This is a genomic window from Halomonas sp. KAO, from assembly GCF_015595025.1.
Lineage (GTDB): Bacteria > Pseudomonadota > Gammaproteobacteria > Pseudomonadales > Halomonadaceae > Halomonas.
The window spans coordinates 1-53,342 of sequence record NZ_JADNRL010000007.1 but is presented as its reverse complement, the minus strand read 5'-3'; the positions used below and the strand labels follow the sequence as shown (position 1 = coordinate 53,342).

Below are 53,342 nucleotides of genomic sequence, written 5' to 3'. Positions count from 1 at the left end.
ATTTGGCGTGACCTGATGATCGGGCAGCTCGGTTGGCGGTTTCGGCATGATACGGGCTCCTGAACCTCGGGCTCTGATATTGAGCTTAACTCACTGAGCCGGTGTATGGATGCAGGTTGACACACAGGGCGGCCAGCCTCCAGCTCACCACGCGGCACGCTCTGCATGGCGCCGCGGATGACCTCGCCGGAGTAGGCGCCGACGCTCAGGATGAAGGTCAGCGCGCCGAAGAAGAAGGGGTCACGTAGCAGCGGCCACAGCACGCTCTCGCGGATGCCGGGCACACCCTCCAGCAGGCGCCCTACGCCGTAATAGAAGAAGAACAGTTGCACCAGCAGCGGGGTGCCGCGGATCACGGTAGTAAATAGCGAGGTTAGCCAGGCCAGGGGGCGCGGGCCGCGCAGTCGGGCCAGAGCGACTCCCACGGCGAGCAGCAGGCCACCTACCGCTGACACCAGCAGTAGCCATAGCGTATTGACGAAGCCTTCCCACAGATAGCCTTGATAGAAGGGATCGCTCAGCCAGGAAAAGTCCATACTCAGGCCTCCGTGGGTTGGCCGCGGCGCACGTAGCGCTCGAGGCGAGCGAACAGCGCTGTCGAGCTTACCGTCATCAATAGATAGATGACGCCGGCGGCGGCATAGAAGAGGAAGTAGGCGCGGCTGCTGGCGGCGGCCTGTTGCACCGTGAAGAACAGCTCATTGAAGCCGATCACGCTGATCAGGGCGGTGTCCTTGATCAGTATCAGCCACAGGTTGGACATGCCGGGCAGGGCATTGGGCAGCATGCTCGGCAGCACGATGCGGTGGAAACGATCCCAGCGCGAGAAGCCGAAGGCATCGGCGGCCTCCAGCTGGCCCCGCGGAATGGCCAGGATGGCACCGCGGAACACTTCGGTCATGTAGGCGCCCTGAACGAAGGCCAGCACGCCGACGGCGGTGGCGAAGCCGGTTATCTGAACGGCGCCCTCCATGCCCAGGCGGGCCAGCAGGCCGTCCAGTGCCTGAGCCCCGGCGTAGTAGAGCAGGATGATCAGCAGCAGTTCGGGAATCGCCCGAATCAGGGTGGAGTAGGCGGTGGCCAGAGCGCGCAGGGGCGGCCAGGGGCTAAGCTTGGCGCCGGCGCCCAGCAGGCCCAGCAGCAGGCCGATGGCGTAGGCCAGCACGGCGATCTGTACCGTGGTCAGAGCCCCGCTCAGGATGGGGCCGGCCCAGTCGACCAGCCCCTCCGGTGTCATCGAAGTCATGGTCGAGGTTTTCCTTGGTCACGCAACAAGAGTGCCCCGGCGCTGCCGGCGCCGGGGGAAGGACAGCGGCATCGGTGGCTCAGTCGTAGACGCAGACGTCGGTGCCCAGGTACTGCTCGGAGAGGCTGGCGCAGGTGCCGTCCTCTATCACCGCGGCGATGGCCTGGTTGAGGGCCACCTCAAGCTCGTCGTCTTCCTGGCGCAGGCCGATGCCGACGCCCTCGCCGTAGGCCGCGTGGTGAGGTGCGGTGGCTTTCATTTCGAACTCCTCGGCCTCGTCGCGGGCCAGGAACTGGGCCATGGCGATCTGGTCGGCGAGGATCACGTCCAGGCGACCGGAGAGCAGGTCGTTGTTGACCTGCTCCGCCTGGTCATAGAGGCGGATATCGACGCCGTTGTCGCGCAGTGCGCGACGCGCATAGGTGGCGTTGGTGGTGGCGGACTGCACGCCCATTACCAGGCCGTCGAGATCGTCGGGGGGTGTCAGCGAAAGGTCGCTGGCGGCGACATAGGCACCCGGCGTGAAGTAGTAGGGGCGGGTGAAGTCGATGACCCGCTGGCGCTTCTCGGTGATCGACATCGAGTTCATGATCATGTCGATGCGCCCGGCCTTGAGCGAGGGGATGATGCCGCTCCAGCCCGTCGGTGTGATCTCGCACTGCCGATCCATGGCGTCACAGATCTCGCGGGCCAGCTCCACCTCGAAGCCGCTCCAGTCGCCGCTGGCGGCCTTGAAGCTGAAGGGCGGATAGGGTTCGCCGGAGATGCCGATCTTGAGCGGGTCGGCGGCCTGGGTGGCCTGGGCGAGGCCGAAGGCGGTCGCGGCGGTTGCTATCATCATCGAGACTTTCATGGGGGTCTCCTGTCGTTATTGTGGGAACGCCATCAGGCGGCGGGGGCGACGAACTGACTGCAGCGCGGATCCTCGAATACGGCTTCCGGCGTACCCGAAGCCGCGATGCGGCCCTGGTCGAGGTAGACCAGCTGGTCCGACACCTCGCGGGCGAAGTGCATCTCGTGGGTGACCAGCAGCATGGTGCGGCCCTCGTCGGCGAGGCCGCGGATCACGCCGAGCACCTCGTTGACCCGCTCGGGGTCCAGTGCCGAGGTGGGCTCGTCGAACAGCAGCAGGCGCGGCTCCATGGCCAGGGCCCGGGCGATGGCGACTCGCTGCTGCTGGCCCCCGGAGAGGAAGGCGGGGTAGGCATCGCGGCGGTCGGCCATGCCGACCCGCTCGAGATAGTGTTCACCCAGCGCGGTGGCTCGCCGGCGGGAGAGTCCCTTGACCCGCATGGGGGCCTCGATGACGTTGCCGAGTACGGTCAGGTGGGGCCAGAGGTTGAACTGCTGGAAGACCATGGTGACCTTGGCCCGCAGCCGCTGGAGCTGTTGGCGATCGAGCCCGGTGATATCGCCCTCGGGGTTGCGGGTGAAGCGAATCGCCTCGTCGGCGATGGCCAGTTCGCCCTGGTCGGGGCGCTCGAGCAGGTTCATGCAGCGCAGCAGGGTGCTCTTGCCCGAGCCACTGGCGCCGATGATGGAGGTGACGGTGCCTTCGGCCACCTCGAGGGAGACGCCCTTGAGCACCTCCAGCTCGCCGAAATGCTTGATCAGTTGATGGGCCGCCACCGCCGGGGCGGTGGTGGTGCGGTCAGGGAAAGCGGCATTGAGCGATGATGTCATAGGCAATCGGCCTCCGTGGCCGGGGTCGGTGGCAGGGCATGCGGATCGCGCTCGCACAGGGCGCGTTCCGCGAAGGAGGCCAGCCGTCGGCTGGCGGCGGCGAGACGCTCGGCGTCCACCGTCAGGCCGAGGCGCACGAAGCCGGCTGCCGAGGGGCCGAACGCCTCGCCGGAAAGCACCGAGATGCCCTCTTCATCGAGCAGACGGTCGGCGAATGCCTGGGAGGAGAGGCCGGTGGCGCGGATATCCACCATCAGGAACATGCCCGCCGGGGGGCGAACCGCGGTGACCGCCGGGCACTCGGCCAGGGCCTCGCAGACGACATCGCGGCGAGTCCGGTAGGTCTCGCGCATCTCCGCCAGCTCATGGGGAGGCGTCTTCAGGGCATCGCAGGCGGCGTCCTGAATGAAGTCGGGGCAGCCGTAGAGCATGCACAGGGCCAGATGACTCAGATGCTGGATCAGCGCTTCCGGCCCCAGCACCCAGCCCAGGCGCCAGCCGGTCATGGCGTGGGACTTGGACAGGCTGCTGACCACCACGCTGCGTTCCGCCATGCCGGGCAGTCCGGCGGGACAGAGGTGCTCGCCCTCGAAGATCAGCTCGGCGTAGACCTCATCGGAGATCAGCCACAGGTCGTGGCGGCGGCATAGCTCAGCGATGGCGGCCCAGGTGTCGGCGTCGATCAGCTGCCCGCTGGGGTTGTGGGGGCTGTTGAGCAGCAGGGCCCGGGTACGCGGGGTGATCGCCGCCTCCAGCGCGGCGGGATCGAGGCGGAAGCCCGCCTCGCCATCCATTGGCACCTGTACCATCTCGGCGCCGGTGGCGCGCAGCACCGCCTCGTAGGTGACGTAGCAGGGCTCGGGGACCAGCACCTCGTCGCCGGGATCCAGCAGGCACTGGGCGGCGGCGTAGAGGCCGCACTGGGCACCGGCCGTGACGATGAGGTTGTCGGGGCCGACCTCTAGCCCCTGGCGGCGGTAGTCATCGGCGATGGCCTGACGCAGTGCCAGCTTGCCTTGCACATCCGAGTAGTGGGTGGCGCCACCGCGCAGGCTGGTCACCGCGCTCTCGACGATCGCACCCGGGGTAGCGAAGTCCGGGTCGCCCACCGAGAGGATGGTGATATCGTCGCCATTGGCCTGACGCGCCAGGGCGCGGTAGTGGATGTCCCAGGCCGCGGCGCCTTCGCCGGCGATTCGGTCGGTCAGTTGTGAGTAGCGCATTTCGGTCTCGTTATTGTCGGTCGGGCTAGAGGGTCTGCAGGTCTGCTGGTGTGTGGTCGGCGAGCCGTCGGCACTCGGCCTGCCAGGCGCGGCCGAGGCCTGCGGGGCTATCGGCCCAGGCCTCGTACTGGCGGGCGACATGCTCGGCCATCGCTGAGGAGGCCATCCGCAGCGGTCGGCCGGTGGCCTGGGCGGCCAGCTGGGCCTGGCAGCTGCGCTCCAGGTCACGCATCACTAGGAAGGCCTCGCCGACGCTGCGCCCGCAGGTCAGCAGGCCGTGCTGGCGCAGGATCATCGCGCGGTGGGGACCGAGGTCGGCGGCCAGGCGCTCGCGCTCGTCGAGGTCCAGGGCGATGCCCTCATAGTCGTGATAGGCCAGCCGGTCGTGGAACTGCAGCGCCCACTGGTTGAGCGGCAGCAGACCCTCCTCCAGGCACGACAGGGCGACGCCGGCGACGGTATGGGTATGCAGCACACAGACGACCTCGGGGCGGGCGTCGTGGAGCGCGCTATGGATGGTGAAGCCGGCCGGGTTGATGCCCAGCCCGGTGGGGTCGTCGAGCACCTCGCCATCGCCACTCACCGTGACCAGGTTGTCCTCTCGCACCTCCTCGAAGCGCAGCCCGAAGGCGTTGAGCAGGAAGCGGTCGTCGCTCAGGCGTGCGGAGACATGGGTGGAGATGCCATCGTCCATGCCGTCCAGCGCGATCAGCCGGTAGGCGGCGGCCAGGTCGCGGCGGATGGCGAGTTCGTCCATTTGGTGGCCGCTCACAGGCTCTGCTCCACGGCACTCAGGGCGCTGTCGCCGTCGCGGGTGGTCACGCCCTCCAGGAAGGTGGCGACGCGCTCGGGGTGGTTGACCAGCCAGTCGTGAGCCACCTCCTCGAGGTCGCCGTTTTCCAGGCTGTAGGCGCGAATGAACTCGCTCTGCTCGTCGGCCGAGAGCACGAACTGATCGAGCAGCCTGAGCATGTTGGGGTTGGCCTCCGCGTAGGTCTTGGAGACGATGGTCTTGACGTCGCTGCTGCCGTTGTCGTCGCCGTAGACCCCCTCTGAGTCGTCGAGGATACGGGTATCGTACTCCGGCACCATCCAGTGAGGCGTCCAGCCGTAGAAAAGGATCCAGCGCTCCTCCTGTACGGCCCCCTTCACCTCGCTGAGCATGCCGGGCGTCGAGGAGGGCTTGCCCTCCCAGTCCCCCAGCCCGTGAACGTCGGCGTCGATGGCAGCATTGAGCATGTCGGTGACCGTGGAGCCGTTCTCGATGCTGTAGACGCGGTAGTCGAAGCGCTCGGCGATCTCCGGATCGGCCAGCTGCTCGGCATTGGTGATACCGGCATCGGCGACGTAGCCGGGTACCGCGAAGCCCATGCGCGCGCCGTTGACGTTATTGCCCAGGTCGACGATGGCGCCATTCTCCATGGCGGCGTCGTAGCTCTCCTGCTGGGCGGGCAACCAGCCGGCCAGGAAGGCGTCGGCCTCGCCACTCTGCAGGACCTGGTAACCGACCGTGGAGCTGACCTCCAGGGCGTCGACCCGGTACCCCAGGGGCTCGGCGAGCTGTGCGAAGATTTCTGACTTGACCGTGATGCCGGGCCAGGGTGGCGCGACCAGACGCAACTCCTCGTTGACGTCCTGTGTCGCCTGGGCCGACAGAGGTAGCAGACCGGCGAAAGCCAGGCTGGTGACTAGGGTCGTGTTACGCATGTCAGGTCTCCTCAAGTGTTATTGGGTAGCGTCTCGGGTTACAGGGCGGCGACCCAGGCCGTGGCATCCACCTCGATCAGCAGGGGTGAATCATCCGCGCCGAGCTCTGCCAGGGCCTGCCCCAGGGCGGCGGGGTCACCCACGCTCCGGTAGCGGCACGCGTAGCCGGAGGCCAGCGCCTCGAAGTCCGGGGCGGCCAGGTCGACCCCGAGATGGGGTACCTCGCTCATCGACATGTAGCGCCGAATCTCGTCATAACCGTCGTTGTTCCAGATCACCACGGCCACGGCGCGACCGAGGTCGCGGGCGGTGCCGAGCTCGCCGAGCACGAACTGGAGCCCGCCGTCGCCGATCAGTGCCACCACCGGGTGTTGCGGCTGGGCCAGGGCGGCTCCCAGGGCGGCGGGCAGACCGTAGCCGAGGGTGCCGAAGCCGGTGGCGGCATTGAACCAGCGTCGCGGGGCCGGCAGCGAGGCCAGGAAGTTGCCGGCATAGACCGGGCCGGTGGAGTCGCCGACCACGATGGCCTCGGGAAGCACCTCGCGCAGAGTGGCGTAGAGCGGCACATAGGGGGCGAGTTCCGGGTCGTCGGCGAGTGCCAGCTCGTGGCGTACGGCGGCGGCCCGGGCTGCACCGTCGCGGCGGGTGGCTGCCGGCAGATGCTCGAGCAGTCCGTTCATCGCCTGGCCGGCCTCGGCCAGGATGGCCAGGTCGGCGGCCTGGTTACGGCCCAGTTGCTGGGGGTCGATATCGATGCGAATCAGCCGGCCATCGAGCCGGAAGCCCTCATCGGTGTACATGTCGTAATCGGTTTCGCCCAGCTCGGTACCGATCGCCACGACCACGTCGGCCTGGGAGGCCAGTCGGCGCGCGGCGGGCAGGCTCGCGGTAGCCCCCAGATCGAGAGGGTGGTCGAGGCCCAGCACACCCTTGGCGTTGATGGTGGTAAGGGCCGGGGCATCGAGGTGCTCGACCAGTCGACGGGCGGCCTTCGGCGAGGCGGCGGTGCCGCCCCCGAGAAGCAGCAGCGGACGCTGCGCGGTAGCCAGCCACTCGGCGGCCATCTCCAGCGCGGCGGGGGCCGGGGCCGGCGGGAAGGTCCGTGCCGGAACGGCAGCTGCCTGCGGCGCCGGGGCGGTCATCACATCCAGCGGAATCTCGATATGCACCGGGCCCGGCCGTGCGGAGGCGAAGATCGCGAAGGCGCGGTTCAGGACCTCGGGCAGCGCTGCCGGGTCGAGGAGGGTGTGGCTGAAGAGGCTGACGCCGGCCAGGGTCTGACTCTGGTGTGGCATCTCGTGCAGCCGCCCCTGGCCGCGACCCAGGGTATGGCGCTGATTGACGCTGGAGATCACCAGCATCGGCACCGAATCGGCCAGGGCCTGGCCCATGGCGGTGGCGATATTGGTCATGCCCGGGCCGGTGATGATGAAGCAGGCCGCCGGCTTGCCGCTGGCCCGGGCATAGCCGTCGGCCATGAAGCCGGCCCCCTGCTCATGGCGCGGAGTGACATGCTGGATCCGGCCTTGGCCCAGCGCACGGTAGAACTCGACGGTGTGTACCCCGGGGATGCCGAAGGCGGTGTCGACACCATGCGCCTCGAGAAGGCTCAAGAGCTGCTGAGCACAGGTCTGGCTCATTGCGGCGTCTCCTCGGGCAGTGACTCCTCGGGCAGTGGCTCGGGAAGCCCGCCGTGGGGGACTCGGCCGAGTACTCTCTCCACCATCGGAATGAAGTATTCCAGGGGCAGGGTGTCGTAGTCGGGGTCGAAGCTGGCCTGGTCCCACTCGTCACAGAAACGCACGGTTCGCTCATAGGCCGGGTGGTCGCGGTACTGCTCTCGCGCGTGACGGTCCTGCCCGAAGAAGTGCCGGTAGTGATAGCCCTGAAAGAGTTCGTGGTGGCGGATCATCCACGCATTGAGCGGATCGATAAAGGGCTCGAGGATGGCCGCCGCGATATCGGCATGGTTGGCCGGTGCCAGATCGTCACCGATATCGTGGAGCAGGGCGCAGACCACCATCTCCTCATCGGCACCGTCGCGCAGTGCACGCGTTGCGGTCTGCAGGCAGTGTTCGTAGCGATCCACCGGGTAACCGTGGTGGTCGCCCGCGAGGTTGTGCAGATGGGCCAGCACCCGGCGCGGGGCATCGTCGATGTAGTCGCGAAAACGGGCGTCGATCAGGGCCCACTCGTCGCGCTGGGCCTCACCGAAGTTTCGAAAGCGAGCTTGTTTCATGCGGGCTCTCCCTTGGCCTGTGAAGTGGCGAGATGCTCTCGCAGGGTGCGGCGTCGGCTGGCGGTGCTGTCCCGGTCCACGTACCCCTGGCGCATATGGCGTACGCCGCCAGCGAGCTGAAAGGCGCTACGCCCATGGAGCAGGCGGTAGTTGTCCATGATCAACATCTGGCCGGGGTCGAGCTTGAGGTGCAGGGTCAGCTCCTCGCCGGTGATCAGCCGGTAGAAGGCCTGGCGTGCGGCGTAATAGGCCTCGAGCTCCTCGGGGGGAAGTGCAGGCACCTGCTCGGTGCGGTTGGAGTAGCGTACCCGTACCGGAGTGCCGTGGCTGTCCAGCTCGATCAACGGCCCTTCGCTCTCCAGATGGGTGTCGTCATCGTGATAACGGAAGCCGGGCGTGACCCGGGTCAGCGTGGCGTAGGCCTCGGGGTCGCGCTCGCGCAGCAGGCGAGCCGCCATGAAACCGTCGGCCAGGGTGCTGTCGCCACCATCGGCGGCATTGGTCAGACAGTGCAGCCAGATGTAGCCGGGGATGGGGTCACGATAGGGGTTGTCCGTGTGGGGCTCCAGGCCGCGCTGCGTCATGGTCAGGTCATAGGCATTGGCCACGGACTTGACGTCGGCGATGCCACCCCAGTTGGTACGGCGCAGCGGGCCGATGCGGTCGATCAGGGACTGCATCCCATCGGCCTGCGCCGGCACCCCGGAGACGATCACGAAGCCATCGCGATGGAGGGCTTCCAGCATCTCCAGAAGGGCCGAGTCATCCTCGCGGGCCGCGTCAAAGTCGGCCTGGGGAAGCGGGGCGCCGGCGGCATCCCACAGCCTTCTGGGAGGATCGCTGGGCATATCCCTGAGCAGCGTGTCGAGATCGAAGGCCGTGCGATGACCATCGCTGAAGCACAGCTGGAGCCGGTTATCGGTTACCTCCGCGGACTCGATCGACAGCGATAACGGCAGCTCCGCCGCCTCGATCAGGCGTTGGCCGGTACGTGGGTCCAGGGTGTCGGCGTCGGGGCTGCGCTCGCGCAGCCATAGGGCGGCAAACTGGCGCTGGTGTCCGTCATGCTCGATCGCCAGATGGCGGCGATTGGCAAGAGGCGTGACGTGAGTCATGGCGGTATCTCCACGGGCTGTGCTAGAGGTCGCCCTCTACCCTAAGCCTCTCTGCGGCATGCGACTTGATTAAATTGGCCATAAAGTTGACCATGTTGGCCATGTTGGATGCTGTCGAAGAGCTGTGGCCCTACCCGCGCCCCGACTCCCCTCCCTTGCTGACCCCGGAGCAGGCCGAGCACACGCTCAATGTATGGCTGGTGCCGCGCTTCTCCATGCTGACCCTGTTCTGTCTGCTGGAGCCGCTTCGGGTGGCCAATCGCTTTGGCCGCGACCTCTTTGCCTGGCGGCTGCTCTCGTCGGATGGCGAGGCGGTCGTGGCGAGCAATGGCGTGCGTATCGACGTGGATGACACCATCGCCTCCCTGGACGATGCGGCGAGGCTGATGGTGGTGTCGTCGTATGATGCAGAAGCAACGGTCAGCTTCCAGGATCGCGCCATATTGCGGCGCATTGCGGCCCATGGCGGATGGCTGGGCGGCCTGGACACGGCCCCCTTTATCCTGGCCCGGGCGGGAGTGCTCTCCGGGCATCGGGTGGCGCTTCACTGGGAGAGTGTCGCGGCCTTCCGCCGAGAATTTCCCGACCTCGAGGTCAGTCCGGGCAGCTATGAAATGGATGACACGCGCCTCACCGGGTCGGGGGGTGCCGCCGGTATCGACATGATGCTGACCTGGATCGAGCAGGCCTATGGGCCGGCGCTGGCGGATGCTGTCGGACTTCAGCTGATCCACCAGAGGCCCCGTGGGGAGGGGGAGAAACCCCAGTTGCGCTACGGTGAACTGCCGCGTGGGGTGGTCCGTGCCCTGGCGGTTATGGAGGCCAATCTCGCCAAGGCGCTGTCGATTCCCGAACTCTGTCGGCTGGTGGGACAGTCCCAGCGTCAGCTGGGACGCCTGTTCCGGCACCATTTCGGCGAAACGCCACAGCAGAGCTACCTGGGCATGCGCCTGGATCGCGCCCGCCAGCTGCTCACCGATAGCCAGTGCCTGGTGACGGAGGCGGCGCTGGCCACCGGCTTTACCCAGCCGGCACACTTCACACGAGCCTATCGTCGCCGGTTCGGCGAGGCCCCCAGTGTGACGGCAGAGCGCAGGCAGGGATGAAAGCCGACCCTGCAAGGGCGTAGCCCGCCGGCTGTGCTACGGTGTCATTGTGGCTGAAGCGCCATCACAGGTGATCAAGGGACGGAGGCTGTGATCAGTGCAGAGTCAGATGGATTCAGGGCAGGCAGGCGCCGAGGCCATTCCCGATTCGGTGCGTTGGCGTATTCTGGTGGTGCTGTTGGCCGCGATCGCCATGTCACTGATCAGTGTCAGCATCGTCAACGTCGCACTGCCTTCCATCCAGCAGGGGCTGGAAGCCAGTCAGTCCGACCTGCAGTGGGTGCTCTCCGGCTATGCGCTGACCTTCGGCGTGGTACTGGTGCCGGCCGGCCGCGCCGGCGACATCATGGGCCGTGGCGGCATCTTCATTATCGGCGTTGCGGTATTCACGGCGGCGTCCATTGCCGCGGGGCTGGCCTCGGATGCCACCTGGCTCAACGTCGCCCGCTTTGTTCAGGGCGTCGGCTCAGGGCTGCTGAACCCCCAGGGGGTGGGCATGATTCAGCAGTACTTCCGTGGCGCCGAGCGTGCCAAGGCATTCGGCTACTTCGGCAGTGCGGTGGGGGTATCGGTAGGCATCGGCCCCGTGATTGGAGGCCTGCTGATCATGCTTGGCGGCGCTGACCTGGGCTGGCGGCTGACGTTTCTGATCAACGTGCCTATCGGTATTGCCACCCTCATCATGGCCTTTGCCTGGTTTCCAAAGCCACTGTTCAATCGCGTCCCGGGGAGGACGGCAAGCGCCTCGCAGCGTGCCCTGCGCACCAGCCTGTATATGGCCCGCAAGCTGGACCCCGTTGGCTCCCTGTTGCTGGGGCTCGCCGTCTTCGCCGTGCTGTTTCCATTTATGGAGGCGCGCGCTTCGGCGCTTACCTGGCTGCTGCTGCCGCTGGGACTCATGCTTGTCGCGGCCTGGGTGCGCTGGGAGCGCTACTATGCCCGCCTGGGGCGTAGCCCCATGGTGGATCTGAATATCTTCTCCACTCACAGCTTCACCAACGGTGCGCTCATCATGACGCTCTATTTCACGGGCATGACCAGCATCTGGGTGCTGGTGGCGCTGTATCTGCAGCAGGGCCTCGGCAAGTCTGCACTCGAGGCCGGCCTGGTCGGTGTGCCGTCGGCGTTCATTTCCGCCTATGCGGCACGCTGGGCCGGTCGCCGGGTGATGAGGTACGGCCGCAGGGTGGTCATTGGCGGGCTGTTTTTTGCCATTGCCGGCCTTGCGGCGAGTATTGCGGTCATCCTGCTGCATCAAGGTGGCTATCTCAGCGTGTGGTGGTTGGTGCTGTCGCTATCGCTGATCGGGGTGGCGCAGGGCTCCGTGATCAGTCCGAACCAGACGCTGACCCTGGCAGAAGTCCCCCTGCAATATGCGGGAAGCTCCGGTGCCATCATGCAGACCGGCCAGCGTATCGGCACCTCGATCGGAATCGCCGTGATCACGGCGGCGGTATTCATGGCGCTTGGCGCGACCTCCTGGTCGATCGCCGTATCCATTGGATTTGGCTTGATCGGGCTGGTCATGTTCGGCGCCCTCGCGGTCGCGTTCAAGGATCAGCGTGACCGAGCGAGAGCCCGGTAGACCACCCATCGTAGCTAGGCATCCGGTGAGAGCACCTCGTTGACGCTAACACCCAGCAGGCCTTGAAAGTCCTCGAGGTCATCCCAAGGTGGTCTCACACGGCCTCTTTCCGAGGTCGGCCATGGCGGTTTCGCCGTGGCAGCGCGTTTTGCTGAAATTGATCACGGATTCACAGGAGGTGATTGAATGTCAGTCAAGACATCCGAGCGCATGCTTCAGGAGAGCGCCAACCCGCATCATGTCGTCGATTCACCGGACCCCCAGAGCCGCGTAAGGAGCGCGCCGTGCCCGGGGGATGACCCCTATCCCACGCGCCTCGCCGAGCCCTTCGACATGCCCTGGTTGAACCGCCGTGAAGCGGTGGTGAAGGGCAGTGCCGAGGATGGTCCCCTGAGCCGGCAGCAGCTCGACGAGTTCGACCGCAAGGGGTTTCTGTTCGAACCCAACTTTATCGCCGGCGAGGAGCTCGAGGAGCTGCGTCGAGAGCTGGCGGTGCTGCTGGAGAACCCCAGCTACCGCAATCGCGACTTCAGCATCACCGAGCCCTCCGGCAAGGAGATTCGCTCGCTGTTCGCGATGCACTTCCTCTCCGAACGCTTCGCCCGACTGGCCCAGGACGAGCGCCTGGTGGGCCGTGCCCGCCAGATCATCGGCGGAGAGCCCTATGTGCACCAGTCGCGCATCAACTACAAGCCGGGCTTCGAGGGCAAGGGCTTCAACTGGCATTCGGATTTCGAGACCTGGCACGCCGAGGATGGCATGCCGGCCATGCATGCGGTCAGCGCCTCCATCGTGTTGACCGACAACCACCACTTCAATGGCCCGCTGATGCTGATTCCCGGCTCCCACCGGGTGTTCATTCCCTGTCTCGGGGAGACGCCGGCCGCCAACCACCAGCAGTCGCTGAAACAGCAGGAGCTTGGGGTGCCGAGCCGAGAGGCGCTCTCCCGGCTGGTCGAGCGTCACGGTATCGAGGCGCCCACCGGTGCCGCCGGCGGTCTGCTGCTGTTCGACTGCAACGTGCTGCACGGCTCCAATGCCAATATGTCGCCAGACCCGCGCAGCAACGCCTTCTTCGTCTACAACCGCCGCGACAACCGCTGTGTGGCGCCCTTCGCGGCACCCGGACGGCGACCGGGCTTTCTGGCCCATGAGCCCGACGAGGCGTGGTCACCGGAACAGCCTTGAGCGGTGCCGCCATCTGCGATAGTACTGCCGCTCTGCCGGCTCCGGTGTGGTGTGTGCCGCCGTCTGCGATAGTACTGCCGCGCTGTCGGCTCCGGTGTGGTGTGTGCCGCCGTCTGCGCTAAACTGTGCGCCTGTCGCGTTCGCGGCACACCCAGAGAAGGAGAAGATGCGCCATGCGCTTTGTGCCCCACTTCATCGATGGCCAGGCCTATGCCGAGCGACTCGGCAAGATCGTCTGCGTCGGTCGCAACTACGCCGAGCATGCCCGGGAGCTCGACAACCCGGTGCCCAGTGAGCCGCTGCTGTTCATCAAGCCGGCCACCAGTGCCGTGCCGCTGGAGTCGCCCATCGCGGCGCCTCACACACACGGTGAGGTCCATTACGAGACGGAGCTGGCACTGCTGATCGGTGAGGAGCTCAGCCACGTGACCGCCGGGGAGGCGGAGCGCGCCGTGGTGGGTATCGGGCTGGCCCTCGACCTGACCCTGCGCGATGTCCAGTCGCGGCTCAAGGAGAAGGGACACCCCTGGGAGATCGCCAAGGCCTTCGATGGCGCCTGCCCGCTGTCATCCTTCCTGCCGCTCTCCCAGGTGCCCAACTGGAGCGCGCTCTCCTTTACCCTGGAGATCGATGGCGAGCCTCGTCAGCAGGGCGAAGGGGCCGATATGCTCTTCCCGGTGCCGACCCTGCTGGCCGATATGAGCCGTCACTTCACCCTGCAGCCGGGCGATGTGGTGCTGACCGGCACGCCGGCCGGGGTAGGCCCGCTGGTCAGCGGTGCCGAGCTGCGCTTCACCCTTACCGGCGGCCTGGAGGTCACCACTCGGGTGGAGTAGGGGCACGCCATCAGTTGTGAGAGTGCAGAGAAAAGCGCCCCGCCGTGAATATGAACGGCAGGGCGCTTTTTCTGTCTCTGGTTCTGTCCATGGAAGGGGGCGAGCTACTCCAGGTAGGTATAGCCGGAGAGCCCCTCGGAGAGATCGTCGAGGAAACGCTGCTGCTCGGCCTCTTCCAGGCCGCTGGCGGCTAGCTGTTCGGCCAGATGGCGGCGCAGCACCTCGGCGTCGAAGTTGACGTAGCTCAGCACGTCGGCCACCCGATCGCCCTGCTGGATATGGCTCAGGCTCCAGCTGCCGTCCTCGTTGAGGGTGGCATCCACCGAGTCGGTGTCGCCGAACAGGTTGTGCAGGTCGCCGAGGATCTCCTGGTAGGCGCCCACCATGAAGAAGCCCAGCAGGCGCTCGTCATCCTCCTGCCACTCCGGCAGCGGCAGGGTGGTCTCCACGCCCTGGCCATCCACGTACCCGTCGATGCGGCCGTCGCTGTCGCAGGTAATGTCCTGGATGACCCCCCGGCGTACCGGCTCCTGGTCGAGTCCGGTGAGCGGCATCACCGGGAAGATCTGCTGGATGCCCCAGACATCGGGTACCGACTGGAACAGCGAGAAGTTGACGAACAGCTTGTCGGCGAGCTTCTCGGCCAGCTCATCACCGATCTCGCGATGCACGCGATTGCGCGTGTCCAGGCGTGCGCGCAGCCGGGCGCAGGCCGCGAAGTAGACCGCCTCGCCCTCGGCCCGGGCGGTGATATGGGTCAGCCCCATGACGAAGCGCTCATGCAGGTCGCCCATGGCCTGGGCAAGGTCATGCCAGGCCTCGACCAGACCGCGCTGGTCGGGGGAAGCGCCGAGCAGGTCGTGGACCCGCCACAGCTCGTCGACCTGGGAGTCGCCTTCGACCCGGCGCTCGGGAGAGGCATCGCTGACCCGTTCCTCGCCGATCACGTTGGTGATGAGGACGGCGTGGTGGGCGGTCAGCGCGCGCCCCGATTCGCTGATCAGGTGGGGCTGGGGCAGGTCATTCTCCTGGCAGGCCAGGCGGAAGGCATAGACCACGTTACGGGCGTACTCGAGCATCGAGTAGTTGGCCGAGCAGAAGCTGCGCGAGCGGGTGCCTTCGTAGTCGACGCCCAGGCCGCCGCCCACGTCCACGGTATCCACCGGAGCGCCCAGCTCCACCAGGCTCTGGTAGAAGCGCGCACACTCGCGCAGGCCGCGCTGGATGTCACGGATATTGGCGATCTGCGAGCCCAGGTGGAAGTGCACCAGCTGCAGACTCGCCAGGGCGTCGGCCTCGCGCAGCCGCTCCACCACCTCGAGAATCTGGCTGGCGGTGAGGCCGAACTTGGACTTCTCGCCGCCGGTATTCTGCCAGCGCCCGCGGCCCACGGAGGCCAGCCTGGCGCGTAGTCCGATGCGTGGCGTGACGCCGAGCGCCGCGGCTTCCTCGAGGATCAGCGGCAGTTCTGAGAGCTTCTCCACCACCAGGTAGACGCGATGGCCGAGCTTCTCGCCCATCAGCGCCAGGCGCACATACTCGCGGTCCTTGTAGCCGTTGCAGACGATCAGCGAGTGGCCATCGCCGGAGAGCGCCAGCACGGCGAGCAGTTCCGGCTTGCTGCCGGCCTCGAGCCCCACCCGGTCGCGGCCGCGCTCGGGGGTGGCGAGGATCTCCTCCACCACCCGGCGCTGCTGGTTGACCTTGATCGGGTAGACCGCCGTATAGCCGCCGCCGAAGGACTCCTCCTGCATGGCGGTATCGAAGGCGTGACAGAGCTGCTCGACCCGGTCGTGGAGGATGTCGATAAAGCGTACCAGCACCGGCAGGCGCAGACCGGCGGCCTTGAGCTCGCTCACCAGGTCGTTCAGCGGCAGGGTCGGGCCCTCGGTCTCGCTGCCCAGGGGACGCACTAGGGCATGGCCGGCATCATCCACATCGAAGTAGCCGCTGCCCCACTGGTCGATATTCCAGACGCGCCGAGCGCGCCGGGCGGGGCCGCTGGCGCTGGCCATGGAGAGGCTCATGAGCCTGCCTCCGGAAGGGGCAGGGTGGGCTGCTCGATGCGCGCCTTGAGAATGGTGCGGAAGCGTTCGGGATCGTGAGGCGTCAGGTCGTGGGCCGGCGGGTCCACATAGACCACCAGCAGGCGCGAGAGCCAGTAGCGCAGCGCGGTCATGCGCAGCATCATCGGCCAGACATCGCGCTCGGCCGCTGTCAGCGGGCGGTGCGCCTGATAGGCGGCGAGAATGGCGTCATGGCGTTCGGCGTTCAGGCTGCCGTCCGCGTCGCAGGCCCAGTCATTGATGACGATGGCCAGGTCGAACAGCAGGTCGCCGGTGCAGCCGTTGTAGAAGTCGATGATGCCACCCAGGCGATCACCAACGAACAGGGTGTTGTCGCGGAACAGGTCGCCGTGGAGTGCCCCCTGGGGTAGCTCGGGACCGCTGCTGAAGATGTCTTCATAGGTCTCCACCTCATCCTTCATCAGCGTCTGGTCGGCGGCGGAGAGGTAGCCATGCACCTTGGGGTGCAGGGCCACCAGCCAGTGGAGGTCGCGCGGATTGGGGCGATGGCCGGTGAAGTGCTGCGAGATGGCGTGCAGGCGCCCCAGCACGCTGCCCAGCTCACGACACTGGGCCAGATTCGGTTCGAGCGGGTGCTTGCCGGGCAGCCTCGGGAACAGCAGGGCCGGCTTGTCGGCCAGGCTATGCAGGGCCACGCCCTCACGGTCGTGCAGGGGGCCGGGCACCGGCAGGCGATGCTCGTCGAGGTAATCGAGCAGCTCGACAAAAAACGGCAGTTCCTCGTGCTCACCCTGCTCGAACAGGGTCAGCACCAGCTCTCGCTGGTCGGTGGTGACGAAGAAGGTGCTGTTCTCGGTACCAGCGGGAACGCCCTCCAGGGAGACCAGTGAGCCGGCGTCGAAGCGGCTCAGGAAGGCCTCGACCTGGGACTCGGTCAGCGGTGTGAATACGGCCATGTGTCTCTTACCCGGGTATGCCAAGCCGCCTATTGTAGCGACTTGCGAGTGTGATGCACGCCTCGCATGGCCGTCAGGAGATTGAACCGCCCGAGGCTTGTCCCCGGCGCCTCTCGCTTTGCCGGCGATAGCGGCTTTCATCATTCAGAAGGTCTGCAGCACCCATTCGGGCACGGCGATGCGATCGCCCTGCTGGCGTTCGAAGTTGCCGTCGCCGTCGCGGTCGACCAGATAGTAGGAGGGGCCGCTGGAGGGGCGGATCTCGATGGCGTAGAGCTCCCCATTGACCCGGTACTCGCGGATGATGCGCTCCTCTTCCTGACGGATGGTGATGTCCGGTGCCAGTTCGTCATTGGGCTGGGCCAGGGCCGGCACGGCAGCGGCGAGCGACAGGCCCATGGCCAGCAGCGCGGCGGCAAGCGAGGGAAGTGTGTTCATGATGATCTCCAGTCCGCCGGGGCGGTGAGATGGTGTGTGTCCCCAGTGTAAGGGGTCGTCGCCTTCGCGCCCACCGGTCGCGGCAAAACGGCCGCGCTATGCGTATCATGGTTGATCAGAATCACTCTCCGCTCAGCTTCAATGGATGCCTCCATGGCCGATAGTCCCATCGTTCTCGTCGACGGTTCCTCCTACCTGTACCGCGCCTTCCACGCCCTGCCGCCGCTGACCACCTCAGAAGGCCTGCCCACCGGGGCGATCAAGGGCGTGCTCAACATGCTCAAGCGGCTGATCAAGGACTACCCGAACAGCCCCATGGCGGTGGTCTTCGATGCCCCGGGCAAGACCTTTCGCGATGAGCTGTTCGAGGAGTACAAGGCCCAGCGGCCGCCGATGCCGGATGAACTGCGCGATCAGGTCCAGCCGCTGCACGACTGCGTGAAGGCATTGGGCCTGCCGCTGCTGTGCATCGAGGGGGTCGAGGCCGATGATGTCATCGGCACCCTGGCCCGCCAGGCCACCGAGGCGGGTCGCGATGCGGTGATCTCCACCGGTGACAAGGACATGGCCCAGCTGGTCAATGCCCATATCACCCTGGTCAACACCATGAAGGACGAGACCCTGGACGTCGGAGGCGTCAAGGAGAAGTTCGGCCTGCCCCCGGAGCTGATCATCGACTTCCTGGCCCTGATGGGGGACAAGGTGGACAACATTCCCGGTGTCCCCGGGGTGGGCGAGAAGACGGCGCTGGGGCTGCTGCAAGGCATGCAGGGCGGGCTCGATGCCATCTATGCCGACCTGGACGCGGTCAAGGCGCTTGGTTTCCGTGGCGCCAAGACCCTGCCTAAGAAGCTCGAGGAGCACCGCGACAAGGCCTTCCTCTCCTATCGGCTGGCGACCATCAAGACCGACTGCGAACTGCCGGTGGGGCTCGATGATCTGGAGCTCGCGCACCCGGACCGCGAGACGCTGCTCGAGCTCTATCGCCGTTTCGAATTCAAGGCCTGGCTGTCCGAGCTGCTGGAGGGCCGGGACGAGGGTGTCGACGACGTCGCCGGTGGCACCACGACCCCGGAGGTCGCCGAGGAGGGCTCCGCCGGCGGCGCGCCACGTGAGGATCATGTCATTGTCGAGCAGGCCGAGCTGGACGCCTGGCTCGAGCGGCTGCAGAGCGCCGAGGCCTTCTGCTTCGACCTGGAGACCACCAGCCTGAACTACATGGAGGCACAGATCGTCGGCATCGGGCTGGCGCTGGAGGCGGGGGAGGCCGCCTATATTCCCCTGGCCCACGACTACCTCGACGCCCCCGGGCAGCTCGATCGTGACGCCGTGCTCGCCGCCCTCAAGCCGCTGCTGGAGGATGACGGCAGAACCAAGATCGGGCAGAACCTCAAGTACGATATCTCGGTGCTGGCCGGTTATGGCATTCGGGTGGCCGGACCGCTCGAGGACACCATGCTCGAGTCCTATGTGCTCGACTCCACCGCCACCCGTCATGACATGGACTCCCTGGCGCTCAAGTACCTGGGCGAGAAGACCACCCCCTTCGAGGAGATCGCCGGCAAGGGGGCCAAGCAGCTCACCTTCAACCAGGTCGCCCTGGAGCAGGCGGCGCCCTATGCCTGTGAGGATGTCGATATCACCCTGCGCCTGCACCACGAGCTGCGCCCACGGCTCGAGCAGCAGGGGCGTCTGCGCCAGGTGCTCGAGACGGTCGAGCTGCCGCTGATCCCGGTGCTGTCGCAGATGGAGCTGACCGGCGTGGCCCTGGATCCGCAGCGCCTGCACGCTCAGAGCCGGGAGCTCGAGGCGAGAATCAACGAGCTGGAGGCCCGTGCCCATGAGCTGGCCGGCCGCGAGTTCAACCTCGGCTCTCCCAAGCAGCTGGGCCAGATCCTCTTCGAGGAGCAGAAGATCCCGGTGCTCAAGAAGACCCCCAAGGGGGCGCCGTCCACCGCCGAGGCGGTGCTCGAGGAGCTGGCCCTGGACTATCCGTTGCCCAAGGTGATCATGGAGCACCGCGGCCTGGCCAAGCTGAAGTCCACCTACACCGACAAGCTGCCGCGCCTGGTCAACAAGACCACCGGGCGGCTGCATACCAGCTATCACCAGGCGGTCACCGCCACCGGGCGACTCTCCTCGAGCGACCCCAACCTGCAGAACATCCCGATCCGGAACGAGGAGGGGCGCAAGATCCGCCAGGCCTTTATCGCCCGGCCCGGCTATCGCATCGTCGCCGCCGACTACTCCCAGATCGAGCTGCGCATCATGGCCCACCTCTCGGGGGACAAGGGACTGCTGGCGGCCTTTGCCGAGGGGCGTGACATCCATGCCGCCACCGCCGCCGAGGTGTTCGGCGTGGCCCTCGACAAGGTGACGGCAGACCAGCGGCGCAGCGCCAAGGCGATCAACTTCGGGCTGATCTACGGCATGAGCGCCTGGGGGCTGTCGCGGCAGCTGCATACCGAACAGAGCCAGGCGAAGGTCTATATCGACCGCTACTTCGACCGCTACCCCGGGGTGGCAAACTATATGGAGCGCATCCGCGCCCAGGCCGCCGAGGATGGCTTCGTCGAGACGGTGTTCGGTCGGCGCCTCCATCTGCCCGAGATCCGTTCCCAGAATCGTGCCCGCCGTCAGGGCGCCGAGCGTACCGCCATCAATGCTCCCATGCAGGGCACGGCCGCGGATATCATCAAGCGTGCCATGATCGAGGTGGCCGCCTGGCTGCAGGAGGGGGAGATGGATGCCTGGATGGTGATGCAGGTCCATGACGAACTGGTGTTCGAGGTGGCCGAGGCGCGGGTAGAGGAGTTCAGCGAGCAGGTGAAGGCACGCATGCAGGCCGCCGCCGAGCTCGACGTGCCGTTGATCGTAGAGGCCGGGAGTGGCGCGAACTGGGACGAGGCGCACTGACGCGACTCCCCACCCAAGCAGCAAGGCCCGCGGCGGATGCCGCGGGCCTTGCCGTTTAACTCGGTGTGTCAGCGAGGAGCCCGGAGGTAGGTCGTTGAGAAGGTCCTACCACCGGATCAGCTCCGAGCGCTGGATCAGCGCCAGCCGACGCGATCGAAGATCTTGATCGCTTCGGGGTTGTTCTCCCCCAGCTTGCTGATGTTGAGGCCATCCTTCTTGAAGTCGCCCCAGGACTCGAGCACCGGGTTCTTCTTCACGCCCTCGACCACCGGGAACTCGTAGTTGCCGTTGGCGAAGATCTCCTGGGCGGTATCGGAGGCCAGGAACTCGAGGAAGCGCACGGCGTTCTCGCGGTTGGGAGCCCCTTCGACCACACCGGCGCCGCCCACGTTGACATGGGTGCCGCGGCCATCCTGGTTGGGGAAGATCACGCCGACACGGCGGGCGACCTCACGATCCGCCTCGTCGTCGGAGTGCAGCAGGCGCACATAGTAGTAGTGGTTCGCCACCGCCAGGGAGCACTCGCCGCTGGCCACGCCCTTGATCTGGTCGGTGTCGCCACCCTCGGGGTCGCGTGCCATGTTGGCCACCACGCCCTGGGCCCACTCCTCGGCGCCCTCGGCGCCATGGTGCTCGACCAGTGAGGCGAGCAGCGACTGGTTGTAGATATTGTTCGAGGAACGGATGCACACCTGGCCCTCGAACTTCGGATCGGCGAGCTCCTCGTAGCTGCCGATCTGGCTCGGGTCGAAGTTCTCGCGGTCATAGAAGATGGCGCGGGCGCGCTGACTGAAGCCGAACCACAGCCCCTCGGGGTGACGCATGGCCTCCGGCAGGCGCTCGTTCAGCATCTCGGAGTCGACGCTCTGGAAGATATCCTCCTGCTCGGCGCGCCACAGGCGGCCGGCGTCCACGGTGATCATCACGTCGGCGGGGCTGGCCACGCCCTCGCGGGTGATGCGCTCGATCAGCTGATCCGAATCGCCCTCCAGCAGGTTCACTTCGATGCCGGTCTCCTCGGTGAAGGCCTCGTAGAGCGCCTCGTCGGAGTCGTAGTGGCGTGCCGAGTAGATGTTCAGCTCGTCGGCAGAGACGGCGGTAGCGAAGGCGGAGCCGGCCAGCGCGACGGCGATGGGGGCGGCGAGACGAGCGTTCTTGATCATCATGACCTCTTGGTTTTCTGGCAGAGCCGCTAGGTTTCTGGCAGAGCAGCGATAGTGGAATGATAATACGTTGCATTAATGGCCCGCTTATTGAAGCCCCGTACATCGGTGGCGTCAAGGGGGAGGGCGGCGATTCCTTGCGTTGAAGCAGAGAAATGTTGAATGCGAGTCGCTTTCAAACGCATTAGCGCTCGTGATCGGTTATGATGGGGAGACCTCCACCGACACGACGTCGAGGGCCCCAATGAACCTGAATCTGCAACAGTCGCACGCCATTTCCGCTCCGGTACTCTCCATGCAGGGCATTCACCACGCCTTCGGCAAGCACGAGGTGGTGAAGGGCATCGATCTGGACATACGGCCGGGTGAGGTGGTCTGCCTGCTGGGCCCTTCGGGCTGTGGCAAGACCACCCTGCTGCGTATCGCCGCGGGCCTCGAGAAGCTACAGCACGGTCGCGTGGTCCTGGAGGGCGATGAGGTAGCCCGCCCTGGCGGGCGTCACCTCCCCCCCGAGAAGCGCAGCGTCGGCCTGGCCTTTCAGGACTCCGCGCTCTTTCCCCACCTTTCCGTGCTGGAAAACGTGACCTTCGGGCTCAAGCATCTGTCGGCAGGCGAGCGCCGTCGGCGTGCCCTGAGGCTGCTCGAGCAGCTGGGGATGGGCGCCCGGGCCGAGGGCTATCCCCACATGCTCTCCGGGGGCCAGCAGCAGCGCGTGGCACTGGCTCGTGCGCTGGCGCCGGAGCCGCACCTGATGCTGCTCGACGAGCCCTTCTCCAGCCTCGATGCGCGGCTGCGTGACCAGATTCGCGATGACACCCTGCACGTGCTCAAGGAGGTCGGGGCCGCCACCCTGCTGGTGACTCACGACCCGGAAGAGGCGATGTTCATGGCCGACCGCATCGCCCTGATGCGTGATGGCCATATCGTTCAGGTCGGTACGCCACGCGAGCTCTACTGCAACCCCAGCGACCCCTTCGTGGTGACCTTCTTCGGTGAGGTGAACGAACTCTCCGGGGTGGTTCGCGACGGCAAGGTGCTGACACCGGTGGGCATCGTGGATGCCGGCTGGCTGGCCGAGGGCAGTGAGGTACGCGTGCTGGTGCGACCGGAGGCGTTGCAGGTGGCGAGGCTGGATGTGCCGGCCGAAGCGCACAGCCACAGCCATATCGTCATGGCCAAGTTGCTGGGGCGCAGCAGCCTGCTGCATATCTGTGCCCACGACTCCGACGGCGATGAAGCCCATATCCATGCGCGGGTGCCAGGGGTCTTCCTGCCCGCCGAGGGCCAGCCCGTGACACTGCGGCTGGACCCCTCCCAGGTATTTGTCTTTCCCTTGCGCTCCTCGTCACTTTCCGCCGCCGGGGCGCGAGCGGCGCATGGCGAGGCTGAGCAGGATCACCGGGACTATGCCTACCACCACGATGGCCAGTGAGGCCGTCGAGGCCTCGGCGAGACGCTCGTCTGCCGCCAGGTTGTGAGCGCGTACCGCCAGGGTATCGAAGTTGAAGGGGCGCAGGATGATGGTCGCCGGTAGCTCCTTCATCACATCCACGAAGACCAGGATGCAGGCCGCCAGCAGGCTGCCGCGCATGATCGGGGTGTGCACCCGCTTCAGTGTGCCGGTGGCGGTCTGGCCCAGGGTGCGAGAGGCGGCATCCATGCTCGGCGTCACCTTGCCCAGGCTGGCTTCCACGGCGTTGAACGAAACCGCCAGGAAGCGCACCACGTAGGCGTAGATCAGGATAAACGCCGAACCGCTGAAGATCAGTCCGATCACCTCGCCACCGCGCGACAGCAGCCAGGTATTGAGGGTGTTGTCCAGCCAGGCGAAGGGGATCAGGATGCCTACCGCGACCACCGACCCCGGGATCGCATAGCCCATGGCCGAGATACGCGTGGCGGTTCGGGTCAGTCGAGTATTGTTGAGGCGCACCCCGTAGCTGAGCACTACCGCCAGGGTGACCGCCACCAGCGCAGCGATCGAGGCCAGCAGCAGACTGTTGCGGGCATAGCCGATAAAGCTCTTGCCGAAGAGCGAGTCACCCTGCTGGATAGCCAGCTCGGCGAGGATGCCGCTGGGGATCAGGAAGCCGCCCAGGATCGGCAGCAGGCAGGCCAGGAAGGCGCCTGCCGAGGCCCAGCCGCCGAGGTGGAACTCCGGCAGCTGTTGATAGCGGCTGGAGGTGTGGAAGTAGCGCCGCTTGCCCCGCGACCAGCGCTCCAGCAGCACCAGAGCGATCACGAAGGTCAGCAGGCAGGCGGCGAGCTGGGCGGCGGCGGCCTGCTCGCCGAGGCCAAACCAGGTGCGGTAGATGCCGGTGGTGAAGGTGTCCACGCCGAAGTACTGTACCGCGCCGAACTCGTTCAGCGTTTCCATCAGGGCCAGTGATACGCCGCCCACCAGTGCCGGGCGCGAGAGAGGAATCGCCACGCTCCAGAACAGCTGCCAGGGGCCGCGGCCCAAGGTGCGACCCACATCCAGCATGCACACCGACTGCTCCATGAAGGAGGCGCGTGCGAGCATGTAAACGTAGGGGTAGAGCACCAGGCTGATCAGCGTTGCCGCCCCGCCCAGCGAGCGCACCTCGGGGAACCAGTAGTCCCCGAAGCCCCACCCGAACAGGTCGCGCAGCCACCCCTGGAGGGGGCCCGAGAACTGCAGGAAGTCGGTATAGGCGTAGGCGATCACATAGGTCGGCACGGCCAGCGGCAGCAGCAGCGCCCACTCGAACAGTCGTCGCCCCGGGAAGCGACACATCACCACCAGCCAGGCGGTACCGGTACCGATCACCAGGGTGCCGATGCCCACCGTGATGACCAGGAACAGGGTGTTGGCCAGGTAGCGGGGCAGCACCGTGCTGGCCAGGTGCTGCCAGACGCCACCGGTGGGCACCAGGATATGCGCCAGTACCGCCAGCACCGGCAGAGCCACGACCAGCGCGACCCCGAGCAGCAGGGCGGTCCATGGAGTGAATGAGGGGATCAGTCGGCGTGAGAGAGTGGGCAGGTCGCCGCTGGCAGGTCGAGACAAGGGAGGCTCCTTGCGGGCGCAAGATGGTAAATGCGAGACATTGACGCCGGCAAATAGTATCAGTTGCGCTTGTCTGCTGCAGCCAGCATCGGTTGACCACCGTCAAACGACGACGCCCGCCGTCGGCTGACGGCGGGCGTCGTTACGCTTTCACGGGTCAGTAGCCGAGCAGCATCGATGGCAGACCGGTGATAAGGGCCGGGAAGAAGGCCATCAGCACACAGGCCAGCACGATCAGGGCCACGAAGGGAATGACCGCCTTGTAGAGATCGACGATCTCCACCCCGGGCGGCGCCACCCCCTTCAGATAGAAGAGTGCATAGCCGAACGGCGGGGTCAGGAAGGAGGTCTGCAGCACCACGGCCACCATCACCACGAACCACAGCATATCGACGCCCATGCTGTCGACGATGGGCAGCATGATCGGGAAGCTGAGCAGCACGATGCCGGTCCAGTCCAGGAACATGCCCAGCAGGAACACCAGGAACAGCATCAGGATCAGGGCCCCGATGGTGCCGCCGGGCATCGCCGTCACCACGTTATGGATGACGTCCATGCCGCCACCGATGGAGAACACCCCGGTGAAGGCGGTCGCCCCCACCACCACCAGCATCACCATGGTGGTGGTCTTGCTGGCCTCGATCAGGGTGCGATAGCAGGTCGATGCCTTGCGATCACCGAAGATCAGGAACAGCAGAAAGGCGATGGCCACGCCGATGGCCGAGGCCTCGGTGGCCGTGGCGATCCCCAGGAACAGCGAGCCCAGCACGCCGAGAATCAGCGACATGGGCGGCAGCACATACTTGCCGAGCATGATCAGCAGCTGGCCGGTCGAGGTCTCGGCGCGCTCCTCGGCGGGAACGGCTGGCCCGTAGTGCGGCTTGACGAAACAGATCACCAGCACATAGAGCGCATACATGGTGCCGAGCATCACCCCCGGTACCAGGGCACCGGCGAACAGCGCACCCACCGAGACCGGCGAGTAGCTGGCCATCAGGATCAGCATGATGCTGGGGGGAATCAGGATGCCCAGGCAGCCGCTGGCCATGATGACGCCGGCGCTAAGCTCCTTGTTGTAGGAGTACTTGAGCATCGGGACCAGGGCGATCATGCCCATCACCGCGATGGAGGCGCCGACGATGCCAGTGGTGGCGGCCAGCAGTACCGAGACGATGACCACGGTCAGGGCCAGGCCGCCACGCAGGTTGGCGAGCAGCAGGCGCATGGTGTCGAACATCTTCTCGGTGACGCCGGAGTCGTTCAGGAAACGCGCCATCAGCACGAACAGGGGAATGGCGACCAGGACATAGTTGTCCATGGAGTTGCCATAGATGTTGTTGATCAGGATGCCCAGCGTATTGGCGCCGGGACCGAGCCAGGCGCCGAGCACGGCGACGCCGCCGAGCACGAAGGCCAGCGGGTGGCCCATGAACAGCCCGATCAGCAGGCCGCTGAACATGAAGAGAGTGAGCATCTCGGGGCTCATGCGGCACCCTCCTTGCGCAGTTCACCGCAGGCGCGGATCACGATGGCGATGGCCTGCAGCAGCAGGAGCAGGGCGGCCACGACGATCACCCCCTTCACCGGGTAGACCGGGATGGACATCATGCCGTAGGTGGTTTCTCCGCGGCTGAAGGAGCGCTCGAAGAAGGCCCAGCCGAAGGTAAGCAGCATCCAGATGAAGGGCACGAAGAAGAGCAGGTAGCCGAGCAGTTCGAGGGCGGCCTGCTTGCGGCGGGTGAGCAGACGCTTGAGCACGTCGACCTCGACGTGGGCGTGATGGCGCAGGCCGTAGGCGGCCATCAGCATGAAATGGGCGCCGAACAGCATCTTGGTGACATCGAAGGCCCAGTCGCTGGGGCGGCCGATAAAGAAGCGTGCGGCAATATCATAGATCACGATCAGCGTGATCACGGCAAGGAGTGGGGCGATCAGGCGTCCGAACCCCTCGTTGAGGGCATCGATGGCCCTGGCAATGGTGTTCATGGTGAGGCTCTCGGAGTCGGGCTAATCAAGCGAACACAGGAGGTAAAGCGACCGGATAGGGCCGAGCCCCGTAGGGCCCGGCCCGGTCCGCTTACTGGTTCATGCAGCTCTCGAGCTCCTCGAGGGACGGCAGGTTGTCCATGCTACGGCTCATGTTGAAGGGCACGGTCACGTCACGCCAGTTGGCGTAATGATCCAGGTAGCTGACCATGGAGTGGTAGACCTTGGCATGCATCGGATCCTCGCAGGCGCCCTGCAGGATCACCTCGTTGGTGACATCCTGGATACGCGCCAGGTCCTCTTCGGGCAGCTGATTGATGGTCATGCCCTCGTCCTTGAACTTGACCGTCGCCTCGGTGGACTGCCGCTCGGACCAGGCCAGTGACCAGGTCATGGTGGCTTCGGCGGCGATCTTCAGCTTCTCCTGGGTCTCCTCGGAGAGGGCGTCCCACGCCTCCTTGTTGATCATCACACCGAAGACGCTGGCGGACTGGTGCCAGCCCGGGGTGGACCAGTAGTCGGCCACCTCGCCGAAGCCGGCCTTGTAGTCGACCCCCGGGGTGGAGAACTCGCCGGCGTCGATCACGCCGCGCTCGATGGCCTGGTAGACCTCGCCGCCGGCCAGGGTGACCTGGGAGCCGCCGAGCTTCTCCAGCACGCGGCCCTGGTCGCGGCCGGAGAGGCGCAGACGCTTGCCTTCCAGGTCGGCGATGCTCTCGATGGGGGTGCCGCCCATGAAGCCGGACTCGTTGTTGGTGATGCCGTAGGGCAGGTAGACCATGTCATACTCGCCGTAGACCTCCTGGTACAGCTCGAAGCCGCCCCACTGGTTGATCCAGTTGAGGTAGTCCACGCCGTTGAACAGGCTGGTGGTGGTGGCCAGCGGCGAGAAGGCCGGGCTCAGGCCCGCCCAGTAGCCCGGCCAGTCGGCGGCGGCCTGGATGGCGCCGGTCTGGGTGGCATCGAACACCTCGCTGCCCGGCATCAGGGTGCCACCGGCACGGAAGTTGATGGTGAGTTCATCGCCGGCCAGCTTGTTGACCAGCTCGACCCAGTGGCGGTCCATCTGGATCAGGTCCAGGTTGTCCGGCCAGGTGGTGGTCATGGTCCACGTTTCCTTGGCCTGGGCGGTGGTGCTCAGGGCGGCCAGGGCCACGCCGGCGGCCAGGCCGGTGAGCGTGAAGCTGCGCAGTGTCTTCATATTGTTCTCCCTACGGGGCTGGACAGAGGGTGGCGCCCTTGTGGCGCCAACCGGATAAGGCTGGGTTGCGGCCGCCGGCATCGGAATGCATTGGTGAATCCGCAACTAGGCTTCAAACTAACACCCTATTGGCGTACAGAACGATCATGGTCCTGCGACGCTGTCGCCCCCCGTGGGCGGGGGGCAGACAGCGCCACCGTGACCGCGATACGTTAAGTTACTGTTTGATAATTCAATACTATCAGGTATTTAATAAATGTTTACGTTAACGTCAACGTAGCATGTTGATCGGTAACTAGCGTTGAAAACTGCACCGATGTAAGACCAAAGTGCTAGGTGAAGCGGCGAAACCGGGGGAGTGACAATGAGCGGGAGAGAGGAGGCGCATGGCCTGTCGACTCGGGCGCTGCTGGTTCATGTCTCACGGCTCGCCCGCCGTCGCTGGCGGGGCCTGGCGTGGCTGCAGGGGGCTCCCCAGGCGTGCTGTGATGCGGCCGACGAGCTATGGCGAGCCGGCGCCTGGCACTGCCCGCTCTGGGTGGCGCCGGCGTTACCACCGCGGGTCGATGCGGCGCACTGGCTGGCACCTGCCCGTGCCCGGGCTCGCCTGGGGGGTGAGCATGATCTACTGGTGATCGACGCCGTCTCCGATGGGGCGGGCTTCGACCCTGACGCCGTGGCGGCCTTGGCCGGCACCCTGAAGGCGGGTGGCCTGCTGGTGCTGATGACCCCGGAGGAGTGGGGCAGCCGACCCGATGCCGACTATGCGCGGCTGGCCGAACACCCCTGGCGACCCGAGGCGCTGAGCAGCCGCTACCTGGCCCGGTTGGCGCGTCTGCTGAGTGACGCCGACCAGGTGATTCGCTGGCGGGCCGGTGAAACGCCTCGTTTACCCGGGCTTCCCATCCGTAAGGCGCCTGCCGAGCGGCCGGTGACCGATGGAGACTGCCTGACCGGCGACCAGGCCCAGGCGGTGGCTCGCCTGGCGCGGTTGCGTCGCCGTCGTCCGTTGGTGATCACCGCCGACCGTGGGCGCGGCAAGAGTGCGGCCCTGGGCATCGCCTGCGCCCGCTGGCTGGCCACGGGAGAGCAGGAGGTGCTGGTGACCGCACCGCGCCCGGCGGCGGTGGAGAGCCTCTTCGAGCGCCTTGCGGCGCTCTGCCCCCAGGGTGAGCGACGCGGGCATCTCTTCGCTACCGACCAGGGTGAAGTTCGCTTCGTGGCCCCGGATGCCCTCGCCGAGCTGGCCCGGCAGGGCGAGGCCGGCGGTGCCGGCCGGTTGCTGGTGGTGGATGAGGCGGCGGCGATTCCCGCCGGGCTGCTCGGCGAGTGGCTCGACGCCTTCCCACGGATCGCCTTTGCCACCACGGTGCACGGCTACGAGGGCTCCGGTCGCGGTTTTGCCCTGCGTTTCCGCGAGCGTCTCGAACGCACCACCCCGGAGTGGCGAGGGCTGCATCTGGCCGAGCCGATCCGCTGGGCGAATGATGACCCCCTCGAGCCGCTGATCCATCGCCTGCTGATGCTGGATGCCGACCCGCCCGAGCCATCCTCTCGGCCGGCCGGTGAGGTGTGGCAACTGTCGCGGGATACACTGGCCAGTGACGAGAGTGGCCTGCGGGGCCTGTTCGGCCTGCTGGTGCAGGCCCACTACCGCACCACGCCCAGCGATCTACGACTGCTGCTGGATGGCCCGGGCCTCACCGTTGGCAGAGTGACGGCCGGTGATGTGCCGCTCGGGGTGGTGATGAGCGCGGATGAAGGGGGCTTCGAGGCGGACCTGGCCGAGCGGGTCGCCCGTGGCGAGCGGCGTCCTCGTGGCCACCTCATGGCCCAGTCCCTGGCCGCCCATGCCGGTTCCCGGGAGGCCCTTACCGGGCATCTGCGTCGGGTGGTACGCATTGCGGTATCACCCCGGCGTCGTCGCGAGGGGCTGGGAAGACGGCTGATCGAGGCGGAGCTTGAGCGAGCGCGTCGTGATGGCTGCGATCTGCTGGGGGCGAGCTTCGGCGCCGAATCGGCGCTGATGGCCTTCTGGCGGGAGCAGGGGTTTCACGCACTGCGCCTCGGGCTGACCCGTGAGACCGCCACGGGTGAGCACGCCCTGATGGTGGCCCGGGCCACCAGCAAGCGCGGTGAGGCGCTGCTGACCTCGCTCGCCGCGCGCTTTCAGCGAGCCCTGCCCGGCCTGCTGGCCTTCGAGCTGCGTGATCTGGCGCCGTCAGTGGCCGCCGCCCTGCTGGCGGAGGGCGGTGGGGCGAACCTCGCAGACGACGACCGCCGCGATGCCGAGGATGTCGCCGCCGGTCATCGCGAGCCGGCGCTGGCCCGGCCCGCGCTGCAGGCCCTGGTTCGTCATGCCCTGGCCCGCGGCATCCCCCTCGCCGATCCCGAACTTCTGCTGCTGGTGGCCTGGGGATTTCAGGGGCTGAGTGGTGAGGCTCTGCCCCGGTATCTCGGTGTATCGGGCCGGCGGCAGGCCACCGCCCGCCTGCGCCAGGCGACGGCCATGCTGCTGTCCATCTCTTCCCCTTCAGCAACGGGCTGAGTAAGGTAGGTCGGTTACTCAGGAAGGGATCATCATGAACGAACATCTCGATCGGCTCTCGCCACAGCCGCTCTGGCGCCATTTCCGCACCCTTTGCGAGACTCCGCGCCCCTCCGGCCATGAGGCCGCCCTGGCGGCACGCCTCGAAGCCTGGGCCGACGCACAGGGGCTGGCGCATGAGCGTGATGCCTTCGGCAACCTGCTGATTCGCAAGCCGGCCTCTCCCGGTCATGAGCAGGCTCCCGGCGTGATCTTCCAGGGTCACCTGGATATGGTCCCCCAGGCCAACAGCGACCACCCCCACGACTTTACCCGCGACCCCATCGAGACCTACCTCGACGATGACGGCTGGCTGCGGGCCCGCAATACCACCCTGGGTGCCGATAACGGCCTCGGCGTGGCTGCCGCCCTGGCCATCCTCGAGGATGACGACCTCATCCACGGCCCGCTGGAAGCGATCTTTACCCTGGAGGAGGAGTCCGGCATGGGCGGGGCGCTCAACCTCGCCGAAGGGTGGCTGCAAGGACATTACCTGCTCAACCTCGACTCCGAGGATCGTGGCGAGGTGTTTATCGGCTGCGCCGGAGGCACCGATGTGGTGGTGGAGGCGCAGCTGCCCACCGCGGCGCTGGCCGACGATGAGGTGACGCTTCGCCTGTCGCTGACCGGGCTGCGCGGCGGTCACTCCGGGATCGATATCGACAAGGGGCGGGGTAACGCCAATCGACTGCTGGTGCGGGTGATGCGTGTCCTGGAGCGCCTCGATGTCAGGCTGGCAAGCTACCAGGGGGGTACCCTGCGCAATGCGCTGCCTCGCGAGGCCTTTGCGACCCTGGCGCTGCCCGAGGAGGAGCTCGAGGCCGCCAGGGCTGAGGTGGCGACCCTGCAGGCCATCCTGCGCAAGGAGTTTGCCGGTGTCGATGATGCACTGACGTTGACCCTCGAGCCGGTCGAGGTGCCCGCCGATGAGCCGCTCACCGGTCAGGCGACACATCTACTGCTGGCCGCCATTCATGCCGCGCCCTGTGGCGTCGAGCGCATGAGTCAGGAGGTGCCGGGCGTGGTGGAGACCTCCAACAACCTGGGGGTCGTGAGCCTCGCGGCGGGGCGGTTCCATCTCGGTGCCCTGGTGCGCTCGCTGCACGACAGCGCGGCCCAGGACCTGGCCGATCGGCTGCGTGCCGTGTTCGAGCTGACCGGTGCCAAGGTGCGTCTCGAGAATGGCTATCCGGGGTGGACTCCCCAGCGAGACAGCGAGCTGCTGACGCGCTTTCAGCGTGTGCACCGCGAGCAGCTGGGCAGCGAGCCGGCGGTCAAGGTCATCCATGCCGGGCTCGAGTGCGGCATTCTGGGCGGCAAGTACCCGGCGCTTGAGATGATCTCCTTCGGTCCGCTGATTCGCGGTGCTCATTCGCCGGATGAGCGCGTCGAGGTCGCCTCGGTGGAGGAGTTCTGGACGCTGCTGCGCGCCCTGGTGGAGGATCTGACGCGCTGACATTCATGGGGTCTGAGCGAAGTCGTCGGACACAATAACGCCGGGCCCAAGGCCCGGCGTTATTGTGACATGACCCGTGATGCCTGATCGGGTCGGGTCCTGAATCAGGCCAGGTAGCTGGCCAGCATCCACACGGTCTTCTCCTGCTCGCGGATATAGTCGCCGGCCTGGGCGGCGGTGCCCTCGTCGTCGGCATCCGAGGCCAGGGAGAGAATCTCGCGCTGCAGCTCGATTAGTACCTGGTAGCCCGCCAGCACGCCCTCGACGCAGGCCTTGCCGTCCGAGACGTTCTTGTCCTCGGTGATGCGCGAGACCTCCACATAATCGCTGTAGGCATGCAGCGGCTGGTGGCCCAGGGTAAGCACGCGCTCGGCGACCTCATCGACCTTGGTCAGCAGGTCGGTATAGAGCTCCTCGAACTTCTCGTGGAGCTGGAAGAACTGCGGCCCCTTCACGTTCCAGTGGTAGCCGCGCACGTTCATGTAGAAGACCTGGTAGTTGGCCAGCAGCTCGTTGAGTTTCTCGGCGAGCTGGCTGGCGCTGGCCTCGTGCAGGCCGATGCGGTTGGTATCGCTCATGCGAATGCCTCCTTGGTGGTGTTGGGTTACATGATCCATGTATCGCCCGCTGGCGGACAGTGAATCCTGACCATGAGCATCATAGCCATGATGAATGACATCTTGGCGGAGGGAGCCGACTTCAAGGGGGCTGCGTCATCCAGACGCGTCGAACGTCGGGGTCGGGTGCCGCCGTCTTGCAATATTCCCTCGTCACGGCCTCCTGCCTACACTGAAGTCGTCCAACCTCGGGAGAGAGACCATGCGTCCCTGGCCGTTGCTTGTCCTGCTGGTGCTGGCCGGCTGCCAGTCCGTTCCTGCCACCCTGCCGGTGGCGGAGCCGTCCCCCGCGGCGGCCTGTCTCTGGTCGGGCGCGGGTGTGCCGGTCACCGAGACGCTGCGGCGGGCGGTGGTTGCCCTGGAGGATGACGGCTTTCTAATCCGTCATACCGCGAGCGCTCCGGCACTGGTAAGCGCAGAGCGTACCCGCATCCTGCCCGGCTACGGCGACCGCCATGGCGACTGGGGGCGTCGCGGTGTGTTCGGCGGTATCGGCCTCGGCGGTGGTCGTGGTGGTTTCGGTGGTGGAGTGATGATCGGTTTCGGTGGAGTGGGCAGCCTGACCCGCGATGCCACCGAGCTGGAGCGTGTCTCGTTGCTGGTCAGTGACGGGGAGGTGCGGGTCAGTCGCGATCTTCAGGTCATCGACTGGCGAGGTGAGCTCGCGGAGTCGCGCAGCGCCAGCACCGGGGCGTTCTGTGGCGGCCTGCGCCGGGCCATGGATGCCGGAGGTGAGCCATGACTCGTCTGGCTGGCATGATACTGGTGGTAGGGCTGCTGACCGGCTGTGCGACCCCTCCATCATCGGTGCCGCCGGTGATGCTCTCCTCACAGGCCTCCCCCTGTGCCCTGGAGGTCACCGCCGAGGCACTGATGTCGCGCGGTTATGTGGTGCGCCATGCCGATGCGTCGCTGGGACGCCTGGTGGCGGTGTTCTCGCGCTGGCCGGGCTACCGGGTGCTGGTGGCAGTCGAGTCGCCTGGCACCGATGGCCGCCTTGCCTTGACGGCCCTCCGCGGCGGGCGCCCCATGCCGCGCACTACCCTGGAGCGGCTTGCGTCCGATATCGCCCTGCGCCTCGCGGAGTGCGAGGCTGAACGCTAGCCTCCGGAGGCTAGCGTTCAGCCTCGGGTTGCAGGTCGAGCCCCTCGAGCATGGCCAGCACCCGGTCTCGCATGGCGGCCAGGGTGTCGAGGTCGTAGGGTGTCGCCTCCCCCTGCCCCCAGACCGGTCCCGGCCAGAGGTCATCGTCCGTGCGGCGCAGCACCAGATGCACATGCAGCTGCGCCACCACGTTGCCGAGGCTTGCCACATTGAGCTTGTCGGCCCCCATCAGTGCCTTGAAGGCCTGGCCGATGCGGCTTGTCTCGTGCCACAGCTGCCGCTGCTCGGCCTCGTCCAGCTCGAAGAGCTCGCTGATGCCATGCCGCCGCGGAATCAGCAGCAACCAGGGAAAACGGCTATCGTTCATCAGCCGCAGCTGGCATAGCGGCAGCTCGGTGATCGGGTAGCTGTCCTCCACCAGGCGGGGGTCTGGCTCGAAATGATCCATCAGGGCTCTCCGGGGTAGTCAGCGAGTGGTATCGGCTGTCCGGCATCATGCCACAGAACCGTGGGGAGTTTTCCCCGTTTGCCCGGGCGGCTAAGCTGTGCGGCTCTTTCCTGAAAGGACTCTTCCATGACCCTGCTCGAAGCGCTGGCCATGCTGCTGATCGGTGCGCTGGCCGGCTTTATCAACGTGCTCTCCGCCGGCGGCTCCATGCTTACCCTGCCGCTGTTGATGTTCCTGGGCCTGCCACCCCAGGAGGCCAACGGTACCAACCGTGTCTCCATCACCCTGCAGAGCGTCTCGGCGGTATACAACTTCTTTCGTGCCGGGGCGCGCCATCTGGGGCTCTCGCTGCGGCTCTCCGTGCCGGCGGTGGTGGGGTCGCTGCTCGGGGCCTGGTTGGCCCTGCGAACCGGCGACGCCCTGTTCGAGGCGATCCTGATCGTGGTGATGGCGGGCTCGGCGCTGCTGATGCTGCTGCCCCAGCCACGCCTGGATACCCGGCCGTTGACCCCCGAGCGGCTGACGCCGGCGGTCTACCTGGCGATGTTTGTCATCGGCCTCTATGGCGGCTTTATCCAGGTGGGTGTGGGTATCCTCTTTATCGTGGTGCTCTACCGCATGCTCAAGATCGACCTGGCCCAGGTGAACGTCTTCAAGGTGTTGATCGTGCTGGTCTATACCCTGCCGGCGTTGGCCATCTTTGTGGTCAATGATCAGGTGCGCTGGAGCTATGGTCTGGTGCTGGCGGCGGGCAGCATGTCGGGCGCCTGGCTGGCGGTAAGGGTCAATGTCAGTCCACGTGGGGCCTTTGTGGTCAAGTGGCTCACGGTGGCGGTGATTGCGGCGATTATCCTCAGGCTGCTGCTGGGGTAAGGCGCAGCTCGCCGTGAGCTGCTAAATTACGGGTGCAACATTCCCAACTCACAAGGAGGTTCATCATGAAGCGTACTCTGATGATGCTGGTGGCGGCACTGTTCGCCGTTTCTCTGCTCTCCGGCTGCAATACCGTTCGCGGTGCCGGCCAGGATATCGAGCAGGGTGGCGAGGCCGTTCAGGACGCCGCTTCCTGAGCCGAGCCCCGGAACGGCCAGTCCGCACCGGTATTCTGAGCCGAGCCCCGGAACGGCCAGTCCGCATCGGCATTCTGAGCCGAGCCCCGGATCGGCCAGTCCGCACCGGCATTCTGAGCCGAGCCATGGTGAGTCAACTGCCGGATCGGCCAGGCCGTTCCGGCATTGTTGGTATAGATCAAGCTTGGACCCGACAAGGAAGCCCAGATGGTTGTAACGAGACTCTCACCGCTACTCTTCGGCCTGCTGCTGGCGGGCTGCAGTAGCATGAGTTCGGCGCCGGAGCCCGAACCCGCTCCGCTGCCGCCTCGCGTGGAAACTGGCGGGGAGTGTGGTGCCCAGCGCGTTCAGGACCGTATCGGTCGTACCTACAGCGTGTCCCTGGGCAAGGCGATGCACGCCGAGAGTGAAGCATCGGCCATTCGTGTGATTCGCCCCGGTACGGCGGTGACTCTCGATCATCGGCCAGATCGTCTCAATGTCCACCTGGACGAAACGGACATCATCCTCAGCCTGGACTGTGGCTAGTCGTCATCTTCTCTGGCGCCGTGCTCGGCCTGGGTACGGCGCTGCTCCTCTTCGGCCTGCTTGCGAAGCTTCTTGCGCAGGGCCGCCTTCTCGAAACGTAGCTTCTGCACCTTCGTGTCAAGCGCCAGTGGAGGCACCGGCGCCGGCTTGCCATCGCCATCCACCGCCACCATGGTCAGGTAGCAGCTGTTGGTGTGGCGGATCAGCTTGTTCTGGATATCCTCGGCCACCACCTTGACGCCGATCTCCATGGAGGAGCGGCCCACATGGTTGACGCAGGCCAGGAAGGTCACCAGCTCCCCCACATGGATCGGCTGCTTGAACAGCACCTGGTCCACCGAGAGGGTAACCACATAGTGGCCCGAGTAGCGGCTGGCGCAGGCGTAGGCCACCTCGTCTAGCTTCTTGAGGATGGCGCCCCCATGCACCTTGCCGCTGAAGTTGGCCATGTCGGGGGTCATCAACACGGTCATCGACAGCTCGTGTTGGCCGGGCAGGGCGCCGGACAGATCGTTGTCGTCCATTGGATCTCCTTGTGTGTTATCCACAGCCGGACGCCCCGCCCGCCTGGGGACAGGGCGCCTTGCTGGAGGGTCAGAACCAGGTCAGGCCGATGGAGATCAGCACCCCGGTGATCAGCAGCTGGATCAGGCAGAAGCCCATGATGTCCTTGGCCTTGAGCCCGGCGATGCCGAGTACCGGCAGGGCCCAGAAGGGCTGCAGCAGGTTGGTCCAGGCATCACCCCAGGCCACGGCCATGGCCATCCGGGGAATATCCACCCCCAGTGCCTGGGCGGCCGGAATCATCACCGGTGCCTGCACCGCCCACTGGCCGCCGCCGGAGGGCACGAAGAGGTTGACGATGCCCGCACTGATAAAGGTCCAGACCGGCAGGGTGGTGTCGGTGGCAAAGGAGACCAGCGCCTCGGACATGCTGGTCGCCAGACCGGACTGCACCATGATCGCCATGATCCCGGCGTAGAACGGGAACTGGATGACGATGCCGGCACCGCCCTTGATCGCTTCGTGCAGGCTCTCCAGCAGGCTGCGCGGGGTGCGATGCAGCACGATGGCCAGGAACAGGAACATGAAGTTGACCACGTTCAGGTTGAGGCCGCCGCCGCGCAGGAAGAAGTGATCGGCCAGGAAGATCAGCCCGGGAATGCCCACCAGCCAGGCCAGCACCACGCTGTTCTCCATGCGCTCGGCGGGGCGGGTGATACGCCCCGGGTGCGCCTCGTCGTCGCCGAGCAGCTTGGGATCGACGAACACGCTGTCCTTTTCGTCGGGCAGCATCATGCGGTTGACCAGCGGTACCGCGATAAACAGCATCACCACGATGGCCAGGTTGAAGAAGGAGAAGATGGTCGAGCCGGTGCCGATCACGCCGATCTGGTCGGCGCTGAAGTGGCCATCGGTGGCCACGGTCAGCGGTACCGAGCCGGCCAGGCCGCCGTGCCAGACGATAAAGCCGGAGTAGGCGCTGGCCACCAGCAGGCGATAGTCGACCCGGACCAGGCGCGCGAGCTCCTTGGCGAACAGCGCCCCCACGACCAGGCCGAAGCCCCAGTTGATCCAGCTGGCGGCCAGCGACACATAGGTGACCAGCAGGATGGCGCCACCGGGCCCCTTGGCCAGGGCAGCGAGTCGCTGCAGCAGCCTTTTCACCGGGGGGGAGCTGGCCAGCATGAAGCCGGTCACCAGCACCAGCAGCATCTGCATCGAGAAGGTCAGCAGGTTCCAGAAACCATCCCCCCACATGCGCATCACCGCGAGTGGCGTCTGGCGTTCCACGGCAATGGCCGCCACGGCGGCGATGATGGTCAACAGCAGCACGAAGATATAGGGGTCGGGCAGGTAGCGTTCGACCAGCTTGACCGCCGGTCTGGAGAGGGCCTTGAGCATGGCGTTCCCTTACTGTTTTGAGTGTTATTGGTGTTTCATTGCATAAAATAGCGCAGCATCAGTATCTTGCGCTATTCGGACGCCAATGGTCCAGGCGCCTCACACCAGTCGCTGCGGCGCCGTTGATGGTAGTAGGCGATCAGCGTCGCCGAGCGCGTCAGCATGAACAGCGTGAAGGCGAGCCACAGACCGTGGTTGATGAGCGCCTCGGGAAGAAGGGCCTGGCCCAGCCACCAGGCGGGCAGATAGACGGCGAGCCCGGCAAAGATGCTGTTGCGCATCTCCCGAATCGCCGTGGCACCGATAAAGACGCCGTCCAGCAGGTAGCCCCATACCGCGATCAGCGGCATGACGACCATCCACGGCAGGTAGGTGGCGGCGGTCTCTCGCACCTCGGGCAGGCCGGTAAGCAGGGCGATCAGCGCCTCGCCCCCCAGGGCGAAGGCCAGGGCGGCGGTGCCGGCCGTCAGCAGTGAGAACCAGGCGGCACTCCGTACCGACTGGGCGAACTCCGCCCAGCGCCTTGCCCCCACCGAGCGTCCGGTCAGCGCCTCGGCGGCGTGGGCGAAGCCATCCAGGGCGTAGCTGGTGAGCATGATGAACTGCAGCAGCACGGCATTGGCGGCGAGTACGGTATCGCCCTGGGCCGCCCCTCGCGAGGTAAAGAAGGCCATGACGAAGAGCAGCCCCAGGGTGCGCACGAAGAGGTTGGCATTGACCGAGAAGAGCTCGCCATAGGCTGAAACGGCGAGGAGCCGATGGCGCAGGAAGCGGCCCGACAGCCATCTGAGTTGTCGCGAGATCAGCCACAGGCCGAAGGCCAGGGCGGTGTAGTCGGCGATCACCGTGGCCCAGGCCACGCCATCGCTGGTCATGCCGAGGCCGACGACAAAGAGCAGGTCGAGGAGGATATTGACCCCGTTGGTGAGCACCAGGATCGCCAGGGTCACTCGCGAGTTCTGCTGTCCCAGGAACCAGCCCAGGATGGCGTAGTTGGCGAGCACCGCCGGCGCCGAGAGGATGCGGATCTCGGCGTACTCGGCGGCCAGTGCCGTGGCGACGTCACTGCCATCGAGGAGCCATAGGCCCAGCCTGATCAGCGGCCTCGAGAACAGGATCAGTGCCGCACCGATGCCCGCCGCGATCAGCAGCGATTGCCCCAGCAGGTTACGTACGTCCGTGTCGTTCTCGCGGCCCACCGCCTGGGAGGTGAGCCCCGTGGTACCCATGCGCAGGAAGCCGAAGCCCCAGTACAGGAAGCTGAACAGGGTGGCGCCGAGGGTGACCGCCGCCAGATAGCGCGAGTCCGGCAGATGGCCGACCACGGCGGTGTCCACCAGCCCCAGCAGCGGCACGGTGATATTGGAGAGGATGATTGGCCAGGCCAGCGCCAGGATGCGCCGGCGCGCGGCCCCGGGTGACGAGGACTCCGAACGACTCACAGGGGGCTCCCGAGATTGACGAGCCGGGCAGCATGGCCGGCGGCGGGGCATAACGCAACCGCCCCGCACAAGGGCGGGGCGGCGGTGGCAGCGAAGCGCGATTATCGCCTAGAAGCGGTAGCCGATGCTGGCGGAGATCAGATCGATCTCGAAGTCCTCGCCATCTTCGCTGATATCGTAGCGTTCGAACTCGGCGCGCATCAGGATGCGCTCAACTTCATACTCGGCGCCGATGCCAAAGAGAGGGTCGGAGCCGTCTCGGCCGTAGCTGGACGATCCAGTATTATCACTTTCATTGAGGTCAGCGTCCCAGGCAATCATGCCCAACTTGCCAAAGATGCTAAAACCATTCTGGATCGGAAGTTTACCGACGAGTGCGGCGCTGAAACCATCCACGCTAAGCTTGGCCTTGGCGCTACCACCATTTTCATTGGCAGTGAACTCACCAAAATCTACGTAGCCCGCTTCAATAGCGAAGTTGGGGTTGAACTGGTAACCCACAAACAGTTTATAGCCGGTATCGCTGTCATCGGTGTTGGTGTTTGGGTAACCACGGTCCCGGTAATAGCCGCTAATATCAAAGTCGGTCTCTGAATGCCCCAGTCCAGCACCGATATAAGGCCCCTCATTAGAGTCATACTGATAGCTCTGGGCGAAGGCGGGGCTGGCGACCAGGGTGGCCAGGGCAGCGGTGGCGATAAGACGCTTCATCATGCTCTCCTTTGCATGGTGAGGGAGCAGGCGGGGCCTGTCCTGGGGCGGGCAAGCGGTAAAAGCCGCCTACCCTGATGTAAGATCCCGTGAGAGGATGTAACCTTAGCGATTCTAAGACCTCATGATGACTAACACCATACTCGATTCGCCACAGGCGAGCGTCGGGTGGTGACGACGCAGCATAGATGGCAGGGAGCACGGGGAGTGCAAGCGATGAGCAAGCGGATCATGACCTTCTTTACACTGGCGCTGGTGGCGCTGATGGCAACCTCTCCGGCGATCGCTCAGGAGCAGCGCGTGGGGGTTCAGCCGAGTGGCGGGGCGATGATTGCCGATGCGGTAATCGCGCGACCGCTGCTGGCGGCGGCCACGGTGGGCGGTACTGCCGTGTTTCTGGTGACACTGCCCTTTACCGCCCTGGGCGGCGGGGTGGATACCGCGGCCGAGACGCTGATCAAGACCCCGGCCAAAGCGGCCTTTCGCCGTTGCCTCGGGTGCACGGTCAGCAAGCGGGCCGACGAGCTATAGCCAAAGGTGACGGTGCCACACAACGCGAAACGCCCCGCACTTGGCGGGGCGTTTCGAGATGGGGTGACGTACCTGCCAGCCATCAGGCCGCGGTGATGCGCTCGTACTTGGACATCAACTCCTCGCGGCTCTCCTCGCGCTCCGGGTCCAGCGGGATACAGTCCACCGGACACACCTGCTGGCACTGGGGCTCGTCATAGTGACCGACACACTCGGTGCACAGCGCCGGGTCGATGATATAGATCTCTTCGCCTGGCGAGATGGCCCCGTTGGGGCATTCCGGCTCGCAGACGTCGCAGTTGATGCACTCGTCGGTGATCATCAGGGCCATGGGGTACCTCACGGAAGTCGCTGGCCGCGGTCATCGGGATCTGCTCGGCACAATCCCGAGCCTTGTGGTCAGGTATTGTAATGGCTCTTCAGCGTCGCGGCGACCCCGGGATGCACATGCTGCGAGACATCGCCGCCCAGCTTGGCAATTTCGCGCACCAGGGTGGAGGAGATATAGGAGTTCTCCACCGCCGGGGTCAGGAAGACGGTCTCCAGCTCCGGCATCTGGGCGCGATTCATGTTGGCCAGTTGCAGCTCGTACTCGAAATCCGAGACCGCGCGAAGCCCTCGCAGCAGCACGCGTGCCTGCTGCTGTTTCATGAATTCGGTCATCAGGCCCGAGAAGCCGGTCACCTCGACGTTGTCCAGCGCCGAGACCACCTCCCGGGCCAGGGCGATTCGAGTGTCGAGATCCAGCGCCGGGCCCTTGCCGGGACTGGTGGCGATGGCCAACACCACCTTGTCGAACAGCCGGGAGGCACGTTCGATCAGGTCGAAGTGGCCGTTGGTGATGGGGTCGAAGGTGCCGGGGTAGACCGCGATATTCATTGCCGTCACTCCTCGAGTTTGCCGAAGGGGTTGTGGACCGCCAGGGAGACCGGGCGGGCGTAGCCGGGGATATGGATCTCGGCGTCGCTGATCGAGAGCTCGGGGCCCTCCAGCACACCCTCACCGAAGCGGTAGCGGGGGGAGAAGCGTCCCCGGTCAGCCTGTTGGCGGTAAGCGGCGGCGGCCTCGCGAGTCGCCTCGCGGCGCACCTGCCAGGCGGCCACGGCGGCCTCACCGTGACGCTGCACCAGCAGGCGTTCGGTGACGTCCGGAGAGAGCAGCACCCCGGTGGCGTTGTTGCCCCCGAATCCCTTGGCGTTGAGCAGTGCGGCGTCGGCCTCGAATGGCCGCGTCTCCCGGGAGAGCCCCAGGCGCCCGGCATAAACGTCATCGGCCACGGCGTCGAGGTTGGCGATACCCGGCAGCAGACCGTGGGCGAAGCTGCCCAGGGCACTGGTCAGCTGGTCACCGGCGGCGCTGCCCTGGGAGTGGCCCACATAGGACTTCACCGCCACCACGGGCCAGGCCTCGATACCGTAGGCCTCGGCCACCCGGTCGAGGACGTGGGACTCGGTGACGCGGTTCTTGGGCGTGCTGGTGGCATGGGCGTGGACGAACGAGCGCTGGCGCAGGGCCTGCTCGCCGAGCATCTCGCGCACCAGGGAGGCGGCCTTGCCCAGGGTGATGTAGTTGCCGATGCCGGGGGCGGAGATGGAGCGCTTCCAGCCGTCGGCATTGACGAAGACCTCCGGCACGCTGCCGAGAAGCTCGGCGCCTACCTCCATGGCCAGGGCGTCATCCATCAGCATCACGAACTGGCTGGATTCGGCGATGGTGAAGCCACAGTTGCGGGCGAAGGGGCGACAGGTCTTCTGGTAGTCGGCGTCGGTCAGCAGCTCCAGGGCGTCCAGGGCACGCAGGCTGTCGTCGTCGGCCAGGGCACCCATGGCACGGAAGCCTTCGATGATCTCGGGGGTGACCGGCGCATCGGCGGTGCCGACCATCACCACTCGGCAACGGCCGGCACGGATATCCTCCACGCCCAGGCGCAGGTTGTAGAGAAAGCTGGCACAGGCCCCCATGGCCGCGCCGGTGCTGCCTACGCTGCCCAGCACATAGGCATTCAGGAAGTCGGCCGGCATCTGCCCGTAGCCCAGCGGCATCTGCTTGGAGGTGGCACGCTTGCCGGAGACGAAACTCTTGAGCAGACCGCCCCAGCCCTCCTCGTCGAGCTGGCCGATGGAGTTGCCGGCGTAGACGGCGATCTCGTCGGGATCGAGGCGATCACGCAGGGTATCCCAGTCGAGTCCGCTGTCTCCCAGGCAGTCGCTGGCGGCGAAGATCGCCATCGAGAGTCCGCGGGGGTGGTGCACGCTGCGGTAGAGCTGGCTGGGTTCGAAGCCGCTGGGCAGCTGGCCGGCAGCGCGCACCTGGGCGGGGCGGTGCTCGGGCAGCATGACGTCCATTTCGCCGGCGGGTACCGTCACCTCGATCAGCTTGCGATCGAGTTCGCGCACCTGCCAGGTGTCCGGCAGATCCTGAGGCAGCTGACGGCGACGGACGCGGAAGGTGAGCGGTGCCTCCAGCGCCAGGCTGGCCCGACGGTTGGCGGGCAGGCCCGGATCATTGAAGTGCGGGTCCTCGATGCGGCGAATCAGGGTATGGTCGAGGACCTGCTGGCGGGTTTGCTCGACAAGGGCGGCGGGTTCCAGGGGGCGCCCATCCGCATCCTGCCAGGTGCCGTCCTCCTGGCCGCTGGCCAGACGCATCATGGCGGCCAGACCCAGCAGGGTACGGGTCTGCTCCTCCACGGGCAGGGTGTCGAGCACGGTACGGCGAAACGCCTGGTGGCCCGAGGTTCTGCCGGCAGGGTTCACGCCGCCCATGCCGACGATCACCGGTAAGTGTGACAAGCCGGATTCCTCGTTGTGCTGTTGGTGTCTACGCGTATGTATGATGATGGATCATAGCACCCGGCCAGCCGCGGCGTCATGCGGTGGCAGAGGGTGTGACAGGAGCCGGTTGCCGGGAGCGGCTCTGCGCAGGGTGTCGATAAAACGTATGTTTGAAGTTGCTGCATGGCTCGGCTAGCATGTCCCTGCTGTTTGAGTCATACGAGTGCTTATATGGGCGCCCCTCTTCGGAGGGCGCCTTTTTTCGATTTATACGGCAGCGGGACGCGCCGCCGGCCAACTCTTGCTCAAGCATGATCCGGAGTGACACCCTGGGTGGAAACAGGCCGGCATGAGCGCTAGCTTGTTCTTGGTAGATACGGCTGTTTGTCACTTTTTTGTGTTTCACAGGAGGGAAGCATCATGCAGCGCACCATGACACGGAAGCTTTTTTTTGCCCTGCTGGCCGGCCTGCTGGCACTAGGACTGGCCGGTTGCGAGGACGACCAGGGGCCCGCCGAGGAGGCCGGTCAGGAGATGGATCAGGCAGTTGAAGAGGCGGGTGAGGGTGTCGAGGAGATGGGTGACACCATCGAGGATGCCAGCGAGGGTAATTGACGCCGTCAGCAGCCAGGTTTAACAACTGCGCTCAACCACACTGCTCAACAACCACGCTTAACACCCATGCGTAACGCAACAGGCCGGGCTGCTGTCAGCCCGGCCTGTTGCGTTTCAGGGGCGGAGGGGAGCGTTAACCGTTCTGCTCGATGCCCTGCACATACCAGGGGGCGCCGTCGCGCAGCTCCCGCACCAGGTGCCAGGTCTCGTTGAACTCGTTGTGCTCGCCATTCTCGTCGAGGATGCCGTGGAAGATCACGCTGGCCTCGGCCTGCTGGCCCACTTCCTGAACCATGCCCAGCTCGGCGAACAGGCGAACGACCTCGGTGCGGTTATTGGCCGGATGCTGCTTGCGCTCCTCGCGCAGCAGGTTGTAGAGCTCCGGGGTGACGTACTCCTGAATGCCGCTGAGGTCGTTGTTGTCCCAGGCACGCTGCAGGGTCATGAAGTGCTCCTTGGCACCGCCGAGGAAGCGCTCGCGGTCGAACCATTCGGGCTCGCTGGCGAAGGCGCCACCGGCCGGAGCGGCGCTGGCCTGGAAGGACTGGGCGGCGGTTTCACGGGGCTCCTGCGCGGCTGGCGAGGGGCCACCTGCCACGGCCGGCCGGCGGCGTGCCAGCAGCCGGAAGAGCAGGAAGGCGATGCCGGCCACCAGCAGGATGTCCATCAGCCGCAGCTCATCGAAGGCGCCGCCGAAGAACAGCGCGGCGAGCAGCCCACCGGCGAGCAGGCCGCCCAGCATGCCGGGCATTTTCGACCCGGCTCGCCCCTGGGTGGCGCGGGTGCCGGAGGCCTGGTTCTGGGTGGCAGAAGGTTGCTGCTGCACGCTGCGTGATTGAGAGCCGAAGCTCTTGCCGCCGCCGAGGCGGCGGGCTTCGGCGTCTTGCATGGCCGGGCCCAGGGTCAGCAGTCCCGCCACCAGCATGATCAGCAGGTGGCGTATCAGGGAGGTCTCGCGGTGTGTCGAAGTCATGGCGGTATCGTCGTCAGTGGGGGTTAATGGGTGGTGAGTCGTGAACGGTGAGGGGTAAGTCGAGTTGGTTGATTCTACCGGCTATGCTGGTGGGCTCCACTACCATTCCACAATGCCGGGGAGTTGAACACCATGCGCCTGAAACGAGAAGAGAGCCTGTTGCTGGTTGTCGATCTGCAGGCGGGACTGTTGCCGGTGATCGAACATGCCGACCAGGCGGTGAACGAGGCGGCCTGGCTGGGCGGCCTGGCCGCCTCCCTGGAGGTGCCGGTATGGGTCACCGAGCAGTATCCCGAGGGGCTGGGTGGCAGCGAGCCGCGCCTGCTGGAGGCGCTCCCGGGACATCGGCTATGGCAGAAGCTGACCTTCGATGCCTGTGCGAACCCCGAGTTCATCGCGGCACTCGAGCAGAGCGGCAGGCGTCAGGTGGTGCTGTGCGGCAGCGAGGCGCATATCTGTGTCATGCAGACCGGCCTGGGGCTGCTGGCGGCGGGATACGAGGTCTACTGGCTCAGCGAGGCCTGCGTCAGTCGGCGCGCCGCGGAGGCACGCCTGGCCCGGGAGCGGCTGGTGCAGGCCGGGGCGGTGGCGGTAAGCGCGGACATGGTGGCCTACGAATGGCTGCAGCGTTGCGACGACGAACGCTTCAAGCAGGCCCACCGCCGCTTCCTCAAGGGCCGCTCCGCGCGCCCGCTGGTATTTGACTAGACCCCAAGCCATCTAATTTCGTAGGAGCGCGATTTATCGCGCGATGAGGCGCGCTGGCGATACAGCCATCGCCGGATAAATCCGGCTCCTACGATTCTGTGCCATGGTGATGGGGGGCAGGAGCAGCCCCGCTCGGGATCAGGCGCCTTCGGGGCGGGTAAAGACCAGGGTGTCACCCTCGCTCATGGCGGCGTTGAAGCGGTAGCCGGCCACGTCGAACTCCTTCAGGCCCTCCGGGTCGTCGAGGCGTTCGCGGATCATCCAGGCCGTCATCAGGCCACGGGCCTTCTTGGCGTAGAAGCTGATGATCTTGAGCTTGCCATTCTTCTCGTCCTTGAACACCGGGGTGATCACCCGGGCCTCGAGCCGCCTGGTATCGATGGCCTTGAAGTACTCGTTGGAGGCGAGGTTGATCAGTACCGGGCTGCCGCTGGCCGCCACGGCACGGTCGAGCTCGGCGGTGAGGGTCTCCTTCCAGAAGGCATAGAGGTCCTTGCCCGCAGGGTTCTCGAGCCGCGTCCCCATCTCCAGGCGGTAGGGCTGGATCAGGTCCAGCGGGCGCAGAAGCCCGTAGAGCCCCGAGAGAATGCGCAGATGCCGCTGGGCGAAGGCGTTCTCGTCATCCGTGAAGGTGTCGGCCTCGAGCCCCACGTAGACGTCGCCCTGGAAGGCCTGGACTGCTGGCTTGGCGTTCTGCGCAGTAAAGGGTGTGTGCCATTCGGCGTAGCGGGCGGCATTGAGGGCGGCCAGCTTGTCGCTGATGCCCATCAGCTCGGAGAGCCGTTGTGGCGAGTAGTCGCGCAGGATCTCGATCAACTCCTGGCTCTGTTCCAGGAATTGCGGCTGGGTATGGCGGGCCGTGGTGGCCGGGGTCTCGAAATCCAGCTTCTTGGCGGGCGAGATCACGCTCAGCATGGGGCGCTCCAGATCCGATGAAGTGAGCATGGAGTATACCAAGCACGCCCAGGCTCAGGGGCTATCGGGTCGATAGCCCCGGGGGCGGTGGGCCTCGGCCTCGCTGTTCTGTTCACCGAAGGTCATGGTGCCAGGACAGAGGCGGCTGACCTCGATGCCGGTATCGCCCAGCGGTCGCGTCTGCACCCTGACGCCCTCGTCGATCGGGAAATGGAACCGGCATGGTAGCCAGGCCCTGCCAGGGCGGCAAATGACCAGGGTTGAGTCGGCGCAAAGGCGGGCGTATGCTGGCCGCCCGTTGCGCCCCGTGGACCGGGGCTGGGCAGACTTCAGACGCCGCGCACAGGGTGGTGCGGAGTGTCTTTTTCTTGTGATACAGGATCCGGTAGAAGGCCATGACGCAGGCATCATCACTGTTCACCCGGCTCGAGTACCGCCTTGCGGAGCAGCTCTTCCATACCCGCTGGCTGCCTCGTTCGCCGCGCACCCAGCGCCTGACCATGCACCTCTTCCAGCGCTGTGCCGATGCCGGCCATCCGGCGGCGCTCTCCCTTTATGGTCATATGCTGTTTCACCGCGGCATGTCGCCCCAGGACAAGGCGCGCGGTGCGCGCTACGTGCTGGAAGCGGCCAATGCCGGCGACTCCCGTGCCCAGTATCAGGCGGGACAAATCTACGAGCATGGCTGTGCGCTCTATCCACGCCGCGACGACCATGCCGTGACCTGGTTTGCCCGTGCCGGCGAGGCGGGGCATCCACTGGCCGCCGAACGTCTGGCGCGCGCCTATCGCGAGGGGCAGCTGGGGCTGGCGGTGGATGCCGAGCGTGCCGCCCACTGGCAGAGGCTGGCCGACCACGCCGCCGGTTTCGGTGAGGGGCTGGACAGCGCGGAAACCGAAACGCGACACTAGCGAGGAGGCGCCAGCGAGATGGCGCCCCTTCCTGTTTTCCGCCGCAAGGACTCCTGCCCACCGTGACGCTACCGACCCTGCTCGATATCGAGGCGTCTGGATTCGGACGCGGCAGCTACCCCATCGAGGTGGGGTTGGCCCGACCGGATGGCAGCAGCTGCGCCTTCCTGATTCAGCCCCTTGCCGAATGGACCCACTGGGACCCCAAGGCCGAGCTGCTCCACGGCATCAGCCGTGCCCGGCTGCAGCGCGAGGGGTACCCCCTGCGTCAGGTCGCGCAGTGGCTCAATGACGAGCTCGGTGAGCTCAAGATCTGCTACAGCGACAGCTGGGGTTACGACAACACCTGGCTATCGCTGCTCTTCCACCATGCCGGCATGTTGCCGGCCTTCCGCCTGGAGGCGCTGCGCAAGCTGCTCAGCGAGGAGCAGCTTGTGCTGTGGAAGCCCACCAAGGAGGCGTTGATCGAGGAGCTGGGCATCCTGCGACATCGGGCCGGTGAGGATGCCCGGCTGCTGCAGCTCACCTATCAGCGTACACGTGAACTGGCTGGCGAGGCCTGACTCAGCGCGGGCGAGCCAGCTGTGCCTCCAGGATATCCAGCAGTTCGAGAGGGTCGGTCGCGTCGAGCACCTCGGCCCGGGTACGGGCATTGAGGAAGCCCTGTTCCACGGTATTGTCGAGGAAGCTCAACAAGGGGGCGTAGAAGCCTTCGCTGTCGAGGACGCCGATGGGCTTGTCGTGAAGCCCCAGGTAGTGCCAGGTCCAGGCCTCGAAGAACTCCTCCAGGGTGCCGATACCCCCGGGCAGCATGATAAAGGCATCGGCATGGGCCGCCATGCTGGCCTTGCGCTCGTGCATGTTGCGCACGCGAATCAGCTCGGTCAGCCCGAGGTGAGCCTGCTCGCGATCCACCAGATGGTCCGGCATGACACCGATGACCTCGCCGCCGGCCGCCAGGGTCGAGTCGGCCAGGGCCCCCATCATGCCGATGCGAGCCCCGCCATAGACCAGGTTGTGGCCACGCCTGGCCAGTGCCTCGCCCAGCCGCCGCGCATCGGCCAGGTACTGCGGGTCTCGGCCTTCCCGTGAACCCAGAAAAACGCAGAATCTCGCCATGCTCTTCTCCTCGATGATAATGCCCATACTGGCGGGCTCGGACTTGCCCTGCAATATCTTGACGTCTAACGAAAAAGGGCGCCGTCAGGCGCCCTTGTCATTCGCAGAGGTCTCGCTTAGCGGGCGGCGTCGGCGTCACGCTTAATGGCATCGCGCAGCAGCTTGACGCCGGCAACGGAGATGCCGACCAGGCTGGCGACCAGGGCGAGGCTTGCTACGACATGAATATCGAAATACATCATGGGCTCCTTTGTTGAGCGGTCTAGGGTCAGGGGGCTCAGGGCAGGCAGTCGACAACGCCGTACTCGGTATCCATCCAGCGGCCGATGACGTTGTCACCGCACAGATGGTGGGCGTACTGGGTGTGCAGGCAGCGCACCTGGTCCCAGTTGGCGATACCGCCGATGCCTCGCTCCGTCAGCACGCCATCATAGCCCAGTTGCATTACCTCTGCCTTTTGTGGCGCGCTCATGTGGCGCCAGCGGGCGGCGACATAGTCGCGATGGCTGGTGTGGTAGGCGGCGAGCAGCTCGGGCTCTGCCTGCAGGCGTGCCTCGAGACGCTTGATGGCGCCATCCGCCTCGATACGCGAGATGACCACCTTGAGACGCTCGCAGCTCAGCCAGTAGAGGGTCGGAAAGGGTTTGCCATCGACGATCGGTGCCATGCGCAGCACCAGTGGGGTGCCTTCGCCATCGACGGCTGCCACGGCCTCGATGCCGCGAGGGGCGCGGCCTAGCTGCTCGCCGATGATCGCCAGCTGGCGAGGGTCTGGCGGGTTATCGGTGCGTATCACCATCGTCGGGCTCTCGTAGAAACTTGTTGGACTCGCCAACGGCCAGGAAGAAGGCCCGATTGAGCTGCTCTGGGGTGGGCACGTAACGCCACTCCCGCTCGCAGTACTCCGCGGCCCGCGCCATCAGAACATCATGGAGTCGATTGAACGGCGCATCATAATCGTAGGGGTCGGCACCGAACAAGCGGATATGGGGGTAGTCGGCGAAGCGCTCGAGAAAGTAGTGCCGCAGCTGCGCCTCCATGGCGCGGTGGCGCTCGGTGTCCTCCGGGTCCAGCCAGAGGGTGTAGCGGATGGCCATGGCGGGCTCCTGTGAGTGCATGGCCCGGGCTTGCCCGGACATGGTGGGGCGGCCAGATGGTGTCCTAGCCGCGGGCGAGCGCTGCCAGGCGTCCGCCGGTCAGCCTGAGTAGATCGGCAGGTGCCAGGCAGATCTCCAGGCCACGGCGACCACCGCTGACATGCATCGATGCCAGGGCCTCGGCACTGGCGTCGAGGAAGGTCGGCAGGCGCCGCTTCTGGCCCAGGGGGCTGATGCCGCCCAGCACGTAACCGGTGGCCCTCTGGGCCTCCTCGCCCTCGGCCATCTGCGCCTTGCGGGCGCCGGCGGCGCGGGCCAGCGCCTTGAGGTCGAGCTGGCTCGAGACCGGCACGATGGCTACCGCCAGGCGGCCATCATCGAGCCTGGCCAGCAGCGTCTTGAAGACCTCATCGACCGAGAGCCCCAGCGCCCGGGCGGCCTCCTCGCCATAGGCGGGGCTGCGTGGGTCATGGGGATACTCGGCCAGCGTGAAGGCGATGCCGGCCTTCTCCAGCTGCTTGACGGCGGGGGTCATGCCTCGGCGGGCTCCTCGTGTAGATGCGCCTCCAGGGACTCGCGTAGCGCGCCCTCGATGGGAATGGATTTCTTGGTGGTGTGGTCGAAATGCACCATCACGGTATGGCCCAGGTTGGTGAGCTGACCCTCCTGCCGCGCTTCCTGGCTGACGGTAAAGGAGCTGTTGCCGAGCCGTGAGATATAGGTGCGAATCTCGATCTCCTGGCCATACTGTAGCTCGGCGCGATAGTCGACCTCTATGCGGGCCATGATCAGTCGCCACTTGCGCGGGTCCAGGTCCGGGGTGAACAGGCGGAAGAGGTCGTTGCGCGCCAGCTCGAACCAGGCCGGCAGTCGCGTGTTGTTGATGTGGCCCAGGGCGTCGGTGTCGTAGAAGGCGGGCTCGATCTTGCGGATAAACATCTGGCGTTTCCTTGTGGTTATCGCTCCAAGTCGAATAGCGTTGCGCCTGGCTGGCGCCTGGTCAAGTCCTCGCGACTCGTCGCGCTCCCAGCCACCCCTGGAAGCGGGTCCAGGCGATCAGCCAGAGGGTGGCCACGGCGAAGCCGGCCAGGGTGCCCAGCGTCAGGCCCAGGGTGGGGTAGGTGAAGGAGACGCACAGTGCATAGCTGAGCAGTGAGCCGAGTCCCATCGGGTAGTGCTTGATCACCGTGGCCACCGGGCCGGGACCATGGGTCAGATGCAGGATCACCAGGAAGGGGTACATGGTGACCGGAAAGGCAGCCATCACGCCGGCCCAGGCCGCCGGCAGCACATGGGCCATGCCGGTGATGACGAAGATGATCACGGCGGCGAGCAGGGCGCGCACCATCAGGGCGCTCCAGGAGAAGCGCCCGGCGGGTCGCGCCACGCTCTCGGGCACATGGCGATAGAGCCAGGTAAACAGTGCAATGGCGGCCAGGGTGATCAGGGTGCCGGTGACGCGGTCGAACTCCACACGAGTGAGCACCAGGCTTACCACCAGGAAGGCGGCCAGCCCCGCGGCGGTGCCCGCCAGCACGCCGGGAAGCCCGGGGCGGCGACCGGCCAGCAGGTAGCCGCCGCCCAGCGCCAGCGTCGCCGTGAAACCGGCGAGGGTGTGCACGGCACTCTCGGCGGCGAAGCCCGGGGAGAGCTCGAGGCCGATGAAGAACAGCGCGATGGCGGTGCCCAACGGGTAGCCCGCCAGCAGGCCGGCAACGCGCGGGCTGACGCGCACGGCGATGGCGCCGAGCCCCAGCACCATGCCGATCGAGACCACCAGCTTGGCCAGCTGCCAGCTCAGGGGAACGTCCATATCGCTTTCCTTATCCGTGTGAAAGGGTCGTTGCCATTAATGTGTTGCTCAGGCCCGGGATGCGTGCCGTGCGGCGCTAGGCTGTGGCTGAAAAGTCGGCGAGCGAAGGTTAGACAAGGCAAAAATCGGCGAAAAGACGGACCGGGCTCGCGCACGAGTTTACGGAGTGTAAATGAGTACTTTGAGCCGTTTTTTAACGCCGTATAGCCGAGCGTAGCCAGTTTTCGGACAGAGCCTAGACGAGGCGCAGACCGCAGCGGTCCTGCCAGGCGGCGGGCAGGGCGTCTGCCAGCGGGTCATGCAGGTGCATCGGGAGTGCCGACTCGGCCGCCTCCAACGAGGCGAAGTCATGATTGCGCAGCCAGCAGTAGGCCCAGGCACAGGCCTCGTCGGTGTCATGGGGAAGTGGTCGAGCTGGCATCTGCGCCAGCAGGAAGGTAGCAGTTCGTGCCGCCCACAGCGGGACCTCCTCGCCATTTGCGGCCTCGCTCCAGGCCCTCAGGGTGGTGGCATCGGGCGTGGTTTCCGGCAGGCCGATGCGCGTCACTCGGGCGGTCTCGGCGAGCAGCAGGGCCAGCCGCTCCGGAGTGTCCTGCCCCAGCTCGAGCCACTGGGCGATCAGCTGCGGCATGCCGCGGCGCATCTTGGCATAGAAGTCATCCTGGGGCATGGTCGTGTGCATGAGGTCATCCTGGTCTTCGAGTCAGAGGAGTGAGTGTGCATGGGGTTCGATTTTGCCACGCCGGTTGAGCGTCGGCATCCGTCCGGCAACTGGCCGTCACAGAAATGGCATCGCCATGGCGAGCAGGTGCTGCCCCTGTGGGTGGCCGACATGGACTTTGTCTCGCCCCCGGCGGTCATCGAGGCACTGCGTGCGCGGGTCGATCACGGTGTCTATGGCTATGGTCTGGTGCCGGACTCGCTGCGTGAGACGCTGTGCGCCTGGAGCTCGGCGCACTATGGCTGGACCATCGCGCCGGAGTGGCAGCACTGGCTGCCCGGGGTGGTGCCGGCGCTGCATCTTGCCAGCCTGGCACTGACCGAACCGGGCGACGGGGTGCTGACGGTCACACCGATCTATCCGCCCTTCCTCAAGGTGGCGGAGCATACCGGGCGTCTGCCTCAGCAGGCCACCATGCGCGAGCCGTCCTCTCCGGGTGAGTCCTGGCGCCTCGATCTCGAGGCGCTGGAGGCGGCGATTACCCCTCGCACTCGCTTGCTGTTGTGGTGTCATCCCCATAACCCGACCGGGCGGGTGTGGCGCCATGAAGAGTTGGCCGGCCTGGCCGAGCTGGTGGAGCGCCATGACCTCCATGTGGTCTCCGACGAGCTGCACTGTGACCTGCTGCTGGAGGCCGGCGCCTGCCATCAGCCGCTGGCGGCGGCCTTTCCGGCACTGGCGGCCCGCACCATCACGCTCTGGGCGCCCTCCAAGACCTTCAATCTGGCCGGACTGACAGCCGCCTGCGCGGTGATTCCCGACTCGCGGCTGCGCCAGCGCTTCGCCGCGGCGGCGAGGGGGATGATGCCGGATGGCAATGTGCTGGGGCTGGTGGCCGCCGAGGCCGCCTATGCTCGGGGGGAGCCCTGGCGACAGGCGTTGCTCGAGGTGCTGCGTGGTCACCGACAGATGCTGACGGAGAGGGTGGCACACTGGCCCGGGGTCGGCATGGCGCCGCCGCAGTCTACCTATCTGGCCTGGCTCGATCTGCGTCAGGCGGGGCTGGGTGAGTCACCCCAGCGAGCCTTGCTGGAGCGCGCCGGGGTGGCGCTCTCCGATGGTGCCGACTTCGGCTGGCCTGGCTTTGTTCGGCTCAACTTCGGTACCACCGCCACACAGCTGGAAGCGGCGCTCTCCCGGCTCGACCGTGTTCTCAAGGGCTGAGGCCAACCCATCAATAAACGCGGCCGCGGTATCGAATCGTAGGGGCGGATTTATCGACATATAAGCGATGGCGGCGCCGGTGTGTAACCGGCGCCGCCTGGGTCAATGACTCATCAATCGCGCGACCAATCGCGCTCCTACGGGTTGGCCGCGGCGAACCGGAGCCGTGGGATCAGTAAAGCATCGTGAACAGCTTGCGGCGGTAGCTGACCGTCAGCGGGTGGTCGGCGCCCAGGGCATCGAAGACCCGCAGCAGGGTCTTGCGTGCGGCATCGTCGCCATAGCTGCGGTCGGCCTTCATCAAGGCCAGTAGTCCCTCGAGGCCCGTCTCGTAGTCGCCGTCGGCGACTCGGCGCAGGGCGCGCAGATACTGGGCTTCGCTGTCATCGCGCTCACCGAGGGCGGCAAACTCTTCGGCGGAGGGGGCCTCCTCGCCGAACTCGATGCTGGCCCGCACGCCTCGGGCCGGGGCGGCATCGCGCTCTTC

At 66.1% G+C, this 53,342-nt stretch carries 58 protein-coding genes; 19 read left to right on the top strand and 39 right to left on the bottom strand.

The features are described 5' to 3' along the window. The 10 genes from IOC61_RS02765 to tmpA form a co-directional block, all read right to left on the bottom strand. A partial coding sequence (locus IOC61_RS02765; RefSeq protein ID WP_195687352.1) for an ABC transporter permease subunit occupies positions 1 to 536 on the bottom strand: 536 nt, incomplete at its 3' end. A gap of 2 nt (positions 537 to 538) precedes the next feature. Further along, a complete protein-coding gene (locus IOC61_RS02760) occupies positions 539 to 1,246 on the bottom strand; it encodes an ABC transporter permease (protein WP_195687351.1) in 708 nt (235 codons plus the stop codon). Between the two features lie 79 nt (positions 1,247 to 1,325). Beyond that, complete coding sequence (locus tag IOC61_RS02755) at positions 1,326 to 2,099, bottom strand: transporter substrate-binding domain-containing protein (RefSeq protein WP_229332882.1); 774 nt, start codon at positions 2,097 to 2,099, stop codon at positions 1,326 to 1,328. A 32-nt stretch (positions 2,100 to 2,131) separates the two neighbouring features. Beyond that, positions 2,132 to 2,929: an amino acid ABC transporter ATP-binding protein gene (locus IOC61_RS02750; RefSeq protein ID WP_229332881.1), complete on the bottom strand. Its 798-nt coding sequence runs from the start codon at positions 2,927 to 2,929 to the stop codon at positions 2,132 to 2,134. Further along, a complete protein-coding gene (locus tag IOC61_RS02745) occupies positions 2,926 to 4,152 on the bottom strand; it encodes a pyridoxal phosphate-dependent aminotransferase (protein ID WP_195687350.1) in 1,227 nt (408 codons plus the stop codon). The genes IOC61_RS02750 and IOC61_RS02745 overlap by 4 nt, the downstream gene beginning before the upstream one ends. A gap of 25 nt (positions 4,153 to 4,177) precedes the next feature. After that, positions 4,178 to 4,909, bottom strand: coding sequence for a class II aldolase/adducin family protein (locus IOC61_RS02740; RefSeq protein ID WP_195687360.1), 732 nt, complete (start codon positions 4,907 to 4,909; stop codon positions 4,178 to 4,180). Positions 4,910 to 4,920: 11 nt separating this feature from the next. Then, positions 4,921 to 5,859 carry a glycine betaine ABC transporter substrate-binding protein gene (locus IOC61_RS02735; protein ID WP_195687349.1) on the bottom strand — a complete coding sequence of 313 codons (939 nt, stop codon included), beginning with the start codon at positions 5,857 to 5,859 and terminating at the stop codon, positions 4,921 to 4,923. A gap of 38 nt (positions 5,860 to 5,897) precedes the next feature. Then, on the bottom strand, positions 5,898 to 7,499 hold the full coding sequence (locus tag IOC61_RS02730; RefSeq protein ID WP_195687348.1) for a 5-guanidino-2-oxopentanoate decarboxylase: 1,602 nt from the start codon (positions 7,497 to 7,499) through the stop codon (positions 5,898 to 5,900). Then, positions 7,496 to 8,098 carry an HD domain-containing protein gene (locus tag IOC61_RS02725; RefSeq protein ID WP_195687347.1) on the bottom strand — a complete coding sequence of 201 codons (603 nt, stop codon included), beginning with the start codon at positions 8,096 to 8,098 and terminating at the stop codon, positions 7,496 to 7,498. Before IOC61_RS02725 ends, IOC61_RS02730 begins: the two co-directional genes overlap by 4 nt. Further along, positions 8,095 to 9,213 carry a TauD/TfdA family dioxygenase gene (gene tmpA, locus IOC61_RS02720; RefSeq protein WP_195687346.1) on the bottom strand — a complete coding sequence of 373 codons (1,119 nt, stop codon included), beginning with the start codon at positions 9,211 to 9,213 and terminating at the stop codon, positions 8,095 to 8,097. Before tmpA ends, IOC61_RS02725 begins: the two co-directional genes overlap by 4 nt. Positions 9,214 to 9,314: 101 nt before the next feature. On the opposite strand from tmpA, the gene IOC61_RS02715 reads away from it, so the two are divergent. The 4 genes from IOC61_RS02715 to IOC61_RS02700 all read left to right on the top strand — a co-directional run bounded on the left by IOC61_RS02715 (position 9,315) and on the right by IOC61_RS02700 (position 13,928). Next, positions 9,315 to 10,319: a GlxA family transcriptional regulator gene (locus tag IOC61_RS02715; RefSeq protein WP_195687345.1), complete on the top strand. Its 1,005-nt coding sequence runs from the start codon at positions 9,315 to 9,317 to the stop codon at positions 10,317 to 10,319. A gap of 97 nt (positions 10,320 to 10,416) precedes the next feature. Next, positions 10,417 to 11,904 (top strand): MFS transporter, encoded by a 1,488-nt coding sequence (locus tag IOC61_RS02710; protein ID WP_311432321.1) that lies wholly within the window; start codon positions 10,417 to 10,419, stop codon positions 11,902 to 11,904. Between the two features lie 186 nt (positions 11,905 to 12,090). Beyond that, positions 12,091 to 13,092 carry an ectoine hydroxylase gene (gene thpD / locus IOC61_RS02705; RefSeq protein WP_195687344.1) on the top strand — a complete coding sequence of 334 codons (1,002 nt, stop codon included), beginning with the start codon at positions 12,091 to 12,093 and terminating at the stop codon, positions 13,090 to 13,092. 173 nt (positions 13,093 to 13,265) lie between these two features. Further along, a complete protein-coding gene (locus IOC61_RS02700) occupies positions 13,266 to 13,928 on the top strand; it encodes a fumarylacetoacetate hydrolase family protein (RefSeq protein WP_195687343.1) in 663 nt (220 codons plus the stop codon). A 104-nt stretch (positions 13,929 to 14,032) separates the two neighbouring features. On the opposite strand, the gene speA is transcribed toward IOC61_RS02700, so the two are convergent. From speA to IOC61_RS02685, 3 genes are all read right to left on the bottom strand, one after another. Further along, the gene (gene speA, locus IOC61_RS02695; protein WP_409228551.1) at positions 14,033 to 15,943 is read right to left on the bottom strand and encodes a biosynthetic arginine decarboxylase; all 1,911 of its coding nucleotides are present in this window, start codon (positions 15,941 to 15,943) and stop codon (positions 14,033 to 14,035) included. Between the two features lie 8 nt (positions 15,944 to 15,951). Then, positions 15,952 to 16,911 (bottom strand): homoserine kinase, encoded by a 960-nt coding sequence (locus IOC61_RS02690; protein WP_195687341.1) that lies wholly within the window; start codon positions 16,909 to 16,911, stop codon positions 15,952 to 15,954. A 144-nt stretch (positions 16,912 to 17,055) separates the two neighbouring features. Next, on the bottom strand, positions 17,056 to 17,349 hold the full coding sequence (locus tag IOC61_RS02685; protein ID WP_195687340.1) for a DUF2782 domain-containing protein: 294 nt from the start codon (positions 17,347 to 17,349) through the stop codon (positions 17,056 to 17,058). 153 nt (positions 17,350 to 17,502) lie between these two features. Between IOC61_RS02685 and polA the strand changes: the two genes are divergently transcribed. Beyond that, a complete protein-coding gene (polA, locus tag IOC61_RS02680; protein WP_195687339.1) occupies positions 17,503 to 20,265 on the top strand; it encodes a DNA polymerase I in 2,763 nt (920 codons plus the stop codon). A 134-nt stretch (positions 20,266 to 20,399) separates the two neighbouring features. Here the strand turns inward: polA and IOC61_RS02675 are convergent, their stop codons facing one another. Further along, positions 20,400 to 21,428 (bottom strand): Fe(3+) ABC transporter substrate-binding protein, encoded by a 1,029-nt coding sequence (locus tag IOC61_RS02675; protein ID WP_195687358.1) that lies wholly within the window; start codon positions 21,426 to 21,428, stop codon positions 20,400 to 20,402. 244 nt (positions 21,429 to 21,672) lie between these two features. On the opposite strand from IOC61_RS02675, the gene IOC61_RS02670 reads away from it, so the two are divergent. Next, a complete protein-coding gene (locus tag IOC61_RS02670) occupies positions 21,673 to 22,860 on the top strand; it encodes an ABC transporter ATP-binding protein (protein WP_229332880.1) in 1,188 nt (395 codons plus the stop codon). On the opposite strand, the gene IOC61_RS02665 is transcribed toward IOC61_RS02670, so the two are convergent. The 4 genes from IOC61_RS02665 to dctP form a co-directional block, all read right to left on the bottom strand. Then, positions 22,774 to 24,459, bottom strand: coding sequence for an ABC transporter permease (locus IOC61_RS02665; protein WP_195687338.1), 1,686 nt, complete (start codon positions 24,457 to 24,459; stop codon positions 22,774 to 22,776). The genes IOC61_RS02670 and IOC61_RS02665 overlap by 87 nt on opposite strands. A 157-nt stretch (positions 24,460 to 24,616) precedes the next feature. Then, entirely contained in the window at positions 24,617 to 25,945 is a 1,329-nt protein-coding gene (locus IOC61_RS02660) for a TRAP transporter large permease (protein WP_161423968.1), read from the bottom strand. Further along, complete coding sequence (locus tag IOC61_RS02655) at positions 25,942 to 26,445, bottom strand: TRAP transporter small permease subunit (RefSeq protein ID WP_132044611.1); 504 nt, start codon at positions 26,443 to 26,445, stop codon at positions 25,942 to 25,944. The genes IOC61_RS02660 and IOC61_RS02655 overlap by 4 nt, the downstream gene beginning before the upstream one ends. Before the next feature lie 91 nt (positions 26,446 to 26,536). Next, the gene (gene dctP / locus IOC61_RS02650) at positions 26,537 to 27,646 is read right to left on the bottom strand and encodes a TRAP transporter substrate-binding protein DctP (protein WP_195687337.1); all 1,110 of its coding nucleotides are present in this window, start codon (positions 27,644 to 27,646) and stop codon (positions 26,537 to 26,539) included. A 364-nt stretch (positions 27,647 to 28,010) separates the two neighbouring features. On the opposite strand from dctP, the gene IOC61_RS02645 reads away from it, so the two are divergent. Further along, positions 28,011 to 30,194 (top strand): tRNA(Met) cytidine acetyltransferase TmcA, encoded by a 2,184-nt coding sequence (locus IOC61_RS02645; RefSeq protein WP_195687336.1) that lies wholly within the window; start codon positions 28,011 to 28,013, stop codon positions 30,192 to 30,194. A gap of 34 nt (positions 30,195 to 30,228) precedes the next feature. Next, entirely contained in the window at positions 30,229 to 31,689 is a 1,461-nt protein-coding gene (locus IOC61_RS02640; protein WP_195687335.1) for an aminoacyl-histidine dipeptidase, read from the top strand. Positions 31,690 to 31,793: 104 nt separating this feature from the next. On the opposite strand, the gene IOC61_RS02635 is transcribed toward IOC61_RS02640, so the two are convergent. After that, on the bottom strand, positions 31,794 to 32,267 hold the full coding sequence (locus IOC61_RS02635; RefSeq protein WP_195687334.1) for a Dps family protein: 474 nt from the start codon (positions 32,265 to 32,267) through the stop codon (positions 31,794 to 31,796). Positions 32,268 to 32,508: 241 nt separating this feature from the next. Between IOC61_RS02635 and IOC61_RS02630 the strand changes: the two genes are divergently transcribed. Together IOC61_RS02630 and IOC61_RS02625 are read left to right on the top strand one after the other, a co-directional pair. Continuing rightward, on the top strand, positions 32,509 to 33,048 hold the full coding sequence (locus IOC61_RS02630; protein ID WP_195687333.1) for a hypothetical protein: 540 nt from the start codon (positions 32,509 to 32,511) through the stop codon (positions 33,046 to 33,048). Beyond that, positions 33,045 to 33,410, top strand: coding sequence for a hypothetical protein (locus IOC61_RS02625; RefSeq protein ID WP_195687332.1), 366 nt, complete (start codon positions 33,045 to 33,047; stop codon positions 33,408 to 33,410). The genes IOC61_RS02630 and IOC61_RS02625 overlap by 4 nt, the downstream gene beginning before the upstream one ends. 10 nt (positions 33,411 to 33,420) lie before the next feature. Here the strand turns inward: IOC61_RS02625 and IOC61_RS02620 are convergent, their stop codons facing one another. Further along, a complete protein-coding gene (locus IOC61_RS02620; RefSeq protein ID WP_195687331.1) occupies positions 33,421 to 33,858 on the bottom strand; it encodes an HIT family protein in 438 nt (145 codons plus the stop codon). A 126-nt stretch (positions 33,859 to 33,984) separates the two neighbouring features. Between IOC61_RS02620 and IOC61_RS02615 the strand changes: the two genes are divergently transcribed. The 3 genes from IOC61_RS02615 to IOC61_RS02605 all read left to right on the top strand — a co-directional run bounded on the left by IOC61_RS02615 (position 33,985) and on the right by IOC61_RS02605 (position 35,456). Beyond that, complete coding sequence (locus tag IOC61_RS02615; RefSeq protein WP_195687330.1) at positions 33,985 to 34,731, top strand: sulfite exporter TauE/SafE family protein; 747 nt, start codon at positions 33,985 to 33,987, stop codon at positions 34,729 to 34,731. 65 nt (positions 34,732 to 34,796) lie between these two features. After that, a complete protein-coding gene (locus IOC61_RS02610; RefSeq protein ID WP_027960436.1) occupies positions 34,797 to 34,928 on the top strand; it encodes an entericidin A/B family lipoprotein in 132 nt (43 codons plus the stop codon). Between the two features lie 207 nt (positions 34,929 to 35,135). Further along, the gene (locus IOC61_RS02605; RefSeq protein ID WP_229332879.1) at positions 35,136 to 35,456 is read left to right on the top strand and encodes an I78 family peptidase inhibitor; all 321 of its coding nucleotides are present in this window, start codon (positions 35,136 to 35,138) and stop codon (positions 35,454 to 35,456) included. On the opposite strand, the gene IOC61_RS02600 is transcribed toward IOC61_RS02605, so the two are convergent. The 4 genes from IOC61_RS02600 to IOC61_RS02585 form a co-directional block, all read right to left on the bottom strand. Further along, positions 35,453 to 35,980: an acyl-CoA thioesterase gene (locus tag IOC61_RS02600; protein ID WP_132044589.1), complete on the bottom strand. Its 528-nt coding sequence runs from the start codon at positions 35,978 to 35,980 to the stop codon at positions 35,453 to 35,455. The two genes, IOC61_RS02605 and IOC61_RS02600, sit on opposite strands and share 4 nt — an antisense overlap. 70 nt (positions 35,981 to 36,050) lie before the next feature. After that, positions 36,051 to 37,361 (bottom strand): short-chain fatty acid transporter, encoded by a 1,311-nt coding sequence (locus IOC61_RS02595; protein ID WP_195687329.1) that lies wholly within the window; start codon positions 37,359 to 37,361, stop codon positions 36,051 to 36,053. Between the two features lie 71 nt (positions 37,362 to 37,432). Beyond that, positions 37,433 to 38,803: an MATE family efflux transporter gene (locus IOC61_RS02590; RefSeq protein ID WP_311429816.1), complete on the bottom strand. Its 1,371-nt coding sequence runs from the start codon at positions 38,801 to 38,803 to the stop codon at positions 37,433 to 37,435. A 108-nt stretch (positions 38,804 to 38,911) separates the two neighbouring features. Then, a complete protein-coding gene (locus IOC61_RS02585) occupies positions 38,912 to 39,514 on the bottom strand; it encodes an outer membrane beta-barrel protein (protein ID WP_195687327.1) in 603 nt (200 codons plus the stop codon). 216 nt (positions 39,515 to 39,730) lie between these two features. Between IOC61_RS02585 and IOC61_RS02580 the strand changes: the two genes are divergently transcribed. Continuing rightward, on the top strand, positions 39,731 to 40,045 hold the full coding sequence (locus tag IOC61_RS02580) for a hypothetical protein (RefSeq protein ID WP_195687326.1): 315 nt from the start codon (positions 39,731 to 39,733) through the stop codon (positions 40,043 to 40,045). Between the two features lie 82 nt (positions 40,046 to 40,127). Here IOC61_RS02580 and IOC61_RS02575 read toward each other — a convergent pair whose 3' ends face one another. From IOC61_RS02575 to IOC61_RS02565, 3 genes are all read right to left on the bottom strand, one after another. Next, complete coding sequence (locus tag IOC61_RS02575) at positions 40,128 to 40,376, bottom strand: YfhL family 4Fe-4S dicluster ferredoxin (protein ID WP_195687325.1); 249 nt, start codon at positions 40,374 to 40,376, stop codon at positions 40,128 to 40,130. Positions 40,377 to 40,444: 68 nt separating this feature from the next. Continuing rightward, positions 40,445 to 40,924 carry a pantetheine-phosphate adenylyltransferase gene (coaD, locus tag IOC61_RS02570; protein WP_195687324.1) on the bottom strand — a complete coding sequence of 160 codons (480 nt, stop codon included), beginning with the start codon at positions 40,922 to 40,924 and terminating at the stop codon, positions 40,445 to 40,447. Positions 40,925 to 40,929: 5 nt separating this feature from the next. Continuing rightward, positions 40,930 to 42,810 (bottom strand): beta-ketoacyl synthase, encoded by a 1,881-nt coding sequence (locus IOC61_RS02565; protein ID WP_195687355.1) that lies wholly within the window; start codon positions 42,808 to 42,810, stop codon positions 40,930 to 40,932. Positions 42,811 to 43,239: 429 nt separating this feature from the next. On the opposite strand from IOC61_RS02565, the gene IOC61_RS02560 reads away from it, so the two are divergent. Beyond that, positions 43,240 to 43,434 (top strand): hypothetical protein, encoded by a 195-nt coding sequence (locus IOC61_RS02560; RefSeq protein ID WP_195687323.1) that lies wholly within the window; start codon positions 43,240 to 43,242, stop codon positions 43,432 to 43,434. Between the two features lie 133 nt (positions 43,435 to 43,567). Here the strand turns inward: IOC61_RS02560 and IOC61_RS02555 are convergent, their stop codons facing one another. Then, positions 43,568 to 44,407, bottom strand: a complete 840-nt coding sequence (locus IOC61_RS02555; protein WP_229332878.1) for a Tim44 domain-containing protein — start codon at positions 44,405 to 44,407, stop codon at positions 43,568 to 43,570. A gap of 132 nt (positions 44,408 to 44,539) precedes the next feature. Here IOC61_RS02555 and IOC61_RS02550 point away from each other — a divergent pair, with 132 nt between their 5' ends. Then, positions 44,540 to 45,115, top strand: a complete 576-nt coding sequence (locus tag IOC61_RS02550) for an isochorismatase family protein (RefSeq protein ID WP_195687322.1) — start codon at positions 44,540 to 44,542, stop codon at positions 45,113 to 45,115. Positions 45,116 to 45,253: 138 nt separating this feature from the next. Here IOC61_RS02550 and yaaA read toward each other — a convergent pair whose 3' ends face one another. Together yaaA and IOC61_RS17785 are read right to left on the bottom strand one after the other, a co-directional pair. Then, on the bottom strand, positions 45,254 to 46,030 hold the full coding sequence (gene yaaA / locus IOC61_RS02545) for a peroxide stress protein YaaA (protein WP_195687353.1): 777 nt from the start codon (positions 46,028 to 46,030) through the stop codon (positions 45,254 to 45,256). A gap of 54 nt (positions 46,031 to 46,084) precedes the next feature. After that, positions 46,085 to 46,216 (bottom strand): hypothetical protein, encoded by a 132-nt coding sequence (locus IOC61_RS17785; RefSeq protein WP_267491269.1) that lies wholly within the window; start codon positions 46,214 to 46,216, stop codon positions 46,085 to 46,087. A gap of 209 nt (positions 46,217 to 46,425) precedes the next feature. Between IOC61_RS17785 and IOC61_RS02540 the strand changes: the two genes are divergently transcribed. Both IOC61_RS02540 and IOC61_RS02535 read left to right on the top strand, forming a co-directional pair. Continuing rightward, positions 46,426 to 46,941 (top strand): tetratricopeptide repeat protein, encoded by a 516-nt coding sequence (locus IOC61_RS02540; protein WP_195687321.1) that lies wholly within the window; start codon positions 46,426 to 46,428, stop codon positions 46,939 to 46,941. A 62-nt stretch (positions 46,942 to 47,003) separates the two neighbouring features. Next, positions 47,004 to 47,504, top strand: a complete 501-nt coding sequence (locus IOC61_RS02535; RefSeq protein WP_195687320.1) for a hypothetical protein — start codon at positions 47,004 to 47,006, stop codon at positions 47,502 to 47,504. 1 nt (position 47,505) lies between these two features. On the opposite strand, the gene IOC61_RS02530 is transcribed toward IOC61_RS02535, so the two are convergent. From IOC61_RS02530 to IOC61_RS02500, 8 genes are all read right to left on the bottom strand, one after another. Next, positions 47,506 to 48,060: a TIGR00730 family Rossman fold protein gene (locus IOC61_RS02530; RefSeq protein ID WP_195687319.1), complete on the bottom strand. Its 555-nt coding sequence runs from the start codon at positions 48,058 to 48,060 to the stop codon at positions 47,506 to 47,508. A gap of 116 nt (positions 48,061 to 48,176) precedes the next feature. Beyond that, positions 48,177 to 48,299, bottom strand: coding sequence for a hypothetical protein (locus IOC61_RS17780; RefSeq protein ID WP_267491268.1), 123 nt, complete (start codon positions 48,297 to 48,299; stop codon positions 48,177 to 48,179). A gap of 38 nt (positions 48,300 to 48,337) precedes the next feature. Further along, positions 48,338 to 48,859, bottom strand: a complete 522-nt coding sequence (locus IOC61_RS02525; protein ID WP_195687318.1) for a DUF501 domain-containing protein — start codon at positions 48,857 to 48,859, stop codon at positions 48,338 to 48,340. After that, complete coding sequence (locus IOC61_RS02520; protein WP_161423950.1) at positions 48,840 to 49,157, bottom strand: hypothetical protein; 318 nt, start codon at positions 49,155 to 49,157, stop codon at positions 48,840 to 48,842. The genes IOC61_RS02525 and IOC61_RS02520 overlap by 20 nt, the downstream gene beginning before the upstream one ends. A gap of 64 nt (positions 49,158 to 49,221) precedes the next feature. Further along, entirely contained in the window at positions 49,222 to 49,692 is a 471-nt protein-coding gene (gene ybaK / locus IOC61_RS02515) for a Cys-tRNA(Pro) deacylase (RefSeq protein WP_195687317.1), read from the bottom strand. Next, the gene (locus IOC61_RS02510) at positions 49,689 to 50,096 is read right to left on the bottom strand and encodes an acyl-CoA thioesterase (protein ID WP_195687316.1); all 408 of its coding nucleotides are present in this window, start codon (positions 50,094 to 50,096) and stop codon (positions 49,689 to 49,691) included. The genes ybaK and IOC61_RS02510 overlap by 4 nt, the downstream gene beginning before the upstream one ends. A gap of 61 nt (positions 50,097 to 50,157) precedes the next feature. Then, positions 50,158 to 50,970: a hypothetical protein gene (locus IOC61_RS02505; RefSeq protein ID WP_195687315.1), complete on the bottom strand. Its 813-nt coding sequence runs from the start codon at positions 50,968 to 50,970 to the stop codon at positions 50,158 to 50,160. 235 nt (positions 50,971 to 51,205) lie between these two features. Beyond that, positions 51,206 to 51,640 carry a hypothetical protein gene (locus tag IOC61_RS02500; protein WP_132044623.1) on the bottom strand — a complete coding sequence of 145 codons (435 nt, stop codon included), beginning with the start codon at positions 51,638 to 51,640 and terminating at the stop codon, positions 51,206 to 51,208. A gap of 51 nt (positions 51,641 to 51,691) precedes the next feature. Between IOC61_RS02500 and IOC61_RS02495 the strand changes: the two genes are divergently transcribed. Then, positions 51,692 to 52,855, top strand: coding sequence for a MalY/PatB family protein (locus IOC61_RS02495; RefSeq protein ID WP_195687314.1), 1,164 nt, complete (start codon positions 51,692 to 51,694; stop codon positions 52,853 to 52,855). Positions 52,856 to 53,027: 172 nt separating this feature from the next. On the opposite strand, the gene IOC61_RS02490 is transcribed toward IOC61_RS02495, so the two are convergent. Beyond that, positions 53,028 to 53,342: tetratricopeptide repeat protein (locus tag IOC61_RS02490; protein WP_195687313.1), on the bottom strand; the 315-nt coding region annotated here is incomplete at its 5' end.

What these genes read in the sequence shown, in the direction of transcription:
- IOC61_RS02700 (WP_195687343.1), top strand. Translation starts at nt 13,266, where the DNA reads ATGCGCTTTGTGCCCCACTTCATCGATGGCCAGGCCTATGCCGAGCGA.
- IOC61_RS02685 (WP_195687340.1), bottom strand. Translation starts at nt 17,349, where the DNA reads ATGAACACACTTCCCTCGCTTGCCGCCGCGCTGCTGGCCATGGGCCTG.
- coaD (WP_195687324.1), bottom strand. Translation starts at nt 40,924, where the DNA reads ATGAATATCGCGGTCTACCCCGGCACCTTCGACCCCATCACCAACGGC.
- IOC61_RS02760 (WP_195687351.1), bottom strand. Translation starts at nt 1,246, where the DNA reads ATGACTTCGATGACACCGGAGGGGCTGGTCGACTGGGCCGGCCCCATC.
- IOC61_RS02640 (WP_195687335.1), top strand. Translation starts at nt 30,229, where the DNA reads ATGAACGAACATCTCGATCGGCTCTCGCCACAGCCGCTCTGGCGCCAT.
- IOC61_RS02525 (WP_195687318.1), bottom strand. Translation starts at nt 48,859, where the DNA reads ATGGTGATACGCACCGATAACCCGCCAGACCCTCGCCAGCTGGCGATC.
- IOC61_RS02620 (WP_195687331.1), bottom strand. Translation starts at nt 33,858, where the DNA reads ATGGATCATTTCGAGCCAGACCCCCGCCTGGTGGAGGACAGCTACCCG.
- dctP (WP_195687337.1), bottom strand. Translation starts at nt 27,646, where the DNA reads ATGAAGACACTGCGCAGCTTCACGCTCACCGGCCTGGCCGCCGGCGTG.
- IOC61_RS02500 (WP_132044623.1), bottom strand. Translation starts at nt 51,640, where the DNA reads ATGCCCCAGGATGACTTCTATGCCAAGATGCGCCGCGGCATGCCGCAG.
- IOC61_RS02510 (WP_195687316.1), bottom strand. Translation starts at nt 50,096, where the DNA reads ATGTTTATCCGCAAGATCGAGCCCGCCTTCTACGACACCGACGCCCTG.
- IOC61_RS02610 (WP_027960436.1), top strand. Translation starts at nt 34,797, where the DNA reads ATGAAGCGTACTCTGATGATGCTGGTGGCGGCACTGTTCGCCGTTTCT.
- IOC61_RS02690 (WP_195687341.1), bottom strand. Translation starts at nt 16,911, where the DNA reads ATGGCCGTATTCACACCGCTGACCGAGTCCCAGGTCGAGGCCTTCCTG.
- ybaK (WP_195687317.1), bottom strand. Translation starts at nt 49,692, where the DNA reads ATGACCCCCGCCGTCAAGCAGCTGGAGAAGGCCGGCATCGCCTTCACG.
- IOC61_RS02645 (WP_195687336.1), top strand. Translation starts at nt 28,011, where the DNA reads ATGAGCGGGAGAGAGGAGGCGCATGGCCTGTCGACTCGGGCGCTGCTG.
- IOC61_RS02625 (WP_195687332.1), top strand. Translation starts at nt 33,045, where the DNA reads ATGACTCGTCTGGCTGGCATGATACTGGTGGTAGGGCTGCTGACCGGC.
- tmpA (WP_195687346.1), bottom strand. Translation starts at nt 9,213, where the DNA reads ATGACTCACGTCACGCCTCTTGCCAATCGCCGCCATCTGGCGATCGAG.
- speA (WP_409228551.1), bottom strand. Translation starts at nt 15,943, where the DNA reads ATGGCCAGCGCCAGCGGCCCCGCCCGGCGCGCTCGGCGCGTCTGGAAT.
- IOC61_RS02660 (WP_161423968.1), bottom strand. Translation starts at nt 25,945, where the DNA reads ATGAGCCCCGAGATGCTCACTCTCTTCATGTTCAGCGGCCTGCTGATC.
- IOC61_RS02755 (WP_229332882.1), bottom strand. Translation starts at nt 2,099, where the DNA reads ATGAAAGTCTCGATGATGATAGCAACCGCCGCGACCGCCTTCGGCCTC.
- IOC61_RS17780 (WP_267491268.1), bottom strand. Translation starts at nt 48,299, where the DNA reads ATGTATTTCGATATTCATGTCGTAGCAAGCCTCGCCCTGGTCGCCAGC.
- IOC61_RS02675 (WP_195687358.1), bottom strand. Translation starts at nt 21,428, where the DNA reads ATGATCAAGAACGCTCGTCTCGCCGCCCCCATCGCCGTCGCGCTGGCC.
- IOC61_RS02580 (WP_195687326.1), top strand. Translation starts at nt 39,731, where the DNA reads ATGAGCAAGCGGATCATGACCTTCTTTACACTGGCGCTGGTGGCGCTG.
- IOC61_RS02595 (WP_195687329.1), bottom strand. Translation starts at nt 37,361, where the DNA reads ATGCTCAAGGCCCTCTCCAGACCGGCGGTCAAGCTGGTCGAACGCTAC.
- IOC61_RS02575 (WP_195687325.1), bottom strand. Translation starts at nt 40,376, where the DNA reads ATGGCCCTGATGATCACCGACGAGTGCATCAACTGCGACGTCTGCGAG.
- IOC61_RS02560 (WP_195687323.1), top strand. Translation starts at nt 43,240, where the DNA reads ATGCAGCGCACCATGACACGGAAGCTTTTTTTTGCCCTGCTGGCCGGC.
- IOC61_RS02505 (WP_195687315.1), bottom strand. Translation starts at nt 50,970, where the DNA reads ATGGACGTTCCCCTGAGCTGGCAGCTGGCCAAGCTGGTGGTCTCGATC.
- IOC61_RS02555 (WP_229332878.1), bottom strand. Translation starts at nt 44,407, where the DNA reads ATGACTTCGACACACCGCGAGACCTCCCTGATACGCCACCTGCTGATC.
- IOC61_RS02745 (WP_195687350.1), bottom strand. Translation starts at nt 4,152, where the DNA reads ATGCGCTACTCACAACTGACCGACCGAATCGCCGGCGAAGGCGCCGCG.
- IOC61_RS02520 (WP_161423950.1), bottom strand. Translation starts at nt 49,157, where the DNA reads ATGGCCATCCGCTACACCCTCTGGCTGGACCCGGAGGACACCGAGCGC.
- IOC61_RS02585 (WP_195687327.1), bottom strand. Translation starts at nt 39,514, where the DNA reads ATGAAGCGTCTTATCGCCACCGCTGCCCTGGCCACCCTGGTCGCCAGC.
- IOC61_RS02735 (WP_195687349.1), bottom strand. Translation starts at nt 5,859, where the DNA reads ATGCGTAACACGACCCTAGTCACCAGCCTGGCTTTCGCCGGTCTGCTA.
- IOC61_RS02550 (WP_195687322.1), top strand. Translation starts at nt 44,540, where the DNA reads ATGCGCCTGAAACGAGAAGAGAGCCTGTTGCTGGTTGTCGATCTGCAG.
- yaaA (WP_195687353.1), bottom strand. Translation starts at nt 46,030, where the DNA reads ATGCTGAGCGTGATCTCGCCCGCCAAGAAGCTGGATTTCGAGACCCCG.
- IOC61_RS02730 (WP_195687348.1), bottom strand. Translation starts at nt 7,499, where the DNA reads ATGAGCCAGACCTGTGCTCAGCAGCTCTTGAGCCTTCTCGAGGCGCAT.
- IOC61_RS02615 (WP_195687330.1), top strand. Translation starts at nt 33,985, where the DNA reads ATGACCCTGCTCGAAGCGCTGGCCATGCTGCTGATCGGTGCGCTGGCC.
- IOC61_RS02635 (WP_195687334.1), bottom strand. Translation starts at nt 32,267, where the DNA reads ATGAGCGATACCAACCGCATCGGCCTGCACGAGGCCAGCGCCAGCCAG.
- IOC61_RS02655 (WP_132044611.1), bottom strand. Translation starts at nt 26,445, where the DNA reads ATGAACACCATTGCCAGGGCCATCGATGCCCTCAACGAGGGGTTCGGA.
- IOC61_RS02670 (WP_229332880.1), top strand. Translation starts at nt 21,673, where the DNA reads ATGAACCTGAATCTGCAACAGTCGCACGCCATTTCCGCTCCGGTACTC.
- IOC61_RS02600 (WP_132044589.1), bottom strand. Translation starts at nt 35,980, where the DNA reads ATGGACGACAACGATCTGTCCGGCGCCCTGCCCGGCCAACACGAGCTG.
- IOC61_RS02750 (WP_229332881.1), bottom strand. Translation starts at nt 2,929, where the DNA reads ATGACATCATCGCTCAATGCCGCTTTCCCTGACCGCACCACCACCGCC.
- IOC61_RS02740 (WP_195687360.1), bottom strand. Translation starts at nt 4,909, where the DNA reads ATGGACGAACTCGCCATCCGCCGCGACCTGGCCGCCGCCTACCGGCTG.
- IOC61_RS02530 (WP_195687319.1), bottom strand. Translation starts at nt 48,060, where the DNA reads ATGGCGAGATTCTGCGTTTTTCTGGGTTCACGGGAAGGCCGAGACCCG.
- IOC61_RS02540 (WP_195687321.1), top strand. Translation starts at nt 46,426, where the DNA reads ATGACGCAGGCATCATCACTGTTCACCCGGCTCGAGTACCGCCTTGCG.
- IOC61_RS02715 (WP_195687345.1), top strand. Translation starts at nt 9,315, where the DNA reads ATGTTGGATGCTGTCGAAGAGCTGTGGCCCTACCCGCGCCCCGACTCC.
- thpD (WP_195687344.1), top strand. Translation starts at nt 12,091, where the DNA reads ATGTCAGTCAAGACATCCGAGCGCATGCTTCAGGAGAGCGCCAACCCG.
- IOC61_RS02565 (WP_195687355.1), bottom strand. Translation starts at nt 42,810, where the DNA reads ATGGGCGGCGTGAACCCTGCCGGCAGAACCTCGGGCCACCAGGCGTTT.
- IOC61_RS02605 (WP_229332879.1), top strand. Translation starts at nt 35,136, where the DNA reads ATGGTTGTAACGAGACTCTCACCGCTACTCTTCGGCCTGCTGCTGGCG.
- IOC61_RS02725 (WP_195687347.1), bottom strand. Translation starts at nt 8,098, where the DNA reads ATGAAACAAGCTCGCTTTCGAAACTTCGGTGAGGCCCAGCGCGACGAG.
- polA (WP_195687339.1), top strand. Translation starts at nt 17,503, where the DNA reads ATGGCCGATAGTCCCATCGTTCTCGTCGACGGTTCCTCCTACCTGTAC.
- IOC61_RS02495 (WP_195687314.1), top strand. Translation starts at nt 51,692, where the DNA reads ATGGGGTTCGATTTTGCCACGCCGGTTGAGCGTCGGCATCCGTCCGGC.
- IOC61_RS02630 (WP_195687333.1), top strand. Translation starts at nt 32,509, where the DNA reads ATGCGTCCCTGGCCGTTGCTTGTCCTGCTGGTGCTGGCCGGCTGCCAG.